Origin of the sequence: Sphingosinicella rhizophila, assembly GCF_032378825.1 — a bacterium.
GTDB lineage: Bacteria > Pseudomonadota > Alphaproteobacteria > Sphingomonadales > Sphingomonadaceae > Allosphingosinicella > Allosphingosinicella rhizophila.
On record NZ_JAVUPU010000008.1, the window covers coordinates 115344 to 173014 of the forward strand.

Sequence of the window (57671 nt, forward strand, 5' to 3'; positions counted from 1 at the left end):
GCGGATGGGGGATGTCGTCCTCTGGAGCGCCGATCCGTTCAGCGTCTATGCGCTTGCAGAAAAAGTTTGGATAGACGGCGCCCTCGTCTGGGACCGCGCCGACCCGCGCTATCAGCAACCCTCCGATTTTCTGCTCGGTCAGCCGGGACAGGATTTCACGCGATGATCGGCCGGCTATCCATCTTGCTCGGCGCCCTGTCGCTTCTGCTCCCCGCCCTGCCGGCGAACGCCCGGACGATAGCGATCACCAATGGCCGCATCGTCACCATGGTCGGGGCGGGGGAGGTCGATAACGGCACGATCCTGGTCCGCGACGGGCGGATCGTCGCGGTTGGCGCAGATGTTTCGATTCCAGCTGGCGCTGAAATCCTCGATGCAGGCGGCCGGATCGTCACGCCGGGCCTCATCGCCAGCGGCACCGCGCTCGGCCTTATCGAAGTCCGCAACGTCGAGGCGGCCGACGACCGCGCCACCGATCGGAGCGACGTAAGCGCCGCTTTCGACGCTGGCTATGGTCTTAACCCGGATTCGCTGCTCATCCCGGTCGCTCGCCTTGGTGGCATCACGCGCGCCATCGCTACTCCCTCCTACGGCAATGACGGCAATCGCGAGCTGCTGTTCGCGGGGCAGGCTGCTGCCATCGCGCTCGGCGGCGGACCGATCCTGGTGAAGCGCGGCGTCGCCATGGTGCTCGACATGGGCGATGCCGGCGCCGAACGGGCCGGCGGCGCACGCGGCGGAGAGATCGTCGCTTTGCGGGCAGTGCTGGCGGAAGTGCGGGACTATGTGCGTCGCCGTGCCGCTTATGATCGAGGCGAGACTCGGGACTATAGTTTATCCAGAGCGGATCTCGAAGCCTTGATCCCCTTGGTCGAAGGCCGAATGCCCCTCCTCGTAAGCGTCAATCGCGCCTCCGACATAAGGGACGCCTTGGCGCTCGCTCGCGACGAGCGGCTCAAACTGATCGTCGAAGGCGGTGCCGAAGCGTGGCGGGTCGCTGCCGAACTCGCGCGGGCCCGCATCCCCGTTCTGGTGACTCCGGTCGACAATAAGCCCGCTTCGTTCGAAACGCTCGGCGCGACCCTCACCAATGCGCGGCGCCTGGCCGAGGCGGGGGTGCTGATCGCTATCCAGGGCAATGGCAATAACCGCGAGCGCGAGCTGCGCTATAATGCAGGCAATGCCGTTGCCGCCGGGCTTCCCTGGCAGCAAGGCCTTGCCGCCATCACCGTCAATCCGGCCCGCATATTCGGTCTGGCCGAGCAGATCGGATCGCTGGAGGCGGGCAAGGACGCCGACATCGTCATCTGGGACGGCGATCCCCTCGATACCCTGGCGCGGCCGGTGGCGATTTTCATCCGGGGGGAGCGTCAGCCGATGACCTCTCGCCAGACGGAGCTTCGCGACCGCTATCGCAGCGACGGCAGATAGAAAGACGAGGGGCCGCCATGAACAGACACAATTTGTTGGTCCTCCACTTCCTCGACGAAGAGCGCGACGCCGCCCGGCCGCTGACGCCTGTGGCCTGACGATGCGCCCGTTCATCCTCATCCTGCTCGCCGGTCTTGCCGCCTGCGCCTCCAACCAGGCTTCGGTGCCGCCGGCGGTCACCGCTGTACAAACCCGGCCCGGCATCGACCCCTTTGCAGATTCCGATCCCTTTCCCAGTAGCTATCGTCCCGGGCCGAGCATGAAATTCGCGATCGTCGGCGCCACGATCCTGACCGGCACCGGGTCCCGGATCGATGACGGGACGCTGCTGGTCTCGGACGGTAAGATCGAGGCCCTGGGTACGGATCTGGCGGTGCCGGCGGGCTACAGCCGGATCGATGGGCGCGACAGGTGGGTCAGCCCGGGCGTGATCGATGCGCATTCCCATCTCGGCGTCTGGTCGCAGCCCGAAACGGTCGAGGCGCAGAGCGACGTCAATGAGCTCACCGACCCCAATACGGCGCAGGTGTGGGCGGAACACAGCCTGTGGCCCCAGGATCCGGGTTTCGACGCTGCGCGCGAGGCCGGCGTCACCACGCTTTTGATCCTGCCCGGGTCGGGCAATTTGTTCGGGGGACGTACCGTCACGGTCAAGAACGTGCCGGTGACGGCGGTTCGGGACATGAAGTTCCCGGGCGCGCCTTACGGCCTCAAGATCGCCTGCGGGGAGAATCCCAAGCGCACATATGGCGGCCGCGGCCGATCCCCGGCCACCCGGATGGGCAATGTGGCAGGCTATCGCCGGGCCTGGATCGACGCCGCCGATTATGCGCGGCGCTGGGAAGCCTGGCGCAAGGCCGGCGGTGCCGGCGATCCGCCCCGCCGCGACCTCCAGATGGATACGCTGGCGGGCGTCCTCAGGGGCGAGATCCTGGTTCAGAACCATTGCTACCGTGCCGACGAGATGGCCAACATGATCGACATCGCCCGCGAATTCGGCTTCAGGATCCGTGCCTTCCACCATTCGAACGAGGCCTACAAGGTCGCCCCGCTGCTGGTGCGTGAGGATATCTGTGCGGCCACCTGGACCAGCTGGTGGGGCTACAAGATGGAAGTGTTCGACGCGATCGAGGAAAATGCCGCCATCGTCCACGCGGCGGGCGGCTGCGCGATCATCCATTCCGACGACAATCTCGTCGGCCAGCGGCTCAATCAGGAGGCCGCGGCGGCGCTCTCGGCCGGCCGGCGCGCCGGCCTCGACATCGGCGAGGCGGAAGCCATCAAATGGTTCACCGCCAATTCCGCCAAGGCGCTCGGTATCGCCGATCGTACCGGCAGCCTGGAGCCGGGCAAGAATGCGGACGTGGTCCTGTGGAGCGCGAACCCCTTCAGTATCTACGCCCGCGCCGACCGCGTCTGGATCGACGGCGCCGCCGTCTTCGACCGCGGCGATCCCGGCTATCGTCGCCATTCCGATTTCCTGGTCGGACAACCCGGACAGGGGAGGCGGCCATGATCCGCTTGCTCACGGCCTTTCTGCTTGGGCTCGCCGCCCCGGCGGCGGCCGCCGATATCGCCATCACCGGAGCCCGGATCCTGACCATGGGACCGGGCGGCGCGATCGAGGAGGGCACATTGGTAATACGTGCCGATCGGATCGTCGCGGTAGGCGCGAACGTGCCGGTTCCGGCGAATGCGCGCGTCATCGACGGCCGGGGCGCTGTGCTCGCGCCGGGCTTCATCCAGGCGGACAGCACATTGGGCGCGGTCGAGGTCAGCCAGGTTCCGACCAGCGCCGATCGGGCGACCCATAGCAGGAGGATCAGCGCCGGCTTCGATATCTCCCTTGGCCTCAACCCGGACTCGATCCTGCTTCCGGTTTCGCGCCTTGCGGGCATCACCCATGCGGTGGTCACGCCCCTCTACGACGACAGGTCGGGACGCGAGCTGCTGTTCGCCGGCCAGGCGGCCGTGGTCGATCTGGGGCAGCGGCCGGACATGGTGACGCGACCGCGTGTGGCCATGGTGCTCGAAATGGGCGAAGGCGGCGCGGGACGGGCAGGCGGCGCGCGCGGCGCCACCATCGTCGCGTTGCGCGCGCTGCTCGACGATGTCCGCCACTTCGCCCGCAACCGCGACGCTTATGATCGCGGCGCCGGCCGGCCCCAATCCATGTCCCGGATCGATCTTGAAGCTCTGGTGCCCGTCGCCGAAGGGCGAATGCCTCTGATCGTCAAGCTCGACCGTGCATCGGACATGCTGGAGATGATCGCCTTTGCCCGCGCGGAGCGTCTGCGGATCATTTTCGACGGCGCAGCCGAAGGATGGCGAATTGCCGACGCCATCGCCCAGGCCGGCATTCCCGTCATCCTCGATCCGGTCCAGAACCTGCCCAAAAGCTTCTCGGAGCTCGGCGCGACGCTGGAAAATGCCGCACGGCTCCACGCGGCCGGCGTAGTGATCGTGTTGAGGACCGGCAGCGGCGTCGCCCATCGCGCGCGCGAGCTTCGCTACGGCGCCGGCAATGCCGTCGCCTACGGCCTCCCCTATGACGCGGCGGTGGCTGCCATCACCATCAATCCCGCCCGGATATTCGGCGTCGGTGACCGCATCGGTTCGCTGGAGGCCGGCAAGGAAGCCGATCTCATCTTGTGGAGCGGCGATCCGCTGGAGCCTTTGTCCCAGCCCAAAGCGATTTTCATCCGCGGCATCGAACAGCCGCTCACCTCGAGGCCGCTCGAACTTCGCGACCGCTATCTGCCGGCGGCGATATCCTCGACCGGGAGCCCGTCCGGCGGGGATTGACGGCGATCAGGCTCAGACGATCAGCTTCTGCCAGCCGGCATAGGTGCCGCCGATCGGCCCCCTGCGGATGCTGAGGAGGATGAGGGCCAGGCCGCATAACAGGCCGGCGCCGGTCTGCGGGACCGTCGCCCCGTACAGTAAGGCGGTGGCCATGAGCGCCCCGCCCAGCGGTATGAGCAGGAATCGCAATGCCCGCGTCACTTCGGCGGCGGCGAGGGAGATCACGGTCAGCGCCAGCGCACCGATCAGATGATCGGCATTGGCCATGTCGCCGCTGGCGTCCAGTGTGACGCGCGTGAAGAGAAGCCAAAGTGCGATCACCGCCGCCACCGACAGATTCCAGGGCAGATTGACCCCGCCGGACCAGATTTCTTGCAGAACCTCACCCGGGCGCCGGTCGAATTCATCCTGCCCGGTCCGCTTCTCGCCCTCATCCGTATCGCCGAAAAGCAGCACGCGCATCCAGTTCCGTCCCGCTTTGATGCGCCGGCGCAGGAATTGCAGCGTTGCGACCAGTTCGTCGAGCGAATAGGGAATCTGTACAAGCATCGCGGCTGCTCCGATCAGAGCCAGCGTGCTCCATGTGCCGATGACGATCGGCTGGATGATGATGAACAGGATGGATACGACGCCCAGCGGTGCGATCATCATCCCGAACAGGAGCACCAGCCAAGGCATCGTCCGCCACCGTGCCCTCGTTCCGATGATGCCGGTGAGGATTTCCAGCATATATGTATAGCCGCCGACCGCGGCATCGGACACCGGCCAGGCTTCCGAAACGCGGCTCGTGATGATTTCCTCCGTTCCGTTTCTGGGATCTGAAGCGGAGCCTTGGAAGAAAGGCTCCCACACGCCGTCGACATGGCCGAGCTGATAGGCGGCCAGATAGCGTGACACCTGCAGTCCGACGATCGCCAGCAATATGATCGGCAGACGCTGGGTCCAGGACGAAGGATTGTAACTCCAGCCGATCGGTATGTCCGGGCCGCTTTGCGCCGCCAGAGCCGACGGACCGACCTCGGGCCGCGTACATATGGCAAAGCCGATGACGAGCGCACCGACGAGGGTGTCCGACAGATAGGCTGCGGCATTGGTCGTCCAGAAGATGAAAGGCGCAGCCATGACCAGCGCGCCGATCCCGGCACAAGCCCATCGCGCCCACGCCATGCGCCAGGAAAGCGACAGCGTCGCGAAGACCATGATCAATGCACCCAGGATTGCTTCGGCGCGGGCGAGCGGGATCTCTTCCACGCCGATCATAGGTGGCTGCGTGATCAGCCAGGCTCCCAGGGCGATATTGACGAAATGGGCCCAGCGACTGGCACGATGCTCGGATCTCAACTCGGCTTCGTGCCGGGACCGCAGGTCTTCCGGATGCTTTCCGGCTGCGACGGCTTCGTCCATGATCGGCGGGGCAGTCAGGCCATTGGCCTCGTACCAGCCTTTGGGATCCTCCTTCAGGGCCGCGACCATTTTTGGAAGGGCGTCCTTCAACCGGTGCTTCGGCTCCCATCCCAGCAATCGCCGCGCCCGGTCTATGTCGAGAGCATAATGATCGTCGGCCATGGCGACCATGAAAGGCTTTATGAAGGGCCGCTCGCCCTGATCCAGCGCATCGGGGACGATCGGTTCGATCTTGTCCTGCGCCCAGGCCCCCGCGGCGGCGGCCGGCTTGGGAAGGCGAAGGGTCGGCCAGTCGGCGGCGCCATGGATGAGATAGCCGAGCTCGTCCTGCAGGGCGCCATATCCGATCGCCTCCGGCTCCCCGATCAGGATCGTCGTGTCGCCCGGCAGGTCCGTGCGCCGGTCGACGGCGCGACGAAATGCCGCGATCATGTCTTCCCGGTGCAACATGGATTGTCCCACCTGAGTAGAGCCAGAATAGAAATGGCTTTGCAGGTCCCGTTCGTAGATGCGGGCGATCTGATGCGCCAATGTCGGCACCGACGTCCGTTCGTCGTAAAGTCCGGCGAGATGGAGCAGGAGGTATGGAATCCGCCCGTGCTCGGCACGAATCACCGCCTCGGCGGCGGCTTTCGATTCGGGATAGGCCCAGCCGGGGCGGATCGGCTGGTTCTCGTCGATCGCTTCGCCGGGTCGGCCCGGCGCATGGACGAGCATCGTGCCAGAATAGACGAATTGCTCGACTTCGAACTCCTGCAGCGCGCGAAGCAGGCGGCGCGTGCCTTCGACATTCACCTCCCGGTAGAGCGGATTGTCCTCGCCGCTGAAATCGAAGAAGGCGACGAGGTGGATGACGCTGGCGATGCGCGAGCCATGATCCTGCCGAAACCGGGCCAGCGCCGCCGCGACCGATTCATCCTTGGTGAAATCGACCTCGATCAGGGGAAAGTCGGCTTTCGCGCCGGACCTGTCGAGACCGACGATCCGGTAATCGGCGGCCAGCGCCGTCGCCAGGGATCCGCCGATATTGCCGGCGGCCCCGGTGATGAGGATGATGGGCTTGTCGTCAGGGTTCAATATTTGCCCTCACTCGCCCCAGAGCGGGCATGTCATGTGGAGAGAGGTAGCATCCTGAAGAATGGCCGGGACGGGCGCCCAGTTCCGATAAAGTTTTCTGGCGCGAGGCCCCAGCCTGCCCTTATCGTGCGTCTGGATGGCGCCGAAGATCGTTGATGCGGAGGAGAAGAGCGAAATGACGGCCGGCTCGACCTTGATCATCATCTGCCCGTCCTGCGCCGGCGCAAACCGGGTGCCGCAGGAGAAGCTGGCGGCCGGCGGCAAATGCGGCCGCTGTCACCGCCCTTTGTTCGAAGGCAAGCCGGTCACGCTGTCCACGGCCAATTTCGACGCGCATGCGGCACGGAGCGACGTTCCGCTGCTGGTGGATTTCTGGGCGTCATGGTGCGGGCCATGCCGCCAGATGGCGCCGGCCTTCGAAGCGGCTGCGGCGCAGCTTGAGCCCCGCGTCCGGCTCGGCAAGGTCGACACGGAGGCGGAGCAGGCGCTTGGCGCCCGCTTCGCCATCCGGTCGATCCCAAGCCTGATCCTGCTCCGCAAGGGACGGGAAGTCGCCCGCACCGCCGGCGCCATGCCTTTGCCCGCCTTGGTGCAATGGACGGAGCAGGCGCTGCGGGCCTGACGGGTCTAGTTTCTGGCCTTGTCGACCAGCCGGTTGGCGGAGATCCAGGGCATCATCGCCCGGAGATCCTCGCCCGTTTTCTCGATCGGATGCCGGGCCTGCTTCTCGCGGGCGGCCTTCATGTCGGGATTGCCTTCGCGATTGTCGCCCAGGAACCGCTGGACGAACTTGCCGCTCTGGATGTCGGTAAGGATCCGCTTCATCTCCGCCTTGGTCTCTGGCGTGATGACGCGCGGACCGGATTCATAATCGCCGAACTCGGCGGTGTTGGAGATGGAATAGCGCATGTTGGCGATGCCGCCTTCATACATGAGATCGACGATCAGCTTCATTTCGTGAAGGCATTCGAAATAGGCCATTTCCGGGGCATAGCCCGCCTCGGTCAGGGTTTCGAAGCCGGCCATGACGAGTTGGGTCAGGCCGCCGCACAGGACAGCCTGCTCGCCGAACAGGTCTGTCTCGCATTCTTCCTTGAAATTGGTCTCGATGATGCCGGATCGGCCGCCGCCGACCGCGCTGGCGTAGCTCAACGCCGTTTCCCGGGCCGTGCCGGTCGCATCCTGCGCGACTGCGATCAGGCAGGGAACGCCTCCGCCCCGCGCATATTCGGATCGGACGGTATGACCTGGTCCCTTCGGGGCGACCATGAACACATCCATATCCTTGCGTGGTTCGATCAGGCCGAAATGGATGTTCAGGCCATGGGCGAAGGCGAGCGCGGAGCCTTCGCGCATATTCTGGCGAAGGTCGGCCTCCCAGATGCTCGCCTGCTTTTCGTCGGGAGCCAGGACCATGACGATATCCGCCCACTTGGCGGCCTCTGCATTGGTCATCACGGTGAAACCGGCGTTGCGGGCCTTCTCGACGCTCGGCGAATCCTCGCGGAGGGCGATGACGACCTCGGCGACACCGCTATCCTTCAGGTTCTGGGCATGGGCGTGGCCCTGGCTGCCATAGCCGATAATGGCAACCTTCTTGCCCTTGATAATCGAGAGATCGGCGTCTGAATCGTAATAAACCTTCATTTGTCAGTTCCTTGCAAGTGTTCATTGAGATTGATTGAAAAATCAGGCGGCCTCTTTGCCGCGGGAAATGGCCACCACGCCGGTACGGGCGACCTCGACCAGCCCGACCTCCTGGAGCATGGCGATGAAGCTGTTCACCTTCTCGGAGCTCCCGGTCAGCTCGAACACGAAGCTCGCCGTCGTCGCGTCGACCACGCGGGCGCGATAGACGTCGGCCAGGCGAAGGGCCTCGATCCTGTTCTCGCCGACGCCGGCCACCTTGATCAGCGCAAGCTCGCGCTCGACATGCGGCCCTTGCGCGGTGAGATCGACCACCCTGTGCACGGGAACCAGCCGATCGACCTGGGCGATGATCTGCTCCATCATCGCCGCCGAGCCCGACGTCACGATCGTGATCCGGCTGATCGATAGATCCTCGGTGGCATGGGCGACGGTGAGGCTATCGATATTGTAGCCGCGGGCGGTGAACATGCCGGCGACGCGGGCAAGGATGCCCGCTTCGTCGTCGACCAGGATCGACAGAGTGTGCCGCTCGGCGGCTTCGGCATGGATGTGCATCAGACCAGGGCCTTCGCCGCGTCGGAGATCTCGGATGCGGCTTCGCTGGTTTCCAGGATCATCTCGGTATGGGCAGCGCCAGACGGGATCATCGGGAAGCAATTTGCGAGCTTGGCCACGCGGCAATCGACCATCACCGGTCCGTCATGGTCCAGCATCGCCGTGATGCCGGCGTCCAATTCCTCCTGTTCGCTGATCCTGATGCCCTTCCAGCCATAGGCTTCGGCCAGCCGGACGAAATCGGGGAGGGCGTCGCTATAGCTTTCCGAATAGCGGCCGGCATAATTGAGCTGCTGCCATTGCCGGACCATCCCCATATATTCGTTGTTGAGGATGAAGACCTTGATCGGCAGCCGATATTGGAAGGCCGTCGACATTTCCTGGATATTCATCAGGATCGAAGCCTCGCCGGCAATGTCGATGACGAGCGCGTCCGGATGGCCGAGCTGCGCGCCGATCGCTGCCGGCATGCCGTAGCCCATCGTGCCGAGCCCGCCCGACGTCAGCCAGCGGTTCGGCGCTTCGAAGCCGAAATGCTGGGCCGCCCACATCTGGTGCTGCCCGACCTCGGTCGAGATGATCGGATCCTTGTCCTTGGTCGCTTCGTAGAGCCGCCGGATCGCGTGCTGCGGCATGATCTCGGTCGCCGAATGGGGGAAGGAAAGGCATTGGCGCGCCCGCCAACCGTCTATCCGCCGATACCATTCACCCAGATCCGCCTTGCTGCGGCCCTGCTTTTCCCATGCCTCGAGCATCCGGGCGAGGGTGCGGCCGACATCGCCGACGATCGGCAGGTCGACCCGCACGATCTTGTTGATCGAAGACGGATCGATATCCGCGTGGATCTTCTTCGAATGCGGTGAGAAGGCGTCCAGGCGCCCGGTCACGCGATCGTCGAAGCGGGCACCCAAAGCGATCACCAGGTCGGCCTTGTTCATCGCCATATTGGCTTCATAGGTGCCGTGCATGCCGAGCATGCCCAGCCACTGGCCGGACGAAGCGGGGAAGGCGCCCAGCCCCATCAGGGTCGACGTTACCGGCGCACCGGTCGCCTCGGCCAGCGCGCGCAGGGCGCGGCTCGCCTCGACACCGGCATTGATGATGCCGCCGCCCGTATAGAAGATCGGCCGTTCCGCGGCGGCGATCATCTCGACCGCCTGCTCGATCGCTCGCATGTCCGGATCGACACGGGGTCGATAGGTCTTGTGGGAGACGCTTTCGGGTTTCTCATAGAGGGCCGTCGCTACCTGGACGTCCTTGGGCAGGTCGATCACGACCGGTCCCGGCCGCCCCGAGGTCGCCAGATAGAAAGCCTCATGGACGATCTGCCCGACCTTGGCCGGGTCCTTGACGAGATAATTGTGCTTCGAACAATGTCGGGTAAGACCCACCGTGTCGCATTCCTGGAAGGCGTCCGATCCGATCAGGCTGGTCGGCACCTGGCCGGTGATGACGACGATCGGGATCGAATCCAGCATGGCGTCGGCGATCCCGGTGACGGCGTTGGTCGCGCCCGGTCCGGACGTGACCAGCACCACGCCCGGCTTGCCGGTCGAGCGGGCATAGCCTTCGGCGGCATGGACGGCGCCGCCTTCCTGGCGGGCGAGGATGTGGCGGATCTTGTTCTGCCTGAACAAGGCGTCGTAGATCGGGAGGACGGCGCCGCCCGGATAGCCGAACACATAGTCCACACCGAGATCGATCAGCGCCTGGACGACGATCTCTGCGCCGCTGCGTTCGGCCGCGTCCTGCTCTTCGTCATAAAGCGGCCGGGCCGCCATTGCTGTCCTGCTCATCGCCATTCCCCATGTTTGGTTGCTGCTTGCGTCGGATTGCTTGCGTCGGCGTCGCGCCGTGGCTCGATCGTGACCGCGCCCTCGCTCGCGCACGACACCAGGCGCGCATATTTCTCGAGCGCGCCGGACGGCGGCCTCGGCCGCTTCGGCGCCCGGAACGATTGCGCCCGCGACGCCAGGTCGGCCGAAGTATCGATACGCTGCGCCGCGACGTCGATCAGGATGCGGTCACCGTCGCGGAGCAGGGCGATCGGCCCGCCCGACGCGGCTTCCGGAGCGACATGGCCCACGACGAAGCCGTAGCTCGCGCCCGAAAAGCGGCCGTCGGTGATCAGCGCGACCTTCTGCATGCCGCGTCCCTTCAGCGCCGCCGTGACCTGCAGCATCTCGCGCATGCCGGGCCCGCCCTTCGGGCCTTCGTAGCGGATGACGATGACGTCGCCTTCGTGGATCTGGCCGTGCTGGACGGCGTGGAAGGCGGCTTCCTCACTGTCGAAGATCACGGCCGGCCCTTCGTAGGAGCCGATATCGTGGCCGGTCAGCTTCAGCACCGATCCGGCCGGGGCGATATTGCCTTTGAGCAGGGTGAAACTGCCGCGCGGCGACACTGGCGCGTCGAAGTCCAGCACCACGTCCTGGCCGTCCGTCTCGCGCGCTTCCGCCAATTCCTCGAACAGACTGCGGCCGGAGACGGTGGGCGCATCGCTCAGGCGGCCGCTCGCCATCAGCCTCTGGCCGACCAGCCGGGTGCCGCCGGCTTTGTACAGGTCGAAGGCAAGATAGCGGCCGCCGGGTTTCAGATCGGTGATGACCGGGGTCGACCGGCAGGCATCGTCACAATCCTCCTGGTCGAAATCGACCCCTGCCTCCACTGCGATCGCGACGAGGTGAAGGGCCGCATTGGTCGAACCGCCGCTGGCCGAGACCGCGCATGCGGCATTGCGCAAGGTCTCACGCGTGATGAACTCGCTGGGGCGCCGGCCGGCCTTGGCCAAGGCGACGGCGGCGCGGCCGCATCTATCGCCTTCTTTGGCCTTGTCCGGGTGAACGGCCGGGACATCGTTCGCGCCCATCGGCGACAGGCCCATCATCGACAATGCCATCGCCATCGTATTGGCGGTGAACTGGCCACCGCAGGCGCCGGCGCCGGGGCAGGCGGCTGCCTCCACCTTCTCAAGCCCCGCTTCGTCCATCGTCCCCGCGCCGACCGCGCCGACCGCCTCGAACACGTCCTGGATCGACACGTCCCGACCGGCGAGGCGGCCGGGCATGATGGTGCCGCCATAATAAACCAGGCCGGGAACGTTTATCCGCGCCAGCGCCATGGCGGCTGCGGGAATGGTCTTGTCGCAGCCGACGATGCAGACGACGCCATCCAGGCTATGGCCCTGGACGGCAAGCTCGATCGAATCCGCGATCACCTCGCGCGACACTAGCGAAGCGCGCATCCCCGGGGTACCCATGGCGATGCCGTCGGTGACGACGATCGTGTTGAAATCGATCGGGACGCCGCCGGCCGCTCTTATGCCGTCGCGAACGGCCTCGGCGAGCGTCGCGAGATGCATGTTGCAGGGCGTGACCGTCGACCAGCTGTTCACCACCGCGATCAGCGGCTTGGCGAAATCATCCTTGCCGAGTCCGGTGGCACGCAAATAGCTGCGTGCCGGGGCACGCTCGGGTCCGCCGACCAGCCGGTCGCTGCGCTTGTTCGAGATTTTGTCTTCGTCGTCCACTTGGATCTCCAAGCGGATCGTCCGAGCATAAAAAAACCCCGCTCCTGGTTGGGAGCGGGGCCATCTGGCCTCTCGTACGATCCGCGCTGTTGCTAGGCCGCGCCGGCTCGTACCGCTCCCCGTGGGGCGGTAATAAGTACGAGTACGCTAATGAGGATGGCCTGGACGATGGCGGCAAGACGCGCGGTGGCGGCCCGCAAGATGCGGCCCTCAACCTTGTTCCTGTTTCCGTCGATCGACATTGACCCACCCATGCTTGACGGCGCGCCATTGGCACACCGAAGGCCCGGCTAATGCAGCGGCCATTGGCCCAGCGCAAGAGAAAAATCCGTCTGGTACGACACGGGTTGGCGCTCAAGGTCAGCAAAGTACAACGATAATAATGTCTTAGCTATGCGATTCTCGTGCCGAGCGATCCAGCCACGCCTTGGCTGCCAAGGCCATTCTCTCGCCTTTGCTGTCGTCAAATTCCGGAAAGAGATAGGGCTCGATCAGTTCGCACTCCATCAGCGCAAGCTGTCCGTCGTCCCGTCTGACCATGTCGATCCGCGCATAGAGGGGACGATGGGGGAGGGCCTTCATGATTGCCTGGCTCGCCGTCTGATCCGCGGCGGACGGCGTCAGGCCGTGCATTTTCCCGTCATAGACCGACTGGACGCGATACTCGCTGGGTGCAGGGGTCTTGCGGAGCGCGTGCGAGAAGATGCGGTCGAAATAGATGAAACTATACTCGCCCTCGCTCCTGATGGCTTCCAGCAAGGGCTGGATCATGACCTTCTGCCTCCACAAGGGATGATCGTCCGGTGGCCTCTTGCCATCCTCGGAGACGAACTGGTCGCAGCCCCCGGCGCCGATGACGGGCTTTATGACCAGCTTGGCCGCCCCGAGCCCGCGAAGCACGTCGTCCAGGTCAGCCTGACGGAGATCGTCGTACCAGAAGGTCGGGATAGAGGGCGCCCCGCGTCGTTCCAGGTCGCGCAAATAGCTCTTGTCGACATTCCATCGCACCGCGTCCAGATCGTTGGAAAGTGGCACCTGCGACGAAATCAGTTCCAATTTCGCGAGGAATGCATCCGGGGATCGCGCATAATCCCAGGCGGTGCCGATCAGGGCGCCGTCAAATCTGCGCCAGTCCGTGCCGGGGGCATCCCAGACGACTTCCTCCAGGACAATTCCGCGCGCCCGGAAGGCCGGCGCGAATATCTCGAGGCTCTCATCGTGCTCGAAGGCATCATGGCGTCGGTCCGTCGACCAGGAGGCCGTGCCCTCGCAGCATAGATAAGCGATCTTCCTCGACGCAGGCGATGCTGCACCTTCATTTTCGGCCACGATCATGAGCGCGCACCCCCCGGCGCCCGAAATCACAGCTTGGACGTTGCCGCAACCCTTTTCCCGGAGGCGTGGAGGCAACGGCTTGATCCGGCCGGCCTCCGACCGCGGTTGTGCAGCTTTGGCATCTATATGATGCCGCTTATTCGCTCCGGCCGTTGTCGCGCCCCGGCAACCTCATCTCTCGCCGCCATTGGACGTAGGAATAGACGGTCGGCACCAAGGCGATGAGGATGATGACGGTGATGACCAGCACCGCCAAGGCCGGCTTGGATGCGCTGGCGATCGCGGCTCCGATCATGGCGAAGCCGCCCCCGACCATCAGCTTGCCGCCCAGGCGATGGGTCTTGATCCAGACTTCCTCATTGGCAAGCGTCCACGGCGTGCGGAAACCGAGCATGTACATGCTGCGTGATTTTGCCATCTGATTGCCCATCAGGATGAACATGAGGCCGATCGCCCCGATCAGAATGTTCACCACGGGCGGCTCATAACCAAGGGCTGTCAGGACGTTGATCGTCATCAGCGAGACGCTGAGCATCAGCACGGCCGCCCATCCCCAGGCATAGAGCCTGACGCTTCGTTCCAGTCCTTTCTGGCGCGGTTCCAGCCGCGGCAGATAATAGAAGAAGAGCGAGAGCAGGGCCGTGACCACGGGGCCCACCAGCAGGACCTCCCATTTGCCGCCCATGCGGTCGACCTCGCCCTGCACATTCCAGTGGACGGGCAATTCCGCTCCGGCCGGAAGCTGGGATCCGACGATCACCGCAACGACCAGCATGACAGCCACCAACACGAATGAGACCAAGGCCAATGTCTTACGCGTCACTCTTCTCTTCCTTTCTCTTGTCCGGGCCCATCCCGATTGCGTCGGCAAAGCCGAGCAGGACCTCTTCCAGCGTCGACAGGTTGATCGAATAGAAGATGGTCGTTCCCTTCTGGTCGGCTTGGATCAGCCCGGCCTCCTTCAATTTGGCGAAGTGACGCGACATTGTCGGTTTCGCCACGTCGAACTTGTCCGCAATGTCGCCGGCGCTCTTGGATCCGCTCTTCAGCAGTTCCAGGATTTTGCGCCGCGTCGGATGGGCCAATGCTTCGAAAACGTTGTTCATCCCTGCTCCGGTGGTTTCATATTTAGCTAAATAGCAAATAAGACCGTCGCGTCAAGCCCGTGATCGCATTCTTCGTTCCGAATCACGCGCAAGGGCACTTGACGCAAGGCTCCGGTGACGCGTACCCAACAGATGCGAATGATTCGCAATATCATTAAGGGGCAGCTTATGAAGTTTTGGCTTTTGCTGGGCGCATGCCAGTGCGCATTCGCGACCGCGCCGGTATGGGCAGCCGACGCACGCAACGATGAAGATGGGGCCCATGGCGACATCGTCGTCACCGCGACCCGGGCGCCGTTGGAGGCCGATGAGGCGCCGGTTACCGTGTCCGTGAAGGATGCCGGGGAAATCGCCGATGAGCTCGTCACCGATATCAAGGACCTGGTTCGCTTCGAGCCGGGGGTCAGCGTGCCGCGCCAGCCGGCCAGGTTCGGAGCAGCGCTCGGCACAACCGGCCGGGCCGGCAATGAAGGCTTCATCATCCGGGGCATTGGCGGCAATCGCGTGCTCATCCAGGTCGATGGCGTGCGGGTGCCGGACGGGTTCGCCTTCGGCGCGCAGAGCGTCGGGCGCGGCGACTATGTCGATGTCGGCCTCGTCAAATCGGTCGAGATACTGCGCGGACCGGCTTCGGCGCTTTATGGGAGCGATGGGTTGTCCGGCGCGGTCAGCTTCGTCACGAGCGACCCTGCCGATTTCCTCGATGCAGGGGATGGCATAGGCGGTCTGGTCCGCGCCGCGTACAGCTCGGCCGACGGGGAATTTGCCGAAACCGGCATCCTCGCCGGCCGCTCCGGGAAAGTCTCGGCGATGCTGGCCTACACCCGCCGCGATTTCGAGGAGCTCGACAATCAGGGCGGGGCAGGCGGCGTCGGATCCTTGCGGACCCGCCCCAATCCCCAGGACGGACGTTCCGACGCCTTGCTCGGTCGTCTGCTGTTCCATCCCGGTGGCGGCCATAAATTGCGTCTGACGGGCGAATATCTCGACACGCGGCTCGCGGCAGACGTTCTCACCGGCCGCAGCGCGACCGTCCTCGATCTGAAGGCGCGCGACACCGGCAAGCGTGCGCGGATCGCCGCCGACTGGACCTGGGAAGGGGAGGGCGCGTTCGATTTCGCGCGTATAGGCCTCTACTGGCAGGATGCCGACGACATTCAGTTCACTTTCGAGGACAGGGCACCCGCAGCCGACCGCGAGCGGCTCAACACGTTTGAAAATCGCGTCATCGGCGCGGCCGCTGAGGCGCGGAGCGAGTTCGCGACCGGCGCCTTGACGCACCGGCTGGTTTTCGGCGCGGATATCAGCAGGACCGTCCAGTCCGGACTGCGCGACGGCATCGTGCCTCCTGCCGGCGAAACCTTCCCCACGCGCGCCTTTCCGAAGACCGATTATGTGCTGGCCGGCGCTTTCATCGGCGACGAGATCGCGTTGGCGGGCGGCAGACTGACGCTCTTCCCGGCGATCCGCTTCGATCATTACGATCTTTCTCCGGACGACGATCCCTTGCTTCCCCAATTCGATGCCACCGGGCAGAGCGGCTCGCGGCTTTCCCCCAAACTGGGTGCGGTACTGAAACTGGGCGGACGCTTCCGCCTGTTCGCCAATGTCGCGACTGGCTTCAAGGCGCCCGAGCCGAGCCAGGTGAACCAATATTTCGAAAACCTGGCCTTCGGCTACACCTCCCGGCCCAATCCGGATCTCGGGCCCGAGCGCAGCACCAGCTATGAAGGCGGCATAAGATTCACAGGCGATGCGATCAGTGCGGGAGTGACCGGCTTCCATGCCGACTATGACGATTTCATCAGTCAGGAGGTGGTGAGCGGCAGCTTCACGCCGGCCGATCCCGCAGTCTATCAGTTCGTCAATCTCGACCGGGTCAGGGTCGAGGGTGTGGAGGCGAAATTCGAAGGACGGACGGCCGGAGGCGTTCATGGCTCCGTCGCAATTTCCTACGCCAAGGGTGACGTGATCGACCCCACAGGCGTGCGAACCCCCTTGTCGTCCATCGATCCGGTCAAATTGGTTGCTGGGGTCGGCTATCGTGATCCTGGGGGCCGGTTCGGCGCGCAATTGTTCGTCACTCACAGCGCGCGAAAGTCGCTGGAACGGACGGAGGGTGTTTGCAGCGGACCCTGCTTCCGGCCCGGATCCTTCACTATCCTCGATGCTACCGCCTTCTTCCGCGTCACCGAAGGGCTGACGCTGCGCGCCGGCATCTTCAACATCGCCGACGAAAAATATGCCTGGTGGAACGACGTTCGCGGCCTCGCCGCAAGTTCTGCCGTCGCCGATGCCTTCACCCAACCCGGGCGCAATGCCAGCGCCGCGATCAGCTACCGATTCTGATGATAGACGGGAGACACGATATGCGCTTCACCCTTAGCAGCCTTGGCGCGAGCCTGTTCCTCCTTGCGCTCTCTTTATCGCCGGCGCTTGCCCATCCGCCGATCGCGGAGCGTCCGGCGACCGAGGAGAAGGCCGCCTTCGAAGCCGACCGTGCCGACATCCTCGCCATGGCCGGCAATTTCAAGGTCCGCTTCGACATGCAGGAATCGACATCCTGGCGAAAGGGCTACACTCCGCTCGACCGCAAGATCTCGGGGGGTCACGAAGTGGTGAGGGTGGTGGAGGATAGTGGTCGGAAGATCATGCTCCAGCACCTGCTGGTCGTCGAGCATGAGGGCAAGAGCCATGTCGTCAAGCACTGGCGCCAGGATTGGGAATATGAGCCCGCCCGAATTCTTGTTTATTCGGACCGGAACTTGTGGACCTGGGAGGATGTGCCCGCGCGCATGCGCAACGGCCGATGGTCGCAGACCGTCTGGCAGGTCGACGACAGCCCGCGCTATGCCGGCTGGGGCCAATTCGAGGAGCAAGGCGGAATCCGCCGCTGGCGCTCCAACTGGACCTGGCGTCCGCTTGCCCGGCGCGACGCGATCCGCAACCCGGTCTACGACCGCTATTATGCGATCAACCGCCATCAGATCAGCCCGGACGGCTGGATCCACTGGCAGGACAATATCAAGATGAGCCTCGAGGGTGGCAAGCTCCTGCCCATCGTCCAGGAATATGTGCTGAACAGCTATACCCGTTTCGACAGCTATGACGTCGCGGCGGCCGACGATTATTGGGCGAAGACCAAGACATATTGGGCTGCCGTTCGCGGCGCATGGGCCGAGGTCGCTGACGCCAGGGGCGGGATCGCCGTCCAGGAAGAAGCGCAGACCGGAACCGTGATCAGCGGACGCCTGCTGGAGATTGCCGAAGGAATCGCTGCCGGCGAGACCAGGAGTGCGGACGCGATCGACGAGGCCCGGAAACTGATCGTCGCGAGAACGCAGCTCCTGGCGCGGTCGGCAGAAAGTCCCGCAGCCCAGTGAAATGAGAACGTAGGGGCGTGTGCGATCGCGCCCCTTTTCCCGTGCCCGCACAGACCGGCCGCCGATCGCGGTCATTTGATCCCAAGACTTGACACATTCCTATTCTGCATCAAGGAGAGCTTGAACACCTGAGCAATTGAAGCACCATTCATGCTATTTCATCATTTAAACATGAGCATGAGGAATGAATAAGAGGCGCTTCCTGCCGCCCATGTCGGCGCTCAATAGCTTTGCCGCCGCCGCGCGGCACCAAAGCTTCTCGCTCGCCGGAGAGGAGGTCGGGTTGACCCAGAGCGCGGTCAGCCGGCAGGTGGCCGTCCTGGAAGATTGGCTTCAGCTACGCCTGTTCGAACGGACCGGGCGCAGGGTCACGCTCAATGCCGACGGCGCCGCTTATGCCGAGGCGATCGTTCCGGCCCTGGATCGGGTCCGCGCTGCGACGGCCCGTATGGTGAACCGCATGCCGCAGACCGAACTCAACATCGCAACCTTGCCCAGCTTCGGCATGCGCTGGCTCGCGCCAAGGCTGCCGGCACTTAGCGCGACCCATCCCCAACTCGTCGTCAATTTCGCCGCCCGCACTTTCCCGTTCGATTTCGCAGACGAGAATTTCGATGCCGCCATTCATTTCGGTCGGCCGGACTGGCCTGGTGCCAGCCACGTCTTCCTGTTTCGCGAAGAAGCGGTGCCGGTCTGTTCGCCGGCCTGGCTTGCCGCCAATCCGGTCGGACAGCCGTCCGACCTTGCCGACAAGATTCTCCTTCATGTCGCAAGCAGGCGCGACGGGTGGGAGAAATGGTTCGATGCGGCCGGCGTAGCGCCGGGGCATCGACATGGTCCCGGCTTCGACCAGTTCCTGATGGCCGCGCGGGCCGCCGCCGCCGGCACGGGTGTCGCCTTGATACCGGCCTTCCTGATCGAGCCGGAACTCGGGGCAGGCGAGCTGGTGATACCGCTCGAACTTCGTCTTCGGACGGAAGACGCTTATTATCTCGTGCATCCGGACTCTGCGGCCCATCCGATGCTGGAACCCTTTGCGGACTGGCTTGTCGGACAGGCGGGCTCGTTGCGCGACGGGGCGGATGGAGGGAGAGCCTAGGCATGGACGCAGCCGAAGCCGTTCACGAGAAATTCCTTGCCAAGCTGCGGGCTAACCGTCTGCCGCGCCGGATGGCGGAGGTCGAGCCGGACGCGGTCGGCCTTGGCCGCGAAGCCATTGCCGACCTCTTCTACAGCCAGTGCGTGAGCCGCCAGATGGACCGCCTGTCGCGGCGGCTGCAGGCGCGCGGGGAAGGCTTCTACACGATCGGCAGTTCGGGCCATGAGAATAATGCCGTGATTGCGGAGGCCTCGCGCGTCGACGACATGGCCTTTCTCCATTATCGCTCGCAGGCCTTCCAGATCCATCGATCGAAGAAATTGCCGGGCCAGACGGCTGCCTGGGACATGATGTTGAGCTTCGCCGCTGCCGCGGAGGATCCGATCTCGGGCGGGCGCCACAAGGTGATCGGGTCCCGGCCCCTGTTCATTCCGCCGCAGACCAGCACCATCGCTTCGCATTTGCCCAAGGCCGTCGGGGCGGCGTTCAGCATCGGCATCGGCAAGCGGCTGAAGCTGGACACGATGCTGCCAATGGATGCGGTGGTGCTGTGCAGTTTCGGCGATGCTTCAGCCAATCATTCGACTGCCCAGGGCGCCTTCAATTGCGCCGCCTGGGCGGCCCACCAGGGCAGCGCGATGCCGATCGTCTTCGTCTGCGAGGACAATGGCATAGGCATTTCCACCAAGACGCCGCGCGGCTGGATCGAGGCCAGTTTCCGTAACCGCTGGGGATTGGACTATGTCCGCTGCAGCGGCCTCGACATGGTCGATGCCTATCGCGGCGCCGCGGACGCCATCCGCATCGCCCGCACCAGCCGGCGTCCGGTCTTCCTCCATCTGGATTGCATCCGTCTGTACGGCCATGCCGGATCGGACGTGCAGACCGCCTATCGCCCCAAGGCCGAAATCGAGGATGAGGAAGAGCGGGATCCGCTCGTTTTTTCGGCGGCATTGCTGGTCGAGCAGGACATCATGAAGCCGCACGACATCCTCGAAATCTACGAGGGCACGGAGGCGACCCTGACGCGGGTCGCGGAACAGGCGATCCAGCGGCCGAAGCTGACGACCGCGAAACAGGTTATGGCCAGCATCGTCCCGCCCAAGCGCAGCAAGATCCTGGCGAACACGCCCCCGCCGGAACAGCGCGAGGCCCTGTTCGCCCGCGACCGGCCAATGATGGAAAAGCCGCAGCATATGGCGCGGCTGCTCGGCTGGGCGCTTGCCGATCTGATGCTTGCTCATGACAATATCATCATCGCGGGCGAGGATGTCGGGCCCAAGGGCGGCGTCTACAATGTTACCGCCAAGCTGCACGAACGGTTCGGCAGCTGCCGGGTGATCAACACCCTGCTCGACGAACAGAGCATATTGGGTTTGGCGATCGGCGCCGCCCATAACGAGTTCCTGCCGATCCCGGAGATTCAATTCCTGGCTTATGTCCACAATGCCGAGGACCAGATCAGGGGCGAGGCGGCGACGCTGAGCTTCTTCTCCAGCGGTCAATATACCAATCCGATGGTGATCCGCATCGCCGGGCTCGGCTATCAGAAGGGCTTTGGCGGCCATTTCCACAACGACAACAGCCTTGCCGTCTTCCGGGACATACCGGGCCTGATTCTGGCCTGCCCGAGCAATGGCGCCGATGCGGTGGACATGCTGCGCGAATGCGTCCGGCTCGCACTGGAGGAACAGCGCGTGGTGGTGTTCGTCGAACCGATCGCACTCTACATGACGCGCGACCTGCACGAGGAAGGCGACGGCCTCTGGACCTCACTTTACCCAGCACCGGGCCAGGCCAAACCCCTTCCGCTCGGCGCCGTCGCCGTCCATGGCGAGGGCAGGGACCTTGCCATCGTCACCTACGGCAATGGCTATTATCTCTCCCGCCAGGCCGAGAAGATATTGAGCGAGCGCCACGGCTTGAAGCTGCGAGTGATCGACATGAGATGGCTGGCGCCGCTGAACGCCGACGGCATTCTGGAAGCGGTGGAGGGATGCGAGCGGGTCCTGATCGTCGACGAGTGCCGCACCACCGGTTCGCAGAGCGAGGCATTGATGGCGATGTTCGCGGAGCGCGCGCCCGACAGGCAAGTCCGTCGCATCGCCGCCGAAGACAGCTTCATTCCGCTCGGCCGCGCGGCAACCATCACCATGCCCAGTCGGGACTCGATCGTCGAGGCCGCTCTCCGCCTGGCCGGGAAGGGGCCAAACCGTGGCTGAGGGCAAATTGTCCGCTCTGGTCGTCTGTCCCGGCCGCGGCACCTACAACAAGGCCGAACTGGGCTATCTGAGGCGCCATCACGCGGACAAGAGGGAGCTGCTCCGGACGGCCGACCGGATCCGTGCGGAGAGGGGCGAGCCGACGGTGTCGGACCTGGACGGCGCCGACCGCTACAGTGTCGGGACCTATTCGCGCGGCGACGTCGCCTCGCCTTTGATCTTCACCGCCGCTTATGCCGATTTCCTCGACATCGACCGATCGCGTTTCGACATTGCGGCGGTGACGGGCAATTCGATGGGCTGGTATATCGCTTTGGCCTGCGCAGGGGCCGTTGATATGGAACGCGGCTTCGCCATCGTCGATGCGATGGGCGACAACAGCCAGGCCGGCGCGCCGGGAGGCCAGGTCCTGGTCTCGCTCGTCGATGAGGATTGGCGCGAGGTGCCCGGCCTGCGCGCTTCCCTGGGGGCGCTGGCCGAGGAGATTGGCGGCCGGCCGGATCATGCGCTTTTCCTGTCGATCGACCTTGCCGGCATGCTCGTCTTCGCCGGCAATGAGGCCGGACTGGCCGCCTTGCTTGCCGAACGTCCCGACATGCCCGGGCGGGAGCCTCTCCGGCTCGCAAATCACGGCCCGTTCCATAGCCGGTTGATGCAGGAATCGTCCAATCGCGCGCTGGCCCGTTTCACGCCCGAATGGTTCGACACGCCCGAGATCCCGATGGTCGACGGCAGGGGCCATATCTGGCGGCCCTTCGCCAGCAAGGCCGAGGATCTGGCGGCCTACACCTTCGCCACACAGATCCTGGAAACCTATGATTTCGCCCGCGCCATCCAGGTGGCCGTGCGCGAACATGCACCCGACAGGATCATCCTGCTCGGGCCCGGCGACACGCTGGGCGGCGCCATCGCGCAGGCATTGATCGGCATCCAATGGCTCGGCCTGCGTTCCAAGAGCGACTTCCAGGACCTACAGGTGTCACGGCCATTCCTGCTGTCGATGGGCCGTGAAGAACAACGCGCATCGGTCGTCCTTTGAACTGCCGCCGGCGGATCGCGTCCACCTCCGCCGAACGGTTTGGAGGAAGCCCATCGGCGGGAATAAGCGAGGAACTGGCTGATATTCCGCCGCCGTGCGTCTTATGATTGAAAAGCGACCCGCCCAACCGTGGATGCCACCCATGCGAAACGCCTTCTTGACACTGTCTGCCTGCTGCCTTTTCGCCGTCACGGCGCCTGCATGGGCGCAGGGCACGGATTATCCGGAGACGGCGAAGGTGGAACAGGTTGACGAAACATTCGGCATCAAGGTCGCCGATCCGTTCCGCTGGCTGGAAAACGATGTCCGCCAGGATCCGAAAGTGAAGGCCTGGGTCGATGCACAGAACCGGGTCACGAGCGCCTATCTCAGCCAATTACCCAAGCGCGACGCGATCGAGAAGAGGTTGACCGAGCTCTGGAATTTCGAGCGCTACGGTATGCCGGAACGGAAGGGCGGCCGCTATTTCTTCACCCGCAATTCGGGCCTGCAGAACCAGTCGCCGCTCTTTGTCCAGGACGGGCTGGATGGCACGCCGCGCTTGCTCATCGATCCCAACCCCTGGGCGCAGGACGGTGCCACCGCGCTCGCCGGCTGGCTGCCGAGCGAGGATGGCAAGCGGCTGCTTTATGCGGTCCAGGACGGCGGCACCGACTGGCGGACGGTGCGTGTGATGGATGTCGACAGTGGCAAGCTTCTGGACGACCAGCTCAAATGGGTTAAATTCTCCGACTTCACTTGGGCCAAGGACGGCTCCGGCTTCTATTATTCCCGCTTTCCGGAGCCCGAGACGGGCGCGGAATTTCAATCGCTCAACATCCATCACAAAGTCTATTTCCACCGCGTCGGCACCCCTCAATCCGCCGATCGGCTCGTCCACGCCACGCCCGCGCATCCGAAATGGAACCACAATGTCCGACTGACCGACGACGGCCGCTGGCTGGTGGTCTTCAGCAGCGAAGGCACGGAGGACCGCTACGAGGTCAACATTGCGGACCTTTCCAGGCCCGACGCCAGGTTGCGTACCCTGTTCGCCGGCCCGCAGCATAGCTGGAGCCTGGTGGGCTCAAGGGGAAGCCGTCTCGTCTTCGTCACCAACAAGGATGCGCCCCGTTACCGTGTCGTAAGCGTCGACGCTGCGCTGCCCGGCACGCCGTCACTCGAAGAATTGGTGGCCGAGGCGAAGGGGACCCTGGACCAAGCCTCGATCGTCGGCGACGCGATGATCATCTCCTATGTCGAGGATGCCAAGAGCGTCGTCCGCCGGTTTGGCCTGGATGGTCGTCCCAAGGGCGACATCCCCCTGCCGGGGATTGGCAGTGTATCCGGCTTCGCCGGCGATCCCGGCAATCCCGAGACCTTTTATTCCTATACGTCCTTCAACGCCCCTCCGACCATTTATCGCTACGATGCGGCGACCGGTGACTCGACTGTCTTCAGGGCGCCCGATCTGCCGTTCGATCCTGCGCTCTATACGGTCGAGCAGCGTTTCTTCGCATCCAAGGATGGCACGAAGGTGCCGATGTTCGTCGCCTACAAGAAGGGCCTCGATCTTAGCCGCGGCGCGCCGACCTTGATGCACGGATATGGCGGGTTCAATGTCTCGGTGACGCCGAGCTTCTCGGTTCCCCGGCTGGCCTGGATGGAAATGGGCGGCATATTCGTCGTGGCCAATGTTCGCGGCGGTGGCGAATATGGCAAGGATTGGCACAATGCGGGGCGGCTGCTCAACAAGCAGAACGGCTTCGACGATTTCATCGCCGCCGGCGAGGCTTTGGTGCAAAGCGGCATCACCACGCCGCGCCAGCTCGCCATCATGGGCGGGTCGAATGGCGGCCTGCTGGTCGGCGCCGTCGTCAATCAGCGCCCGGACCTTTTTGCCGCTGCGCTGCCCCAGGTCGGCGTCATGGACATGCTCCGCTACAACCGCTTCACGGCTGGCCGATACTGGGTCGACGATTATGGCGATCCGGCCGACGAGGCCCAGTTCCGCAACCTCTTCGCTTATTCACCCTATCATAATGTGAAGGGAGGCCGGCCCTATCCGGCGATCCTCGTCACCACTGCCGACACCGACGACCGGGTCGTGCCCGGCCACAGTTTCAAATATGCGGCGGCGCTTCAGGCGATGGAAATCGGCGACAAGCCGCACCTGATCCGTATAGAGACCCGTGCCGGCCACGGCTCCGGCAAGCCGACCGCGAAGCAGATTGAGGAAAATGCGGACATGTGGGCCTTTGCCGGTTTCCACACCGGGCTGACTGCCGATCGCTGACGCCGCCGCCGCGCCGCCTTATTCGAGACCTGTCTGGGCGATGCCCTGCTCGACGTGGCCGCAAAAGCGATCGAGCGCGATATTGGCGCCGCAGATGATGATGCCGACACGCTTACCGGCAAGCTCGTCGCGCAACGGCCCGATCAAGGCGGCTGTCGCGACCGCCGCGGCGGGTTCGAGCGCCAGCTTCAGCTCCCGGAACAGCACCGCCATGGCGCGCCTGATCGCATCGTCATCGACCAGCACCAGCTTGTCGACATTGTCCCGGCACAAAGCGAAGCTGTAGGGGAGGGCATAAGGCGGTGCGAGGCTGTCGGCGATGGTCGCGACCTTCTCCAAGGATTGCGGCGATCCGGCCTCTAAGCTGCGCCGCATCGTGTCCGCACCTTCGGGTTCCACGCCATAGACGCGGCAAGCGGGGTTGATGAGCTTGGTCGCGAGCGAAACGCCGCTGCACAGGCCGCCCCCCCCGATCGGTACGATGATCGCATCAAGCGGCCCTGCCTGCTGGTTGAACTCCAGGCCGAGCGTGCCGGTGCCGAGCGTGACGTTCGGCCCTTCGAAAGGGTGTATGAAAGTTCTTCCCTCCGTGGCTGCAATCTTCTCGGCCAGTGCGAAAGCCTCGGGGCCGGTCGGGGCCATCAGTACCTCCGCGCCATAGGCCTCCGCTCGCTGGACCCGGGCGGGATCGGCCGACGCCAGCATCACGACCTTGGCCGGGCTACCCAAGCGGCTTGCCGCATAGGATGTGGCGATGGCGTGGTTGCCCGCACTCACCGCCGTCACGCCGCGCTTCAACGCCTCGCTGTCCAGCGCCATCATGTTGGTGATCGCCCCGCGCGCCTTGAATGTTCCCGAATGCTGGAACAGCTCCAGCTTCACGACCACCTTCGTCGCGGGACCGGTGAGGCCATCGATTTCACGGCCGCGCCATTCGTGGATCGGCGTCTCGATTATGAACGGCCGGTTCCGGTCGCTGGTCAGCCGGATATCTTCGAGGGTCGGGACTTCCATCTGCTCCACTTTCATATGCTCATTTTCCCCTTAGCGAAATCAGCGCTTGTAACAATCACGGCGTCACTTTATGATAATTTATAAAGTTTGAGCAACCAGGCTTGGTGCCAGGAGAGGATCCAGGAACTTATGCGTATTAATCGGGCCGCCATCATTGGTTCAGGGACTATCGGACGTGGCTGGATTCCACTTTTCGCGCGGGCGGGGATCGAGGTTCGGGTTCATGACATCGATCCTGCCTCGGTCGAAACCGCCATCGCTGCCGCTGCGGCGACCCTGCGCGATCTCCAGGCCTTCGGTCTGGTCGAGGACGCCGATCGCGCGATCGAACTGATCCGGCCCGCCGCCAGCCTGGCAGGCGCATTGGAGGGCGCGGAGTTCATCCAGGAAAGCGTCCCCGAAAAGGTCGCGACCAAACGCGCCGTTCTGGCCCAACTGGACGGCGCAGCCGAGGCCGAGGCGATCGTGTCGAGCTCATGCTCCAGCCTCGATCCGGCCGAGATTTTCGAAGGTGTCGCCAATCCCCGTCGCTGCATCGTCACCCATCCGTTCAACCCACCTCATCTGATGCCCCTCGTGGAGGTGCTGCCTGGACCGGGCACCGACGAAGAGGTTGTTACCCGGACCTCCGCGCTGATGAAGGAATTGGGGCAGGTTCCCGTGGTTATTCGTAAATTCGTTTTCGGTTATGTCGCAAACCGTCTGCAAGCGGCAGTGCTCGATGAGGCGATGAGCCTAGTGGGGGACGGAGTGATAAGCCCGGCCGATCTCGATCTCTGCATCACTCAGGCGCTCGGGCGGAGATGGGCCTTCATGGGGCCTTTCGAGACGGCCGATCTCAATGCCGATGAAGGCGTTGCCGGCTACTCGGCACGCTATCGGGAAAGTTACGAGGCGATCGGTGCGGACCTTGGTGTGGCGCGGCCCTGGGGGGAAGATGCTCTTCGCCAGGTGATCGCAGCGCGTCGCAGGATCGTTCCCCTCGAGGGTCTTCAGGAGAAGCGCGAATGGCGCGACCTTCTGCTGATGGAGATGATCGCCAATCCGATAGGGGATCGTGGCATCCGCCCGCTGACGCAGAAGGAGAAGCGGTCATGAGCGCCGGACTTTTTCCAACGAACATAGCCCGTGCCGCGAAGGCCTCGATCTTTGGCCTGATCGCGTTGGCGCTGCCGGGAAGCGCAGGGGCCCAGATGGTCGAGCCTCCGGTCATGGCGGCCGGTAAGGCGACTATCTATCGCGATCATTACGGCATGCCGCATATCTACGCCGCCCGTGAGGAAGATGGATTCTTCGGCCTGGGTTATGCCATCGCCGAAGACCGCCTCGAACAGATTCTCCTCTTCTATCTTGCCACCCGCGGTGAACTCGCGGCAAATTTCGGCGCCGGTCCGCTCGACGCCAAGCGGGTCGCGCCGGGGGTCGGTGGCGGCTTTCCGGATACGGTCGAATCCGATACGAATGCACGCCGCTTCCGCTATCTGGAAACTGCGCGCGCGAACCTGGTCAAGCTACCTCCGCAATTCAGGCGCGATCTCGAATCCTATATTCAAGGCATCGAGAAATATCTCGCCGACCATCCGGAACGGCGGCCCGCTTGGACGCCCAAGCTGGAGCCCGCCATGCCGCTCGCGGTCTTCGCATTGCTCGTGAGCGAAGGTCCGCAGATATGCAGCACGAAACTCCCCCGCGACAAGGAACCGGAATCGGCAGCGCCGGTGGAGCCGCGAGGGTCCGACGCCTGGGTGATCGGGCGCAGCCGGACCGCGAACGGAGGCATCATCATGTCCTCCGATTCGCACGGTCCCTGGTCCGCGATTGGTACCTTATTCTATGCCTGGCGCATGAAGGCCGGTGATTTCGACGTCCAGGCGTTCGAACCCACCGGCAGCGCCTCGCCCTTCTTCGGCCATACCAATCACTATGCCTGGGGCTGGACCGAGGGGCCACGTTTCCCGGGCGATTGCTATGCGATCACCACGGAGGGTCCAGATTCGCGCAGCTTCAAGTTCGACGGCCGATTGCGGCGCATCGAGTCCGTGCCGCAGCGCGTCGAAGTGAAAGATGGCGCGGCGGTTGCCTTCGACCTCGAATATACAGCGCATAATAACGTCTTTTCGCCGATCGTCGCGCGACGCGGGGCCATCGCCTATGCGGCAAGCTATGCGGCCATCGATGATACCGGCCGCGACCTCGGCTCGATTTACGCGCTGGCCAAGGCCGAAGGCCGGCCCGCTCTGGAAGAGGCTCTCGGCAACATGAACCTCTATCCCGCCAACCTGATCATCGGCGGAGGCGATGGAACCTTGTTCTACATCCGTCCGGGCCGCATTCCGAAGCGTCGGCCTGGCCTCGATTTGAACAAACCGCTGGATGGCAACAGTTCGGCAACGGCCTGGACCGGGTTCATCTCCTATCCAGAGGCGCTCAAAATCGTGAACCCGGCTCAGGACTATATCGTCAACAACAATGTCAGTCCTGACATGATGTATCCCACCGGCGCGCCGCGTTCGGAGGATTATCCCGCTTATTACGCCTTCAAGAAAGGCCAGACCACTTCGCGGCAGCGCCGTTCGATCGAGATATTGGAGGCGGCAAGGCAGGTGACCGATCAGGATGCGATCGACATCACCATGGATGAGAAGGTCATCGATTTCGACAAATGGGCGAAGGTCTTTGCCGCACTTCGGCCCCGCATGGTCGGACCCGATCCTGCCCCTGGGCTGGTCAAGTTCGTGGACGGTCTGATCGCCTTCGACGGGATTCTTTCGCGCGAGTCCCGGCCAGCCCTCTATTTCTCGGCCTTCTGGGATGCACTGCAGGGCAAGGATGCTGACGCCAGAGGGGAGATTGCGAGGCGGGTTATCGGAGAAGTCCCTTTGGACGAAGGTCATGAGACCATGATCGCCTCTGCCGCTGGCGCCGCTTATGCGGCGCTGATCCAGGATTTTGGTTCGATCGATCTTGTCTATGGCGACGTCCATCGCGTCGGGCGAGGTCAGGAACATTATCCCGTCGGTGGTGGCGGCTTTGTCGTTGGCCCGGGCGAGATCGCGGCAGCGATGCGGGCCATGTCGTTTCAGCGCGACGACAAGGACAGGAGGATGAAATTCGCATATTGCTGCCAGCGCGTGCCGTTTGTCGTCTCTTTCGATCCGGAGGGCATGGTGCGTTCCTATTCCCAGCTGCTGCCCGGCATCAGCGACGACCCGCAATCGCGCCATTTCGACGATCAGGCACGTCTCGCCAGTGAGAGGTCGCTGCGGCCGAACCTCTTCTATCTCGACGACCTGCTGGATTCGAGGCCGCGCCGCTCCGAGCTGTCGCGTTAGGATGAAGCCGCCAGAAACAGGCGCATACAGAGCAAATCTGCGTCCGGTCCAGCTCTTCAATCTTGCCTTCGGCGTTGCCATTGGCGTCGGATGGATCATGGTGATGGGTATCTGGCTGAGCGCCGCCGGACCTCTCGGCGCAGCGCTCGCCTTCGCCGTGGCCGCTATGGCCATGCTGACCATCGGCTCGGCCTATGCATCGGTCGCGATCGAACATCCGCTGCCGGGGGGTGAATTCGCTTATGCGCGGCGCAGCTTCGGCATGGGCGCCGCCTTCTGGGTCGGTTGGTTTCTTGCTTTCGCTTATGTCGTCGTGATCGCTTTTGAAATCGTGTCCGTTGCATGGCTCGCGCGCGAGCTTGTTCCGGCTCTGCCGGCGGCACCGGAGCGCGGCTTCGATCTTCCCGGACTCGCCATCGGAGGATCGATCCTGCTTGCCGTCATCGCCTTCAACCTGCGCGGCGCCAGGGCGGCGGCCCGTCTTCAGGACGTGCTCGTCTTGTTGAAGATCCTGCTGTCGACCGGACTGATCGTCGCCGGCTTCGCCCTCGGCGACTTCGCCAATCTCCAGCCCTTGTGGGGATCGCACGAAAGCGGTTCGCCGCTGCGGGGCATGTTGGTCGTACTCGCCATGGCGCCATTCTTCTATGCGGGATTCGGCGTGGTGGCGCAGGCACTTGGCGACGTTCAGACACCTGCAACGATCAGGGCGCTGCCTCGGGTCATGGTTTTCGCCATCCTTGGAACGATGCTTTTCTACGGTCTCATCATCCTTGCGTCCGCGGCGGCAGCGCCGCGCCAGATCATATTGGATGCCAGTCTGCCCGCTGCGGCCGCGTTCGGATTCGCCTTCGGCACCGGCGGGTCTGCCGAGGCCGTGCTCATCCTCGGCCTGCTCGGCCTGCTCACGATATTGAACGGCCTTTACTTCGCGGCCGTTCGCCTGATTCAGGCGCTGGCGCAGAACGGCCTCGTCCCGGGCGCCATGGGACGAATCCATGCTTCGGCCGGCATCTCGGTCTCGACAGGTATCTTCGTCGCTTTGTCGTCGATGATGCTGGCTGCGCTGGGCAAGACCATGCTGGCGCCCCTGGTCAACATTACCTCGATGGCGTTCGCAGGGGTGATGGGAGTCGTCTGCGCTGTTCTTATCCACCAGCGCCGCGCTGCCGGTTGTGCTCCCGTCCGGCTGATTTCGCCGGCGATCGGTGGCTTGCTCGCACTGCTGATGGTCGCAGTCACCGCGTCGGAGACCTTTGCCGCCACCGAAGCGCCTGTCCCGCCGGAATGGATAGTGATCGCCTGCGCGGTCCTGGTCGGACTGCTCTTGAGGTCGATGACGGCCAAACGCTGGCGAGGGCATCGTCCGAACGATTTCAGGTCAGGCGAAAACCGGTCGGGCGAGAATTGAATAGAGTTATTTCAAGGTGGATGGAATCACCTGACAAGTCGGAAATAACAGGTGAATCAGGCTCTATTCAAATGTTTAGATCATGATTCACGCTTCAGATCGATTCAGTCGGAAACGATCATGGTCTAGGCGGAGAATTGGTAGTGGCGATGATACCAAGCGGCGGAAGCCAGCAATATCTCGCGGATCGCAGCCTCGGCCGCTCGTCCGTCCCCATCCTTGACCGAGGTCATGAGGTCGCTGTGTCGGCCGAGATTCGCGACATAGGCGGCGCGGGCCTCCATCGGCACCTTGAACGGAAAGGCGAGTAGGGGACCAACCCGAAGCCAGAGGCTGTCGATCAAGGAAAGAAGGTGGTGGGCACCCGACGCCTGATAGATCGAGAAATGGAAGGCGCGATTGGCTTCGGTTATCTTCGACCATTCGCCTTGACCGGTCAGCAGGCCCATCAGCTTGTCGTGGTTCAAGGAGATGAGCTCGAGATCCTTATCGGTCCGCCGCACGGCCGCGCGCGCCGAGGCAAAACCCTCCAGCCTCAGGCGGATTTCCTTGATCTCGTCAAACTCATCGGCGGTCAGCCGCGGCACCTGCACCCGTCCATTGGGCAGGTTCATCAATGCCCCTTCGGCCACCAGCCGCTGCAACGATTCCCGGATCGGCATCGCGCCGGCCCCCAGTTCCTCCGCCAGCCTGCGCACGGTGATGGCCTCGCCCGGATCGAAATGTCCCCCCAGCAAGGCATTGCGGACCTCGCGGTAGATGCGCGTCTTGAGCGTGTCGCGCTGGACCAGATTCAGCATGCGCGCAGGGCGCTCCTCAGGGGTTTGGTCGGCTTTCGACTCGGCACTCTTGCTCATTCACTTCCTTCGACACTGATGGGCCAGCCTGCATTTTCTAGCCGATTGCATGGACCGGACCAACGCCATTTGCCGGACCGTTCCGGGGTTGCCCCCTACGCCACCGAGGGCCTCATGTGAATGCTTCCAAGAAATTATAATTGATCAAACTATTGATCATTGCTATTCCAGCTCTATCGGCCGGGTCAAGTCTGGCCTGGCACGATTTCACGAAGGAGACGATATGCGCCGAGCGGACAAGGTGATCGTAACATGCGCAGTGACCGGATCGATACACACGCCGTCAATGTCGCCGTATCTCCCCATCACCGCCAACCAGATTGCTGAACAGGCGATCGAAGCAGCAGAGGCCGGCGCATCCATTCTGCACCTGCATGCCCGCGACCCCGAAGATGGCCGGCCTACCCAGGATCCAGCCCGCTTCATGGCGTTCTTGCCTCGCATAAAGCAGGCCACCAACGCGGTGGTCAACATCACCACCGGGGGCGGCATGGGCATGACCCTTGACGAACGCCTGGCGCCGGCGCTCGCCGCCAAGGCGGAACTGGCCAGTCTCAACATGGGATCGATGAATTTCGGCGTGTGGGAGCTCGCGACGCGGCGCAAAGAGTGGAAGCATGAGTGGGAGGCGCCTTATCTCGCCCGAAGCTACGACGCTATCTATCCTAACACATTTGCCATGATCGATCGTTTGATCACGACGCTCGGCGACGGTTGCGGGACGCGCTTCGAATTCGAATGCTATGATGTCGGCCACCTCTACAATCTCGCTTATTTCGTCGAGAAGGGCCGGCTGAAGCCGCCTTACCTGATCCAGTGCATATTGGGCGTGCGCGGTGGGATCGGGGCCGATCCCGAAAATCTGCAGCACATGAAAAGGATCGCCGATCGCCTGTTCGGGGACGATTATCTTCTCTCCTGCCTCGCCATCGGGAAGGCACAGATGGGTTTCCTCACGCAATGCGCCTTGCTGGGCGGATCGGTGCGGGTCGGGCTCGAGGACAGCCTCTATCTGGCCAAGGGGCAGCTCGCCGAAACCAATGCGCAGCAGGTGCGCAAGATCCGGCATATATTGGAGGAATTGGGACTGGACATCGCCTCGCCCGACGAGGCGCGTCAGATGCTGCAGTTGAAGGGCGGGGACCAGGTTGCCTTCTGATCTCGAGCGTGGCGACGGAAAGAGCTGCCTGTTCGAGACCCATCGCGGCATCGTCTATCCTGGTGATGGCGATGTCATGGGGCATCTTCCGACCTTCCGTTACCTTCAGATGTTCGAAGCGGCGAGTTATCATCTGTTGGCGCAGCTGGGCTTTGATTTCGCTGCCGCGGGCAAGGTCGGCTTTGCCGACAGGCGTCATGAAATCGATTATCTGGTCGAAGTCCGGGCGGGTTCGCTGCTGCTGATCCGCAGTGGAGTCCTGGCGGTCGGGCGAAGCTCGCTGCGCACGGTGCACGTAATGACCGACGTCGCCCGGACGAAAGAACATGCCCGTCTCGAAATGCTCAGCATCTGCTTCGATCTTCAGATCCGGAAATCGATGCCGCTGCCGCAGGACCTCAGGCACCGCGCGGAGCTTCTTCAATCTGAGGCGCAGGCCTGAGTCGGCAAAAGCCAAGCTCGTCTAAGCTTTGATCAAAAACAGCCGACTCATGGCACTGGATCGGTGCGCTTCGCGCCCCTCTATCCCATCCCGCCTACGGAGAGGAAAATTGGCGCGTCGGGGCGACAGATTCCCGATTGACAAGTTCTGATAATTGATAAAAACATTGCAGAAGTTGAGGGGAGATTGAGATGAAACGTGCCAAGCTCAAAGCCGAATCTAGCCTGAAGATCCTGACGCTGTTGGCCGTGCTGGGTGCGGCCGGGCCCGCTTTCGCCCAAGATGCAGCTCTACCTGCAGACTCGGTAGTCGGGACCGACCCGGCGACGGAATTGGCAGGGAATGAAGGAGATTCCGGCGATATCATCGTCACAGCGCGCCGGCGCGAGGAATCGCTCATGGACGTGCCCGTATCGATCAGCGCCGTGACAGCCGAAGAGATCGAACTTCGAGGGGCGAAGACCCTGGAAGATCTGGCGCGGTCGGTGCCCGGGTTGGTCGTGGCGCGCGGATCCGAACAGGGGGACAAGAATTTCGCGATCCGCGGGATCAGTTCCGCCTCCACCGTCGCTGTCTATCTGGACGACACGCCGATTACCTTCGGGGAAAACAGCCCGGACCTGAAACTGTTCGACATCGCCCAGGTCGAGGTGCTGCGCGGTCCCCAAGGGACCCTGTTCGGCGCGAGCTCGATGGGGGGAGCCATACGTTATGCATCGCCCCGCGCTCATTTCACAGCATTCGAAGGCATGGGCCGGGTGGAAGGGAGCCTGCTTCGATATGGCGGCACCAGTTATGAAGGGCAGGGGGTCGTCACCGGGCCGCTCGTTCACGACCGTCTCGCGCTCCGCCTGTCCGGCTTCTACCGGCACGATGCTGGATATAACGATCTTCGCGATGAAACCAACGGAGAGATCGTGCGGCGCAATATCGACACGGTGGACTCATTCGGTGGCCGGGCGGCGTTGAGCGCAAGAATCGGCGAGCGCGTCGAAGGCACCTTGTCGGTCATCTATCAGGATGAAGATCATGATGGACTGCCGACATTCTTCAGCGGCCGCGGCGTCACGGACACGATAGCGCTGCCGCCGCGGTCCCGGGTCGGCCGGGCGGACAATTTCCGCAAGGACCGCACGGTCCTGCCCAATCTCACCTTAAGCGCCGATCTTGGCTTTGCCAGATTGACCTCGTCGAGTTCCTACGTGAACCGCAAGCTCGCTGTCGGCGCGGATTTCAGCTATTTTGTCCAGGCTGCTCTCGGTATTCCCGATCCTTTCCCGCTCTCCGTCCAAAGCCGCGAATTCCGGGAGTTCAGCGGATATGTGCAGGAACTCCGCCTGGCATCGAGCTCAACCGGCCCGCTTCAATGGCTTCTCGGCGGCTTCTATCGCAAGACTTCTGAGCATCGCCCGCAAAGCGTTCCGTCGAACCTCGGCGTGCTGATCCCGGCCCTGGAGCCGGCATTGCTCCCGGGCGGCTCGCTGTTCGAGCGGGAGGTCGACACAAGGCGGCGTCAGCTCGCAGGTTTCGGCGAGCTTTCCTATACGATAGCCGATGTTCTGACGATCACGGCGGGGGTCCGCTTCACCGAGTTGAAGCAGCGCATCGACCGGGAGGCGGACGGACTGTTCAACGGCGGCTTCTCCGAAGTGCATCTGGCCAGCAAGGAATCGCCGATCACGCCCAAATTCTCGGTCCAATATTCGCCGTCGGACCAGGTCATGGTCTATGCCACCGCTGCCAAGGGCTTTCGCGAGGGCGGGCCGAACGCCCCGGTGCCATTGTCCCTGCCGGCCTGCGTCTCCGCCCTGGCGGCATTGGGCCTGACTGACGCTCCAGCCACCTACGGTACCGATTCCCTGTGGAGTTACGAGCTTGGGACCAAGCTTCAGACTTCCGACCGCAAGTTCCGCGTGGTCGGTGCGGTCTACCATATCGACTGGAGCAAGATTCAGGAGTCTATCAACCTGTCCGGTGGTTGCGGTTTCGGCTTCACCGACAATATCGGCAGCGCGCGCAGCCGCGGCTTCGAGCTGGAAGCGACCTGGAGGCCGGTCAATGGGCTCAGTATCGACGTCGCGCTCGGTCATAACAATGCCAAGCTGACCCAGGACCTGATTACCGGGGCCAATGCCTCGGGGCCGATCATCGCCGCGCCCAAGGGGACGCGGTTGTCGGACACGCCGGATTGGACGGCTTTCGTCGCAGGCCACTACACCTTCCCGCTGTCGGGATCCTGGAAGGGTTTCGCGCGAGCCGAGCTCCAATATGTCGGCGACGCCAGGCGGCATCTCAACACGCCCAGCGACGACCCCCGCAACCTGTTTCAGCAAAGTTATGAGCTGGTGAACCTGCGTTTCGGCGTCACCTCCGGGGAGACCGAGATCCAGTTCTTCGTCAACAATTTGTTCAACGACGATACGCTCCTCTATCAATCCTATCAGAATTTCGCACCGGGCACCGCCTACGAAGGGATCCAGGTCCGTCCGCGGGTGATCGGTATCAGTGCCAAGCGATTGTTCTGAGGTATTTGCAGCTGTTCGGATCAGGATGCACCTCCCCATTCCTGAAGCGACGACCGAGGCAATCCGGCTTGACCGCGGGCACAACGGTGGAAGATCAGATACATGAACAGGTTATTCGGCATATTCGCTTTTCTCATTCCCCTGCTCGCCATGGTCGGCCTTGCGGGCGTCCAGGCGGCGGACCGCGTCGACTCGGGATGGGACACGACCGTTCCGCGCGGGAAGACAAAGACGATCGACTTCACCACCCAGGAAGGCACCTGGATGTCGGTGGATCTGTCACCCGACGGCCGCTGGATCGTCTTCGATCTTCTGGGGCATATCTATCGGATGCCGGCCTCGGGAGGGGAGGCCGTCAGCCTGACCCAGGACAGCGGCATCGCGCTCAATCTCCATCCGGCGATCTCGCCGAAGGGCGATAGGATCGCGTTCGTTTCGGACCGCAACGGCCAGAATGGATTGTGGGTGATGGATGCGGACGGAGGCCGGCCGCGCCAGATCTTCATGGAGCCGGCCAATCGCATTTCGGAACCGGCCTGGTTGCCGGACGGGTCCGCCATCGTCGCGGTACGGGCCTTCCCGACTCCAGGGCGCGGCTGGCACCGCCAGAATACGAGGCTCTGGCTGTTTCCGCTCGACGGGAGCGCCCCGCGCGAATTGGTGGGTGATAATCTCCTTCAATATAACGCCCCCGTCCCCGCGGTGGACGGCAGTCTTTATTTCCATGTCTCCGCCTTCAGCGGCAATCGCTATGGTTCGCAGATCGGCCATCGGGTTCAGAGACTCGCACCGGGCAAGAAGGTGCCGGAGGACGTGGTCGCCTTCGAACGCCCCGGCGCAGCCACGCCCACCATGGAGGCGGACGATACCGGCTTCATTCCGGAGGATCCGCCCGCGGCGATCCAGCCGAGGCCATCTCCGGACGGTCGCTGGCTCGCTTATGCGAGGGAACAGGAGGAGCCGACTGTCATCGAAGGGCACAGCATTTCTCCGGGCACCTATCTGTTCGTCCGCGATCTCAAGACCGGCGTCGACCGGCGGATTGCGCCCATGACGAAGGATTTGTCCGCGCCGCACGCGCTTTATTCCTATCGCGTGCTGCCAAGCTATGCCTGGAGCTCCGACGGGCGGTTCATACTTTATACCGAAGGCGGCAAGATCCGGCGGGTGGATGTCGCGACCGGCTTCGTTTCGACCATCCCGTTCATCGCCAAGGTGCACCGAACCATTTCGGAGCAGGTTCGCGGGCAACAACGCCTTAACGACGAGAGCTTTGCGCCGGCCTTGCTGCAATGGCCGGCTTCGTCACCGGATGGGCGCTCCGTCGCTTTCGTGACGGCCGGTCGGCTCTGGACAGCCAGCCTGCCCGATGGCGAGGCCAAGGAAATTCCAACAGCCTCACCAGGCGCCAAGATGACGCCGGCCTGGTCGCCCTCGGGCCGCGAAATCGCTTATACAAGCTGGGACGATAGCAATCGCGGCCATGTCTGGATTCAGCCTCTCGGCCAAGGCGGAAGACCGCGCAAGGTTTCGGCCCTTGCCGGCGAATATATCTTCCCGTCCTTCTCGCCGGATGGCCGGTCCTTGCTCGTCACGCGCGGCGCCCTCGAAAATCCGGCCTGGGACAAATGGTCGGATGCGCCCAGTTGGGATGTCGTTCTTATACCCTTGGATGGCCGTCCAGAGCGTGTCGTCGCTGCGACGTCCGGCCCCAGGGCGGCATATTTCGGTGCCGACGGACGTATCTATTTCGAACATCAGAATGACAGGAAGGCGGCGCAAGGCCTCTATTCCCCATTTCCGGACGACAAGGCGCGGGCCGCCACCGTTTCCGTCCGTTCGGTCGACCTCACTGGAAGCGGGGAGCGAATTCACGCGAATTTTCCGGCGCGAGGCATTGCCTTCTCGGCTGCCAACCTTCCGCTGCTGTCCGCCGACGGCAAATGGATCGCTTTCCAGGCTGCGCGGGACATCTATGTCGCGCCGGCGTCCGGCGCCGCCGGACGGCCGGCCGAGGTCGAGCCCGATCCGAATATCGCAATGCCGGGCAAGCGCCGACTTTCTCCCATGGGCGGTATCTTCCATCGCTGGCGTAACGCGGAGGAGGTCGAGTTTATCGACGGGCGGGACCATGTTGCAGTCGATGCACGGACGGGCCGGGAAACCCGGACACCGATCCGGATCAGGCTGAAGGGTAACGCGCCGGACGGGCGTCTGGCCCTCGTCAATGCCCGCATCATCCCGATCCATAATGACGAGGTTATCGAGCGAGGCTCGATCATCGTCGATCGCGGGCGGATAAGCTGCGTCGGCAAGTGTGATGCAAAGGGCGCCGACAAATTGGTGGACCTACGCGGCAAGACGGTCATACCCGGTCTCGTCGACGTCCATGCTCATGCGACCCACCTGCCGGTCGGCATTGTCCCTACCCATCTTCCCCAGCTCGGCGTCCAGCTCGCTTATGGCGTGACATCGACGGTCGATCCCGCCACCGATTCCTCCGCTGCATTTCCGCTCCAAGACATGGTCGCGGCCGGCGTGGTGCGCGGTCCAAGGATCTTCAGCGTCGCCGAGATCGTCAATTCGGGCCCCGCGACCGGCTTCGGCGATCAGCTGGAGATCCAGTCACTCGCGGATGCGCAGCGGCAGGCTCAAAGACGCAGCAATTGGGGGGCGGTCGCGCTCAAGAATTTCCGGATTGCGCGGCGCGATCAGGTTCAAAAGCTGATCGAGGCGGCCAGGCACGCCAACCTGACCGTAACCGGCGAAGGCGGTCCGGTCGAATATGTGATCGGGCTGGCCATGGACGGCCAGACCGGATGGGAGCATTATATCGCCAACCTGCCCATCTATAGCGACGTCGCGCGCTTCCTGGGGATGGCCGGCATGACCTATTCGCCGACGGTCGGCGTGACCGGTCACGGCCGTGGCTCGATCGACTTCTGGCGTCCGAGGCACAATATCGGCACCGATCGCAAATATACCGCCCTCGTTCCCGAGGAGATGATCCCGAACTCCGAGGAAGTGACGGCAATCCGGCCGATCACGGAATTCACCTTTCCGGTCGTCGCGTCCGGCCTCGCCGCCATGCGTCGTGCCGGCGGATATGGGGCGATTGGCGACCATGCCGAACAAAGCGGCATCGGATCGCATTGGGAAGTCTGGTCCTATGCCGCCGCCATGTCGCCGATGGACGCCCTGCGCCTGGGCACCCTGGAAGGAGCGCGGTTCCATGGGCTCGATCTGGATGTCGGTTCGATTGAAGTCGGCAAGCTCGCGGATCTCATCATCCTGGACAGCAATCCCTTGGACGATATCCGCAACACGCTGGACATCGACATGGTGGTCCTGGGCGGCCGTCTCTACGATCCGGAGACCGTGGACGAGATCTGGCCGACGCGGCGCTCTTATGGGCCGCTGCCATGGAAGAAGCTGGTGCCGGGCCAGGTCATCCGCACCGGAAGCAAACCTCATCTGGACGATTAGGGTCCGGACCCATTAACGGGATTCCCAAAGGATCGAGAGACTGATTCAACGTTTCCTGTGAGGAGGCGTTGGAGATGGCTGATTTCTTCTGCTTTTCGGATGCGCAGTGGGGACGGATCGCGCCGCTGCTTCCGACGGGTATGCGTGGGATGAAGCCTGTCGATGATCGCCGCGTGTCGAGCGGGATTGTGCATGCGTTGCAGGGCGGCGGGCGTTGGGGCGATTGCCCGGGGCAGATCTACGGACCGAAGAAGACGCTTTACAACCGCTTCGTGCGCTGGGCGGAGCGCGGAATATGGGAGCGTATCTTCGCGGCGCTCGCAGGTGCCGAAGAGACGCCTGACCCATTATTCATCGGCACCGCAAGACCAAGCTCAACTTCGATGCGATCACCTACAAGCAGCGCAACATCATCGCGCGCATGTTCTTCCGCTTCAAGGACTGGCGCCGCGTCGCCATGCGCTTCGACCGCAAATCAAAACCTTCATGGCGACAATCGCCAGCGCAGCGACCCTCATATGGTGGCTCTAATGAGTCCCGACCCGAGTTGGACCATGATCGTTCCACATCGAATCGATCTGAAACGTGAATCAGGCTTGATGCGGGTCCTGGCCGGTGCTGCGGGAATCGCTTTCTGACCCGTCCGAGCCAGATCGCTCTTCACTTTTGCTCCCGCGGATGCGACCTGTCGCGGCAAGGCTGGACCGGCAATCGGCAGATCCGGCCATTTGAAGCGGTAGTCGAGGGGTGAATAAGTGAAGGGAGTTCCTGCATTCTTCGTTGGTGTCGCCGCATTGGCGATGGCGGCTGCGCCGGCCATTGCCCAGGAACAGGTCGGGCTCAAATACGCCAACGTCGTCGCCGATTATTCCGTCGAAATCCCGATGAAGGACGGCGTGGCGATAGCCGCCAAGATTTTCCGCCCCGCCGCCGAGGGACGCTATCCCGCCATTCTGCTGCAAACGCCTTACGGCAAGGATTCGAACGGCGCCCAGGCGGCCTCGAACGTCGCGCGCGGCTATGTTTCGGTGGCGGTGGACGTCCGCGGCCGCTATGATTCCGAAGGCAAGTTCCAGCCGTTCCGGGATGCCGAGGATGGCGCGGCCATTCTCGACTGGATCGCCGCGCAGCCCTGGTCGAACGGCAAGGTGGTTACGACCGGCGCTTCCTATAGTGGCCATTCGCAATGGGCGCTGTGGCGGCAGCGCAATCCGCATCACAAGGCGATCGTTTCCTATGTCGCCCCGGCCGACGGCTTTGGCGACTTATCCCGCCACAATGGCGTTCCCAAGCTCGACCTCATGTTCACGTGGATGATGACCACCTACGACCGGGTGAACCACCCCAGGGAGATGGAGGATTTCGACTGGAAGAAGGTGATGAGCCAGCTTCCGCTCGATACGCTTGGCGACGAGGCCGGGCGGCCGGTCGAGGCCTGGCGACAGCATATGCGCCATGACCGGCTGGACGATTATTGGACGCCGCTCCAGGCCACCGGTGCGCGGCCGGGTCTCGCCATTCCGACGTTCAGCGTGACCGGCTGGTATGAAGGGCAATTGCTCGGTTCGGTCCGCAATCACCTGAATGCCGTCGCCCAGGCGTCCGGCGCCAATCATGTGCTGGTCATCGGTCCGTGGCTGCACAGTGCCAACAGCAATCGCAAGGTCGGCGAATTGGATGGCGGGCCCGAGGCGATCATCGACCTCGACAAGGTTCGCGACCAATGGATGGACCATGTCATGCTCGGCGGGGCAAAGCCGGTCTATCAGAATTTCCTCTATTTCCTGCCGATCCGGAACGAATGGCGACAGGCCCCGGCCTTTCCAATCCCCGGCACCGAATTCACCTCCTATCGCCTGTCGAGCGGTGGCAAGGCCAATGGCGGCAACGGCGACGGCAGCCTGGCCACCGGCACCGGCAAAGGGCCGGCGGATAGCTACACTTACGATCCCGCCAACCCGATCCCGTCGCTCAGCAGCCGCACCGCCGGCGCGCGCGGCGGCCTGCCGCAAGGATCGGTCGACCATCGCGAGATCGAAAAGCGCGACGACATACTCGTCTATACCAGCGCGCCGCTTTCTGAAGACACCGAGGTTACCGGCCCGGTCCGCGCCAACATTTATATCTCCACCAATGTCGTCGATACCGACGTGCTGGTGCGGCTGATGGACGTCTATCCTGACGGCCGCTCGCTCAACATCGCCGAAGGCATTGCTCGCGCCAAGTATCGCGATTCCTATGCGGATCCCAAGCTGATGACGCCCGGCACCGTCTACAAGATTCCGGTCGAACTCTTCCCGACCAGCAACCTGTTCCTCAAGGGGCATCGCCTGCGGGTGGAGGTGACGAGCAGCGATTTCCCGGTCTTCGCCAGAAACCTCAACACCGCCAATTCCGATAGTGGAACGGAGATGAAGGTAGCGCGGACCAGGATCCACCACTCGGCCAGATATCCGTCCGAAATCATCCTGCCGATCGTGCCGCCCGGCAGCTCGACCCGTTTTCAGCCGCCGCTCAAGCCAGCCGCTCCTTAGGGCTTGTGATCGCGAACGGATTGAAGGCAGGATGGGGCGCCATCCACGAAAAGGTATGACAAGACGAATGACGATCATTGCCAGGAATATTGTGTCATCGGCCGCCTTGTCGGCCTTGCTTCTGCTGGCCGGCACGGGCGTTGCCGCAGCGGCCGATTACGACATCGTCATCTCGGGCGGTCGGGTCATGGATCCCGAATCCGGCTTCGACAAGGTCGCCAATGTGGGCGTGAAAGACGGCAGGGTCGTCACCATCTCCGATACGAAATTGTCGGGCAAGGTCGAGCTCGATGCTGCCGGCAAGGTAGTCGCGCCAGGTTTCATCGATCTCCATGCGCATGGCCAGCACGATGTCGGCCAGCAATATCAGGTGCGCGACGGTGTCACGACGGCGATCGACGCCGAAGGCGGCGCGATGCCTATGGCGCCTTATTTCAAGGCGCTGGAAGGCAAGTCTCTGATCAATTTCGGGGCCAGCGCTTCCCAGCGCTGCGCCCGCGTGCAGGTTTTTACCGGGCGCCCCTGCGGCGGCAATCCCGCCTCCAACCCGGAAGCGTCGGCGACCTGGAAATTCGTGCTCTCGGAGCGACGCGATGCGATGACCTCGCCGGCGACGGAGGCGCAGACGCAGGCGGAGATTGGATTGATGCGCCAGGCGGTGCGGGACGGCGCGGTCGGCTTCGCACTCGGCATCGAATATACGCCGGGTGCCGGGCGCGCCGAAATCTACGACATGTTCAAGGCGGCGGCGGCAATAAAGGCGCCGGTCTTTGTCCATGTCCGCCAGCGTCAGCCGGACGCCGCGCCCGGCGTTCCGATTGCGGTGGCCCAGGAAGTGATCGCCGACGCCGCCGTGACCGGTGCCAGGCTGCATATCGCCCATATTCACAGCACCGGGCTCGGCGACACGCCCACCCTGATCGACATGGTGACGAAGGCCCAGGCCAGGGGGCTCGACATCGATACGGAGGCCTATCCCTATACAGCCGGAAGCACGATGCTCGGTTCCGAATTTTTCGGCGAAGGTTGGCAGAAACGGTCCAACATCAGCTACAAGGACGTGCAGTGGCCGGAAACGGGCGAGCGTCTGACCGAGGAAAGTTTCAACGCCTATCGTAAGCAATATCCCAATCGAACGGTGATCGTTCATATGATCCCGGAAGCATCGGTGGATGCCGCGATCGCCAACCCGAATGTGCTGATCGCCTCGGATGGGCAGGCTTGGGTAACCTCGGGCGAGCATCCGCGCGGGGCAGGCACTTTCTCGCGCGTGCTCGGTCACTATGTCCGGGAACGCAAGGCGCTGGATCTGATGGCGGCGCTTCGTAAGATGACCATCCTTCCCGCCAGGAGGCTGGAGGAGATCGCGCCGGTCATGAAGAATAAGGGAAGGCTCCGCGAAGGGTCGGATGCCGACATCACCATCTTCGATCCGGCCAGGATCATCGATCGCGCTACCTACGAAAAACCGATGCAGCCTTCGGACGGCATTTCCTACGTGCTGGTGGGTGGACAGCTGGTCGTGCGCGACGGCAAGATCGTCCAGGGACTTTTCCCGGGCAAGCCCATCCGGTCCCAGACTCTTCCGGATTAGGAACGGGTGCTCCCTGCGCATGCGTTTCGGGCCCGGGGCCGCTATTCCGACGCGGTCCATTTCTAAAAATGACAAGGAGGATGATCAGATGAGCGCAGGCCTCGAATTTGAAAGACATGCCGCTCGACCGGCGTTCCTGAAGGTTCTGCTCCTTTCCCTCGGCCTTGCCGCCTCGACGCTGGCGCTCGGAGCTTGCAAGGCGCCGGAGCGGGAGGCCTCCTCCTCCGAGGCGCCCGCAGCCGCGCTCGGACTTGTCGGCATGTATGGGGAAGGCGATTCCCTGATCGACATCAGCGAGCGCGACGGTCGGCTTTATGCCGACGGGCGCGGCTTCAAGGACAGCGCGCTTGCGCCGAAGGGCAATGCTTATGAGCTTGCCGACCCGGAAGGCGGTGCGTCGGTGACGGTGACGGTGGAGGGCGATGCTGGTGCGCCATCGGCGATCGTGCTGGCCGGTCAACGTCTCCCGCGACGCGACCCGGGCAAGAAGGTCGAGGACCGAATTCGCGTCGGCATCAACGGCGACGTAAGCGCCTTGCGCGCGGCGGCGTTGAAGGCAAGCCCGCCCGCCGAGCCGCGGCCGGAGCGAGATGAGGAACTGGTTGATCTCAGCACGCTGGTGCCGAACATCAAGGTCGAGACCCGCTATGCGAGCACCAATAATTTCCTGGGTCTTCCCGTCTATGAAGTTCCGGGCGCCTTTCTGCAAAAGCCCGCGGCGGAAGCTCTGGTTGAGGTGGCCAGGGCGCTCGAGCCCCTTGGTTACGGCATCAAGGTGCTAGATGGTTACCGGCCATGGCACGTCACCAAGATGTTCTGGGACGCGACGCCGGAGACGAGTCACATGTTCGTCGCCGATCCGTCGCAGGGCTCTCGCCACAATCGCGGCAGCGCGATCGATATGACCATGTATCGGCTGGATACGGGCGAAGAGGTCGAGATGCCTGGGCGTTATGACGAAATGAGCCTGCGTTCCTATGCAGATTACAAGGGTGGCACGACCCGTCAGCGCAAGGAACGCGACATATTGCGGCGGGAGATGGAGAAGCAGGGTTTCAAGGTCTATCCCGAGGAATGGTGGCATTTCGACCATCAGGATTGGCAGAAATACGGGATCCTCAACCTGACGCTGACGGAGTTGAAGGCGCGCAATCGCTAACCATGATTGCTTCAGATCGAATCGATCTGAAGCGGGAATCCCGGGCCCAGCATTTGAATGGAGCCTTTCATCCTGAACCATGGAACGTTGCGCTGAACTTGTTTCAGGGTTCAGGTGGGAGACCGGCCCCACCTTGGCCGACCAGACTCGGCACCCGCCACTCCCTGGATGCTGAACCAGGTCAGCATGACGAAGGGAGGGTTATCGCGCCGGTGCTGGCGCCGCGGCCGGCTGCGCCTTCGCGCTCACCCGCCAGATCGTGTTGCCGACATCGTCCGCGACCAGCAGCGCGCCGTTGCGGTCGGTGATGACGCCGACCGGGCGGCCTTGCGCCTTTTCCTCGTCTGAAAGGAAACCCGTCAGCACGTCGACCATCTTCGCGCCCGCCGCCGGCCGGCCGTCGGCGCCGAACGGGACGTAGACGACCTTGTAGCCGGACAAGGGTTTGCGGTTCCAGGAACCGTGGAGGCCGATGAAGGCGCCATTGGCAAAAGCGGGCCCGAGCTTGGTATCGGCGGCGAAGCTGAGGCCGAGCGGGGCGGTGTGCGGCCCAAGCGAATAATCGGGCGTGCGGACCCGGCTCTTCAGGGCTGGGTTGGCGGGCTTGACGCGGGTGTCTTCATGCTGCCCCCAATAATACCAGGGCCAGCCGAAATGGTCGCCCGCGGAGACGGAGGTGAGGTAATCGAAGCTGAGGTCCGATCCGAGCTGATCGCGCTCGTTGACGACGGTCCAGAGCTTGCCGGACCGTGGCTCGAACGCCATGCCGTTGGGATTGCGCAGGCCCGCGCCGAAGACACGCGACGTCTTGGTCGCAGGATCGACTTCCAGGATCAGGGCGCGGCCCTTTTCGCTTTCGATCCCGCCTTCGGCGATGTTGGAGGCTGAGCCGACCGACACGTAAAGTTTCTTGCCGTCGGGCGAGGCGATGACGTTGCGCGCCCAATGGCCCGGGCTCGGATAGGTGATGATCGTCTCTGGCTTGGCATCGATCCTGGTCTGTCCGTGCTCATAGGGGTAGCGGACAAGGGCATCGCTGTTCGCGATATAAAGATCCTTGCCGACCAAGGTCATGCCGAACGGCGAATTGATGCCGCTGAGGAAGGTCGAACGCGATTCCGCTTTGCCGTCGCCATCCGCATCGCGGAGCAGAGTGATCCGGTTGGGGGAGGGGACCAGGGCGCCCGCCTTGCCGAGCACCTTTTGCGCCACCCATTCGCCGAAGCCGCCGCCGCCCCGTGCGGGAGAATTCGACTCCGCCACCAATATGTCCCCGTTGGGAAGCCGGTAGAGCCAGCGCGGATGTTCCAGCCCTGCGGCGAAGGTCATGACCTGCAGCCCGTCGGCCGGCTGCGGCATCGCGCCATCTTGCCAGCCGATCGCCTCAGCCACGTTGATCGTCGGAATCGCCTGTTCGCGCGGGGCCGTGATACGCGGGTTTTGCCCGGTCGCATCATTGAAGGCGATCTGCGCTTTGTCGGGCCAGCCCAGGTAGAGGAGGGCGGCGATGATAAAAGCGATGAGCGCGGCGAGAATGATGAGGATGCCGATGAGGATGCGTTTGATCATGATCGATGAATAGCCACAGCCGGTCCATTGAGGAAGCCTGCCATTCGCCTCCGATCCCGGGCTTGCGCTTTTGTGCGAAAGCGGCAGTGAGGAAGCGATGCGGATGGGGAGCTTCATGAGGATTCCAGGCCTTGAGGATGTGATCGCGGCGCGGGGCCATCTCGCGGATTTGGCGGTGCGGACACCGCTCCTGCCCTTCGCTCTGGATGATGGGCGCGAAGTCGTTCTGAAGCCCGAAATTCTCCAGCCGGTCGGTTCTTTCAAAATCCGCTGTGCGGGCAGCGCGGTGATGAGCCGGATCGCACGCGGCAATTGTTCGGCCACTTTCAGCACGGCGAGCGCGGGCAATTTCGCGCAGGGCCTCGCCTGGGCATGTCGGCAGAGCGGCCGCGGCGTCACAGCCTACGTCCCGGACACGGCGGCGACGAGCAAGCGCGAAGCCTTGATCCGCTTCGGCGCGACCCTCGTCGATCTTCCGTTTGCGGATTGGTGGAAGATGCTGGTCGAGGATAATGACGATCCCGCCTTCATCCATCCTGTCTCGGATCCCGACGGCCTTGCCGGCAATGCGACGATCGGACTGGAGATTGCCGAAGACCTTCCCGATGCCGGGACCGTTCTGGTGCCGCTGGGCGGCGGCGGCTTGGCCGTCGGCGTCGCCGCAGGCCTCCGCGCGGCCGGCAGCAAGGCGCGCGTCATCATCTGCGAGACGGGGGCGGGCGCTCCGCTCACCGCCTCGCTCCAGGCCGGGCACCCGGTCGACGTTCCCTTCGATTCCGGTACCTTCATCACCGGCATGGGTGGTCCGTCGCTGCTGCCGTCGATGTGGCCGGCTTTGAAGGAGATGATCTCCGGCACCGAGGTCGTGCCGGTAGCCAAGGTCGCGGAGGCCGTTCGCCTGCTCGCCGAGCGCGGCCATATGATCGCTGAAGGCGCAGGGGCAGCCTCGCTCGCCGCGGCGATCCAGGGCAGTTTCGACGGTCCGGTCGTGTGCGTCCTGTCAGGCGGTCACCTCGATACGAACCATCTGATCGAAATTCTGCAAGGTGGTGTGCCGCGGACCAAGCCGCCCGTTTGAGGGGCGAAGCGAAGGAGAAAGCGATGGACCAGGACAAGCCGGCCATGTTCGCCGAGGATGAACAGGCTGCGATGCGCCGGGTCGAGGAGCGGCTCGAAGATCTGAGCGGCTCCTCCGGTCTCGGTCTTGTCCAGCGTATCGCCCTCGGCTGCCGTTTTCTCGCCAGGCAGGGTCATGGTGGCAACCTAGCCGGGCAGATTACGGCCCGCGCGGAGGAGGCCGGAACCTATTGGACGACCGATTGGGGCAGGGGCTTCGCCGATGCTTGCGTTTCCGGCGTCGTCCGGATCGACCGGGAGATGAATGTTGTCGAAGGGGAAGGCAAGCCAAACCCGGCGATCCGCTTCCATCTGTGGATCTATGAGACGCGGCCGCAGACGGCGGCGATCGTCCACACCCATCCGCCCTTTGCCTCCGCGCTCGGCATGACGAGCGAGCCTTTCGTCGTCGCCCACATGGACAGCGCGATGTTCTGGGACGATTGCGCAAGGCTCGATCATTGGCCGGGTCTTCCGCTCGCCAATGAGGAGGGCAGGATCATCTCGGAGGCGCTTGGCGACAAACGCTCCATCCTGCTCGCGCATCATGGCCTCCTAACCGCGGGATCGACCTTCGACGAAGCCCTCTATCTCGCTTGCCTGCTGGAGCGCGCCTGCCAGATGCAGATACGAGCCCGGACGCTGGGTGCGATCCGCCCGATCGACCCAGCTCTGGCCGCTGAAGCCCGGGACTTCCTGCTTAAGCCGAAGCTCGTGTCCGGGACGGTCGATTATTGGTTGCGGCAGATCGTGCGGACGGACGGGGACGCGCTGCAATGAACAGGCGGACCGCCTTTCCCGTACAAGTGATCGCCCGGCCTGGCCCCAACAGCGGCCGGGCTTGGCCTATTTCATGCTCGCGACCTGATAGAGGAAGTCGGCGAAAAACACGCTGGCCTCGTCGATTCCGGCGACCTTGGGATTGCTGCTCTCGATGACGAAGAATTCGTTGGGGGCGTGGGCGCCTTCGCCGCGGCCGATGCCGAACTGGGCGGCAGGTAGCTTCAGCGGCGGGCCGGTGAATACCACGCCCGGCCAGGAACCGGCCATGCGCGGCACCATCGAATAGGTGATACCGGCGCGGGTCAACACCGCCTGCTCGGCGCGGACGAGGGCGCTGTCCTCCGGCGTCTCGGTCGGGCCATAGCCGCCGGAGACATTCACCTCGATATCGCCGAAGCCATGTTTCTCGAGATGCGTCTTCAGCTTGGCGACGGCTTCTTCCTTCGTCATGTCGGGGACCAGGCGGAGGTCGATCTTCGCTTCCGCGCGGCCTGGAAGCACGGTCTTGCCGCCGGGGCCGGTATAGCCGCTCACCAGGCCCTGGATGTTGATGGTCGGCTGCGAGGCCAGCCGTTCCAGGCTTGTCTGGTAATCCTCGTCCTCGATCCAGCGCTGGACCCCCATCGTCTTCTTGACAGCCTCTTCGCTCGACTGGCGCGCGCCTTCGGCGATAAGTGCCTTCTGGCGTGCCGTCAGCGGCTTCACATTTTCGAACCAGCCTTCGACCGCCGGCGTATGGCCATCTTCCTTGACCAAGGTCGACAGCGCCTGGACCAGATGCCAGGCAGGACTGTCGACCCGCGCCATGTTGCTGGAGTGGATGTCCAGCTTCGGCCCGCGGCCCCAGCGCTCTCCGCTCGCGATCAGCTGCAGCTCGACCGCGCCCTTGGCGCCGAGCGCCAGCGACACCGCGCCGTTCGAACCCTGGCTTGCACTCGGGATCAGCACGCCGACACATTTGCTCATCGCCGCCTGCACTTCGGGGTCGGCAATGACCTGGTGGAAATGGGGCGATGCGATTTCCTCTTCGCCCTCCGCCACCAACGCGATGTTGACCGGCAGCTTCCGCCCCGAAGCGCGGAATGCGTGCAGGGCCGCAAGGAAAGCCGTCTCCGGACCCTTCTGGTTGACCGCGCCGCGGCCCATAATGACTTTGCCTACCCCCGGCTTATCGATCAGCCTGCCTTCCAGCGGCGGCGATTCCCACTCCGCGGGATCGAACTGCTTCACGTCGTACATGAAATAGATGCCCATCCAGCTTTTCGCGCCGGCGTCGAGCGTGCCGAACACGCCGGGAATGCCGTCGGTGGGGACCTTGCGCACCTTCTGAAAGCCGGCCTCCTTGAGCAGCATCGCCATATGTTCGGCACCGCCCTCGACATTGCGCTTCTCGGCAGCAATGGTTGGGTTGGCGATCCAATCCTGCAGGCGCTTTACCGTCGCATCGTGGCCGGCCACGACCGCTTTGCGGATCGCTGCCAGATCGCTTGATTCGGCGAAAGCCGCGGCCGGCATTGCCATCATCGCGCCGGCCGCCGCGCCCTTCATCAAGCTGCGCCGGTTGGTTTCGAAACTCTTTTTGTCGTTCACGTGACTCTCCTTGTGCGGGAAAGCTATCGGACCCGCGCCGCCGAGAGAAGCGGGAAAATTGAGAAACGCTATCGACGAGTTTCGATATTGGAAACTATTTCTGAATTGCGAATTCGATTGGAGGGTGGCAAGGAACAGGCCTGTCGAATGTCCAACCCGCGACAGTCTTCCGATTTGCCCGGTGGCAAGTCGCGCACCGGAGCAAGGAAACATGGCCGTCTGGGGATCACGAGAATTCGACAATCACGAGCAGGTTTGCTTCTTCTCGGATGAAGCGACGGGGCTCCGTGCCATCGTCGCCATCCATTCCACCGCATTGGGCCCGGCCGCCGGCGGCACGCGCTTCAAGCTTTATGCGAACGATTCGGAGGCTGTGGACGACGCCCTCCGATTGTCCCGGGCCATGTCCTACAAATCGGCTTTGGCCGGTTTGCCCGTGGGTGGCGGTAAGGCGGTCATCATCGGTGATCCGGCCCGGCTCAAGACCAGGGCGCTCCTTCACGCATTCGGCCGTTATGTCGATCGCATCGGCCGACATTTCGCCACTGGCGAGGATGTCGGCATCTCCGTCGCCGATATCGAGACAATGAACGAAGTGACGCCTTTCGTCGCCGGCACCTCGGCCGGGGCGGGCGATCCGTCGGTCCATACCGCCACTGGCGTGATGCATGGCCTGCGTGCCGTTCTCGAGCGTCGGTTCGGGAAGTCGGATTTTACGGGGATGAAAATCGCCGTCCAGGGCCTGGGCGCAGTGGGCTGGGGCGTCGCCCAGCGAGTGCACGATGCGGGCGCCCAGCTAGTGGTCGCCGATGTCCGCGAGGAAGTGGTTGCCCGCGCCGTCGATCGCCTTGGCGCCATTTCGGTTCCGACAGCACGCATCCATGCATCCGATGTCGACATCTATGTGCCCTGCGCTCTGGGCGGCGTGGTGACCGAGCGAACCGCCGGTGAGATACGGGCAGGTGCGGTGGCCGGCGCCGCCAACAACCAGCTTGCGACCGCCGCTGCGGGCTTGGCTCTGGCCGAGCGCGGAATCCTGTTCGCACCCGATTATGTGATCAACGCCGGCGGCGTGATCAGCGGCCTGGAAGCGTGCAGCGCGATGCCTGGCCGGTCTCTGGCGCAGTTCGCGCCGCTGGACGAAAGCCTCGCGGCGATCCATGATCGGCTGATAGAGATTTTCGATCGCGCGGATCGTGAGAAAAGGACGCCCGAAGCCACAGCCGAGCAAATGGCTCGCGAACTGATCGGCCGATAGCGGGAAGCTGTATGTCGGATACGAAGACGATCTCGCTGGACGATAAATATCGGCTGCAGGCCGGCACCGCCCTCGTGGCCGGGCGGCAGGCGCTGGTGCGCATCCCGCTTGCCCAGCGCGCGCTGGATCGGCGTGCCGGCCTCGACACGGCCGGCTATATCAGCGGCTATCGCGGCTCGCCCTTGGGCGGGTTCGACGCCGAATTGTGGAAGGTCAAGGATCTCCTCGAAGCGAATGATATCCTCTTTCAGCCGGGGCTGAACGAGGATCTTGCATTGACGGCGGTCGCCGGCACCCAGCAGGTGGGGCTCATTCCCGGCGGCAAGGTCGATGGCGTGTTCGGCATCTGGTACGCCAAGGGCCCCGGTGTCGATCGCTCCGGCGACAGCATCAAACATGCCAACCTCACAGGCACCTCGTCGACGGGTGGAGTCCTGCTCGCCTTCGGAGACGATCAGGCCGGCAAATCGTCGACCACCGCGCATCAGAGCGACCTGACGCTGGCGAGCTGGGAAGTGCCGATCCTCTATCCCAGCAACGTGGCCGAGATTTTCGAATATGGCTTGGCAGGCATTGCAATGTCGCGCTTTTCGGGGGCGCTCGTCGGCTTGAAGCTCGTGAACGAAACGGCCGAGGGAACAGGCATTCTTCATTTCGAGGATCTGCCGTCCTTCGTCTTGCCTTCGCTTCCCGATCTGGCCGGTGACGTCCATATCCGTTCGGAACGGCTGTCGATGCTGGCGCAGGATGCGCGTGTGCTTCGCAAGCTTCCCAGGGCTCAGGCCTTTGCACGCGCCAACCGGATCGATCGAATCGCTTACGGGTCGGACAGGCCGCGCTTCGTGGTGGCCGCCGCCGGCAAGACCTATCCCGATAGTGTCGCCGCGCTCGCCATGCTCGGTCTCGGCGAAGAGGCTGCCCGCCGGGTCGGGATCGGCATCTACAAGATAGGCTTGCTGTTCCCGCTGGATCCGGTCGCATTGTCGGACGCGGTCGCCGCCGCCGAGGAGGTGTTCTTCGTCGAGGAGAAGCGCGCCCATGCGGAAACGCAGGCCAAGGCGTTGCTCTATCATCATCCGGGCAGGCCGCGCGTGACAGGCAAGGCCGACATGGACGGGGTTCCCCTGTTGCCGAGCGATATCCCGTTCGACGTCACCCTCGTCGCCGCGCATCTGGCCGCCCGCCTCGAAGCGATCATACCCGATATTGCGGCGCGCGTGCCGGGTTTCGGCGAGGCGGCGTCGCGTCTTCGCGCCGCGCTCGCGGGCCGGATGCCGCAGGCGCCGATTGCCGCGCGCCGCCCCGCATTCTGCCCCGGTTGTCCGCACAACAGCTCGACCAGGCTTCCCGATGGCGCGCTCGGCGGGTCCGGCATTGGCTGCCATTCCATGGTGGTCCTGCAATCGGATCACTATCCGCTGCCGATGAGCCATATGGGCGGGGAAGGGGCCAGTTGGATCGGCCTGTCCAATTTCACCGAGCGGCCGCATATCTTCCAGAATCTGGGGGATGGGACCTACAGTCACTCCGGCTCGCTCGCGATTCGGGCCGCCGTCGCTGCCGGCACCAAGATCACCTACAAGATCCTCTACAATGATGCCGTAGCCATGACCGGCGGCCAGCCTGTCGAAGGGTCGCTGACCGTCGGCCGCATCGTGCGGCAGATGCAGGCGGAGGGCGTGTCGCGGCTGGTGGTCCTGTCGGACGATCCTGGCCGTTTCGCCGAAGGCGATCCGCTGCCGCCCGGAACCGAATTACGCAGCCGCGACGACCTCGCCCAGGTCCAGGAAGAATTGAGCCGCCAGCCGGGAGTCAGCATCCTGCTTTTCGACCAGGTCTGCGCAGCGGAGAAACGCCGCCGCCGCAAGGTCGGCGCCTTTCCGGATCCCGACCGGCGCATCTTCATAAACGCGGCCGTCTGCGAGGGATGCGGAGATTGTTCGGTCCAGTCCAACTGCCTCGCCATCCAGCCGCTGGAGACCGAACTCGGCCGCAAGCGCCGGATCGACCAATCGGCCTGCAACAAGGATTTTTCCTGCCTGAAGGGCTTTTGCCCATCGTTCACGATCGTCGAGGGCGCGCAGCCGCGCCGGAGCCGCGGTATCGCCGATATCGGCGCGGCGCTGCCCGAGCCCGATCTTCCCACCATCGGCGACGGCTTCGACATGATCGTCACCGGCGTCGGCGGCACGGGCATCATCACTGTCAGCGCGATCCTGGGCATGGCCGCCAGGATCGAGAATCTCGGTGCCAGCCTCTATGACATGACCGGCCTCAGCCAGAAGGGCGGGGCGGTGTTCAGCCATGTCCGCCTGCGTCCCGATCGCAATGCCGTCGTGCCGCCGCGGATCGGCCCCGCCGAGGCCGACCTGATCCTTGCGTGCGATCTCATCGCGGCGGTCCATCCGGAAATTGCGGAGACCGCCGCCGCTGGAAAGACCTTGGTCGTCGGCAATAGCGACACGATGGCAACCGCTGATTTCCAGTTTCAACGCGATCTGCAGGTGCCGCAAGCGGACCTGATCGCAAAGCTGGCGACGATGGCCGGGCGCCCGCCCGCCTTGCTGCCTGCCGCGAGCCTTTCCCAGGAATTGCTCGGGGACTCGATCGCCGCCAATGTGCTGATGCTCGGCTTCGCCTGGCAGCGGGGCGCCGTTCCTCTGACGCGGGCATCGATCGAGCGGGCGATCGAACTCAACGGCCGCAACGCCAAGGCCAACCTTCGGGCATTTGCAGCCGGACGGCAGGCCGCGATCGAAGACCGGGAGGTGGTCCCCAAGGCGGATACGCTGGACGCATTCATCGCGCGCAGGACTGCCGACCTCGCAGCCTATTGGAACCGGGCTTATGCGGATCGATACGTGCGGCTGATGGCGGACATCCGCGCGGCCGCGGCCAGGGTAGAGGGTGGCGATGCCTTTGCCGAGGCGGTCGCGCGATCGGCCTACAAGCTGATGGCCTATAAGGACGAATATGAGGTGGCCCGCCTTTATTCCGACGGGCGCTTCCGCGCCGCGCTGGACGCTCAGTTCGAGAATACGGGCAAGCTGAAGGTGCAGCTTTCGCCACCTATTTTCGCGAAGGTCGATCCGGTCACCGGCCGGCCGCGCAAGATGAGCTTCGGCGGCTGGATCTTCCTGGCCTTTCGCGTTCTTGCCGCCGCTAGGGCCCTCCGCGAAGGACCGTTCGATCTGTTCGGGCGCGCCGAGGAACGCCGCCTGGAACGCAGGCTCCGCGATCTCTTTCTGGAACGGATAGCGGATGCAGCGTCCCGCCTCGACGCGGAAACGCTGCCGCAGGCTATCGCGCTTGCGCAGGAGCCGCTTCAGGTGCGGGGCTTCGGCTTCGTAAAGCGGCCGTCCATGGAAGCATTGATCGCCAAGCTCGAAGCGCTGGACGCGCCCGCGTGAGAATTAGGAAAGGCTCGAAGGACGTCGCTGCCTATCTTCCACACAGGGCGCTGTTTGCGACCTTCGCCGCTTTGTACCTCGCTCCGCTGCCCGGTTGCGTGGCGCATTTTCCCGCGTCCAACGAAGCCGAGGATGCGACAGCACCGCTGGTCGATCACCATGTCCATATCGGCAGCGTGCTGATCCAGGACCATATCGAGCGTGTCCGGGAGAAGGCGCCGAACGCGTTCGAACATTTGTCCGAAGATATTTTCAGTCGCCCGAGCGTCGCCGATGCGCTTCGGCTTCTCGACGAGGCAGGGGTCGAGCAGATCGTCTTGCTGTCGACCGCCTATATGTTCGTGCAATCGGGATCCGAGCACGATCCCGAAGCCGAGAAACTGATGCGGGCGGAAAACAAATTTTCGGTCGATACCGCCTTGGCATCGAACGGCCGCATCAAGACGTTCGTCGGCATCAATCCGCTGGCCGCGAACGCGGATGACGAATTCGCCTACTGGCAAGGAAGGCCGGGCGTTTCCGGTATCAAGCTGCATTTGGGCGGCGCAGGCTTTGAGGCCAACCAACCCGAGCAGGTCGGAACCCTCGCTGTCTTCTTCGCCAGGGCGAGAAAGGCGAACATGCCGTTGATCGTACATCTGCGTGGCGGTGGGGAATATGGCGGGGCAGAAGCGAAGATCTTCATCGACCAGGTGCTGTCGCAGGTGGGCGATCTGCCGGTGCAGATCGCCCACGGTGCGGGCTATGCCGGCGCCGATCCCGGTACGATCGCCGCGCTGACCGCCTTCGGCGACGCCATTGCGCGCCGGGCGCCCGGCACGAAGAACCTGGTGGTCGACATTTCGGGGGTCGTCCTGCCGGACGCGACGGCTGCCGCGCTCGGCTCCAATGATGCCCAACTCGCGGAGTTCGTCGCGCTGATGCGCAGGATCGGCCTCGATCGTTTCGTCATCGGCAGCGATTGGCCGGCGATCGGCAATCCTTCGGCATATTTCACGCTGATGCGCGCGAAGCTTCCGGTGACCGACGCCGAATGGGCGCAGCTTTGCCGGAATCGCGCGCCCTATCTGCGCTGACGGAGCAGGCGGCTCACGGCTGATTTTCCTTCAGGCAGGAGCCCGGCCCGCGGGCTTGTCAGCCCTTTGCCAAACTGCCCTCGGCGGACTGTCTCTTCGTCAGTAATTCGTGCCGAAGCTGATGAGGTGGAATGCCAGTGCCACCCACAATATCAGGATGGAAGCCAGCGCCAGCAGGACGCTCCAAAGCTTGGCTGGCCGGCCGCGATTCCCCGTCCAGACCAGTTGGAGATTCCACAAGGCGAACCCGAACAGGCCGAAAAAGGCGACCGTCCCTCCGATCTGCAGCAGCCAGATCAGCGCGTCCGGCATTGCATTGGGTCCGCCCAGGGCCCCCAGCAACAGCATCCAGCCGCCAAGGACGGCAATCGCGAGCCAAGAAAAAGCGCGGACCAGCCGATAGGCTTTGAGTTCGCGTCCGGCCAAGGACAGCGACGCTCCATAACGGCGGCGATTGATTGCAGCGATCGGCCAGGACAAGGCAGTGATGGCGGCAATGCCCAAAGCAACCCAGAACAAGGGCATCATCCAGGCGGCATCGCGATACCAGGGTACTCGATTCCAGACCATGAACGGCGACACGGCATCGATGCTCCATCGCGTGACTTTGCCATTCTCGACCTGGGCTGCCAGCCGTTGGTGTCCGAAAGCATCCCGCCATACGAAAGGCGCAACCTCGATCCATTTTCGCGGCTCGCGCCGCAGCAGGTCCGGCACGAGCGGGCGGCCATCCTTGTCGAGGCCGATGCGGGTCTGGCCGAGGAAGTTGGAGATATCGAGGAAATTGGTGAAGAAGCCGCGGCTGGAGACATAGGAGCCGGCCAGCATCTTCGCATGCGCCTTCGCGGTCGGCAGCTCCGCCGGGAGCTTGCCGTTGGCCGACGGAAAATAGCGGTCTGCGAATTGCTCGAGCAAAGCCATGCGAATGGTGAAGTTGGCGCTGCCGGAGCCGCCGCTGTTCACGGACATGTACAGGCCGACATTCTCGCTGGGTATGATCCACATATAGGAGTGGAACAGACGCAGGTCGCCGCCATGAGCGATTGCGGTCAGGCCGTTGACCTGCTGTTCATAGAAGCCCAGCCCCATCCGGTTGAGGGCAGGTATCAAGTCGTTGGCGGGCGCATGCATCGATCGCACCGTTTCCGGTTTCAACAGCGGGCCACCCTCGTTCAGAAACGCGATCATGAACTTGGCCATGTCCCCCGCAGAAATCGAGATCGAACCCGCCGGCGGAATCGAGACGACCTCGAACGGCTTTGGATCGCCCGATGCGCGCGGATATCCGGTGGCCATATACGGTGCCAGTTTGGCGGGCAGTGGCTGCCGGAATGTTGAATGGGCCATGCCGAGACGCTCAAAGATATTGCGCTCGATATAGTCGTCATATGAGAGGCCGGAGACGCGCTCGATGATGTAGCCGGCAAGGCCCGTCGCATAATTGGAATAAGCGGGCGTGCTGCCGGGTGCGTAAAGGCGTTCGGGCAACATGCGCTTTAAGACGTCGCCCAGCGGGGGAACCTTGGTGCCATAGGTTATCCCGCCCTTCATCGCCTCTTCGAAGCCGGCCGTGTGCGTCATGATATGGCGCATCGTGATCGGCTTGCCGTCGCGCGGCGGGATCTTGAAATCGAGGTAACGGTTCACGTCCGCATCCAGGTCGATCTTGCCCTGCTCGACCAGCTGCATGACCGCGGTCCAGGTGAAGAGCTTGGAAATCGATCNGTAACGGTTCACGTCCGCATCCAGGTCGATCTTGCCCTGCTCGACCAGCTGCATGACCGCGGTCCAGGTGAAGAGCTTGGAAATCGATCCGGCCCGAAACAGGGTGGTGGCGGGATCGACGGGCTTACGCTTCGCCATGTCGGCATAGCCGTAGCCGCGCTGGGTAAGTATCTGGCCGTCCTTGACGATCACGACTGTGGCCCCGGCCAGATCGCCTTGCGCCAGAGCATAAGGGAAATAGCCGTCCAGCCAGGCGTCGGCATCCGCCTTGGTCAAGGCGCGACCGGAGCCAGGCTGTGATAGAGGAAGGTCCTGGTCCGCCGCCTCCATTGCCGGTGCCGGAGCTTTTGGCGGCGGGGCCTGGGATTGGGTCGGCGCGGGGGCAAAGGCGATTCCCATTGCCGTCAAAAATCCGATCATGGCCACCGACATCGATCGTCGCATATTCGCCCGCATAGCAACTCCCCCCAAGGCGTGGGCGGAACAGGAGTTGGAAACCTTCCCGTTCCTGCCTGTTTCAGCGCAACATCAGCAATCTCTGGCCTGACAAACCGGACAGGTGGCAGGCACGCTGGATCTTATGGGGGTCCTTGTCCGATGGGGCAACAAAAATTCAAATGAAGAAAAACTTGTCTCCTTGGAACTGTGTGTTGAAGCGGGGGCGATTGCCGTTCGCTCTATAAGGTGAAGGAGTGAGGCCATTTGTCGCTGCTGCATCGCC

General features: G+C 63.5%; 40 protein-coding genes and 1 pseudogene (1 of these 41 only partly in view). 28 read left to right on the forward strand and 13 right to left on the reverse strand.

Going from position 1 to position 57671, the window contains the following annotated elements; all coding sequences use genetic code 11:
- The 4 genes from RQX22_RS15310 to RQX22_RS15325 all read left to right on the forward strand — a co-directional run.
- Nucleotides 1-166, forward strand: the end of a protein-coding gene (locus RQX22_RS15310) for an amidohydrolase (protein ID WP_315727426.1). Its footprint begins 1190 nt before the window's first position; 166 of the gene's 1356 nt are visible here — the last part of the coding sequence; its start codon lies off the left edge, out of view; it ends in the stop codon at nt 164-166.
- A complete protein-coding gene (locus RQX22_RS15315; RefSeq protein ID WP_315727427.1) occupies nt 163-1431 on the forward strand; it encodes an amidohydrolase family protein in 1269 nt (422 codons plus the stop codon). Before RQX22_RS15310 ends, RQX22_RS15315 begins: the two co-directional genes overlap by 4 nt.
- Nucleotides 1432-1531: 100 nt before the next feature.
- Nucleotides 1532-2947 carry an amidohydrolase gene (locus tag RQX22_RS15320; RefSeq protein WP_315727428.1) on the forward strand — a complete coding sequence of 472 codons (1416 nt, stop codon included), beginning with the start codon at nt 1532-1534 and terminating at the stop codon, nt 2945-2947.
- On the forward strand, nt 2944-4236 hold the full coding sequence (locus RQX22_RS15325) for an amidohydrolase family protein (RefSeq protein WP_315727429.1): 1293 nt from the start codon (nt 2944-2946) through the stop codon (nt 4234-4236). Before RQX22_RS15320 ends, RQX22_RS15325 begins: the two co-directional genes overlap by 4 nt.
- 12 nt (nt 4237-4248) lie before the next feature.
- Here the strand turns inward: RQX22_RS15325 and RQX22_RS15330 are convergent, their stop codons facing one another.
- On the reverse strand, nt 4249-6717 hold the full coding sequence (locus RQX22_RS15330) for an NAD-dependent epimerase/dehydratase family protein (protein WP_315727430.1): 2469 nt from the start codon (nt 6715-6717) through the stop codon (nt 4249-4251).
- Nucleotides 6718-6853: 136 nt separating this feature from the next.
- Between RQX22_RS15330 and trxC the strand changes: the two genes are divergently transcribed.
- Nucleotides 6854-7339 carry a thioredoxin TrxC gene (gene trxC / locus RQX22_RS15335; RefSeq protein WP_410001648.1) on the forward strand — a complete coding sequence of 162 codons (486 nt, stop codon included), beginning with the start codon at nt 6854-6856 and terminating at the stop codon, nt 7337-7339.
- A 5-nt stretch (nt 7340-7344) separates the two neighbouring features.
- Here trxC and ilvC read toward each other — a convergent pair whose 3' ends face one another.
- The 7 genes from ilvC to RQX22_RS15370 form a co-directional block, all read right to left on the reverse strand.
- The gene (ilvC, locus tag RQX22_RS15340) at nt 7345-8364 is read right to left on the reverse strand and encodes a ketol-acid reductoisomerase (protein WP_315727431.1); all 1020 of its coding nucleotides are present in this window, start codon (nt 8362-8364) and stop codon (nt 7345-7347) included.
- A gap of 42 nt (nt 8365-8406) precedes the next feature.
- Complete coding sequence (gene ilvN / locus RQX22_RS15345) at nt 8407-8922, reverse strand: acetolactate synthase small subunit (RefSeq protein WP_315727432.1); 516 nt, start codon at nt 8920-8922, stop codon at nt 8407-8409.
- Nucleotides 8922-10718 (reverse strand): acetolactate synthase 3 large subunit, encoded by a 1797-nt coding sequence (locus RQX22_RS15350; protein ID WP_410001649.1) that lies wholly within the window; start codon nt 10716-10718, stop codon nt 8922-8924. Before RQX22_RS15350 ends, ilvN begins: the two co-directional genes overlap by 1 nt.
- Complete coding sequence (gene ilvD / locus RQX22_RS15355; protein ID WP_315727433.1) at nt 10715-12451, reverse strand: dihydroxy-acid dehydratase; 1737 nt, start codon at nt 12449-12451, stop codon at nt 10715-10717. Before ilvD ends, RQX22_RS15350 begins: the two co-directional genes overlap by 4 nt.
- A 387-nt stretch (nt 12452-12838) precedes the next feature.
- Entirely contained in the window at nt 12839-13786 is a 948-nt protein-coding gene (locus RQX22_RS15360) for an ATP-grasp domain-containing protein (protein ID WP_315727434.1), read from the reverse strand.
- 136 nt (nt 13787-13922) lie between these two features.
- The gene (locus tag RQX22_RS15365; RefSeq protein WP_315727435.1) at nt 13923-14609 is read right to left on the reverse strand and encodes an SdpI family protein; all 687 of its coding nucleotides are present in this window, start codon (nt 14607-14609) and stop codon (nt 13923-13925) included.
- The gene (locus tag RQX22_RS15370; protein WP_315727436.1) at nt 14599-14892 is read right to left on the reverse strand and encodes an autorepressor SdpR family transcription factor; all 294 of its coding nucleotides are present in this window, start codon (nt 14890-14892) and stop codon (nt 14599-14601) included. Before RQX22_RS15370 ends, RQX22_RS15365 begins: the two co-directional genes overlap by 11 nt.
- A gap of 168 nt (nt 14893-15060) precedes the next feature.
- Here RQX22_RS15370 and RQX22_RS15375 point away from each other — a divergent pair, with 168 nt between their 5' ends.
- The 6 genes from RQX22_RS15375 (at nt 15061) to RQX22_RS15400 (ending at nt 24910) form a co-directional block, all read left to right on the forward strand.
- On the forward strand, nt 15061-17241 hold the full coding sequence (locus RQX22_RS15375) for a TonB-dependent hemoglobin/transferrin/lactoferrin family receptor (protein WP_315727437.1): 2181 nt from the start codon (nt 15061-15063) through the stop codon (nt 17239-17241).
- Nucleotides 17242-17261: 20 nt separating this feature from the next.
- The gene (locus RQX22_RS15380; RefSeq protein ID WP_315727438.1) at nt 17262-18275 is read left to right on the forward strand and encodes a DUF6607 family protein; all 1014 of its coding nucleotides are present in this window, start codon (nt 17262-17264) and stop codon (nt 18273-18275) included.
- A 184-nt stretch (nt 18276-18459) separates the two neighbouring features.
- Entirely contained in the window at nt 18460-19374 is a 915-nt protein-coding gene (locus tag RQX22_RS15385; RefSeq protein ID WP_315727439.1) for a LysR substrate-binding domain-containing protein, read from the forward strand.
- 2 nt (nt 19375-19376) lie between these two features.
- Complete coding sequence (locus RQX22_RS15390) at nt 19377-21596, forward strand: thiamine pyrophosphate-dependent enzyme (protein ID WP_315727440.1); 2220 nt, start codon at nt 19377-19379, stop codon at nt 21594-21596.
- A complete protein-coding gene (locus RQX22_RS15395) occupies nt 21589-22635 on the forward strand; it encodes an ACP S-malonyltransferase (protein WP_315727441.1) in 1047 nt (348 codons plus the stop codon). The genes RQX22_RS15390 and RQX22_RS15395 overlap by 8 nt, the downstream gene beginning before the upstream one ends.
- A gap of 142 nt (nt 22636-22777) precedes the next feature.
- The gene (locus RQX22_RS15400) at nt 22778-24910 is read left to right on the forward strand and encodes a prolyl oligopeptidase family serine peptidase (protein ID WP_315727442.1); all 2133 of its coding nucleotides are present in this window, start codon (nt 22778-22780) and stop codon (nt 24908-24910) included.
- A gap of 18 nt (nt 24911-24928) precedes the next feature.
- On the opposite strand, the gene RQX22_RS15405 is transcribed toward RQX22_RS15400, so the two are convergent.
- Nucleotides 24929-25939 carry a threonine ammonia-lyase gene (locus RQX22_RS15405; protein ID WP_315727443.1) on the reverse strand — a complete coding sequence of 337 codons (1011 nt, stop codon included), beginning with the start codon at nt 25937-25939 and terminating at the stop codon, nt 24929-24931.
- 114 nt (nt 25940-26053) lie between these two features.
- Here RQX22_RS15405 and RQX22_RS15410 point away from each other — a divergent pair, with 114 nt between their 5' ends.
- From RQX22_RS15410 to RQX22_RS15420, 3 genes are read left to right on the forward strand one after another with little or no spacing between them, the layout of a single operon-like run.
- A complete protein-coding gene (locus RQX22_RS15410; protein ID WP_315727444.1) occupies nt 26054-27022 on the forward strand; it encodes a 3-hydroxyacyl-CoA dehydrogenase in 969 nt (322 codons plus the stop codon).
- Nucleotides 27019-29256, forward strand: coding sequence for a penicillin acylase family protein (locus RQX22_RS15415; RefSeq protein WP_315727445.1), 2238 nt, complete (start codon nt 27019-27021; stop codon nt 29254-29256). Before RQX22_RS15410 ends, RQX22_RS15415 begins: the two co-directional genes overlap by 4 nt.
- Nucleotide 29257: 1 nt before the next feature.
- On the forward strand, nt 29258-30667 hold the full coding sequence (locus RQX22_RS15420) for an APC family permease (RefSeq protein ID WP_315727446.1): 1410 nt from the start codon (nt 29258-29260) through the stop codon (nt 30665-30667).
- Nucleotides 30668-30792: 125 nt separating this feature from the next.
- Here the strand turns inward: RQX22_RS15420 and RQX22_RS15425 are convergent, their stop codons facing one another.
- A complete protein-coding gene (locus RQX22_RS15425; RefSeq protein ID WP_315727447.1) occupies nt 30793-31524 on the reverse strand; it encodes a GntR family transcriptional regulator in 732 nt (243 codons plus the stop codon).
- 223 nt (nt 31525-31747) lie between these two features.
- Between RQX22_RS15425 and RQX22_RS15430 the strand changes: the two genes are divergently transcribed.
- From RQX22_RS15430 to RQX22_RS15465, 8 genes and pseudogenes are all read left to right on the forward strand, one after another.
- Nucleotides 31748-32683, forward strand: coding sequence for a beta-keto acid cleavage family enzyme (locus RQX22_RS15430; RefSeq protein WP_315727448.1), 936 nt, complete (start codon nt 31748-31750; stop codon nt 32681-32683).
- Entirely contained in the window at nt 32673-33125 is a 453-nt protein-coding gene (locus RQX22_RS15435) for an acyl-CoA thioesterase (RefSeq protein ID WP_315727449.1), read from the forward strand. Before RQX22_RS15430 ends, RQX22_RS15435 begins: the two co-directional genes overlap by 11 nt.
- A gap of 191 nt (nt 33126-33316) precedes the next feature.
- Nucleotides 33317-35650, forward strand: coding sequence for a TonB-dependent receptor (locus RQX22_RS15440; protein ID WP_315727450.1), 2334 nt, complete (start codon nt 33317-33319; stop codon nt 35648-35650).
- Nucleotides 35651-35752: 102 nt separating this feature from the next.
- Complete coding sequence (locus RQX22_RS15445) at nt 35753-39136, forward strand: amidohydrolase family protein (RefSeq protein WP_315727452.1); 3384 nt, start codon at nt 35753-35755, stop codon at nt 39134-39136.
- Nucleotides 39137-39210: 74 nt separating this feature from the next.
- Nucleotides 39211-39667, forward strand: a pseudogene (locus RQX22_RS19360) (transposase).
- Between the two features lie 224 nt (nt 39668-39891).
- Nucleotides 39892-41670 carry a CocE/NonD family hydrolase gene (locus RQX22_RS15455; protein ID WP_315727454.1) on the forward strand — a complete coding sequence of 593 codons (1779 nt, stop codon included), beginning with the start codon at nt 39892-39894 and terminating at the stop codon, nt 41668-41670.
- A gap of 67 nt (nt 41671-41737) precedes the next feature.
- Nucleotides 41738-43264, forward strand: a complete 1527-nt coding sequence (locus RQX22_RS15460) for an amidohydrolase family protein (RefSeq protein WP_315727456.1) — start codon at nt 41738-41740, stop codon at nt 43262-43264.
- Nucleotides 43265-43352: 88 nt separating this feature from the next.
- Nucleotides 43353-44423 (forward strand): M15 family metallopeptidase, encoded by a 1071-nt coding sequence (locus RQX22_RS15465; RefSeq protein ID WP_315727458.1) that lies wholly within the window; start codon nt 43353-43355, stop codon nt 44421-44423.
- A 201-nt stretch (nt 44424-44624) separates the two neighbouring features.
- Here the strand turns inward: RQX22_RS15465 and RQX22_RS15470 are convergent, their stop codons facing one another.
- On the reverse strand, nt 44625-45992 hold the full coding sequence (locus RQX22_RS15470) for a PQQ-dependent sugar dehydrogenase (protein WP_315727460.1): 1368 nt from the start codon (nt 45990-45992) through the stop codon (nt 44625-44627).
- A gap of 115 nt (nt 45993-46107) precedes the next feature.
- On the opposite strand from RQX22_RS15470, the gene RQX22_RS15475 reads away from it, so the two are divergent.
- Nucleotides 46108-47070, forward strand: a complete 963-nt coding sequence (locus tag RQX22_RS15475) for a threonine ammonia-lyase (RefSeq protein WP_315727463.1) — start codon at nt 46108-46110, stop codon at nt 47068-47070.
- A gap of 23 nt (nt 47071-47093) precedes the next feature.
- Nucleotides 47094-47888, forward strand: a complete 795-nt coding sequence (locus tag RQX22_RS15480) for an aldolase (protein WP_315727465.1) — start codon at nt 47094-47096, stop codon at nt 47886-47888.
- Nucleotides 47889-47954: 66 nt separating this feature from the next.
- Here RQX22_RS15480 and RQX22_RS15485 read toward each other — a convergent pair whose 3' ends face one another.
- Nucleotides 47955-49481: a M20/M25/M40 family metallo-hydrolase gene (locus RQX22_RS15485; protein WP_315727467.1), complete on the reverse strand. Its 1527-nt coding sequence runs from the start codon at nt 49479-49481 to the stop codon at nt 47955-47957.
- Nucleotides 49482-49662: 181 nt separating this feature from the next.
- Here RQX22_RS15485 and RQX22_RS15490 point away from each other — a divergent pair, with 181 nt between their 5' ends.
- The 3 genes from RQX22_RS15490 to RQX22_RS15500 are packed head-to-tail and all read left to right on the forward strand — an operon-like array spanning nt 49663 to nt 55225.
- Nucleotides 49663-50739 (forward strand): Glu/Leu/Phe/Val dehydrogenase dimerization domain-containing protein, encoded by a 1077-nt coding sequence (locus RQX22_RS15490; protein ID WP_315727468.1) that lies wholly within the window; start codon nt 49663-49665, stop codon nt 50737-50739.
- An 11-nt stretch (nt 50740-50750) separates the two neighbouring features.
- Complete coding sequence (locus RQX22_RS15495; RefSeq protein ID WP_315727470.1) at nt 50751-54149, forward strand: indolepyruvate ferredoxin oxidoreductase family protein; 3399 nt, start codon at nt 50751-50753, stop codon at nt 54147-54149.
- The gene (locus RQX22_RS15500; protein WP_315727472.1) at nt 54146-55225 is read left to right on the forward strand and encodes an amidohydrolase family protein; all 1080 of its coding nucleotides are present in this window, start codon (nt 54146-54148) and stop codon (nt 55223-55225) included. The genes RQX22_RS15495 and RQX22_RS15500 overlap by 4 nt, the downstream gene beginning before the upstream one ends.
- 99 nt (nt 55226-55324) lie before the next feature.
- Here RQX22_RS15500 and RQX22_RS15505 read toward each other — a convergent pair whose 3' ends face one another.
- Nucleotides 55325-57406, reverse strand: coding sequence for a serine hydrolase domain-containing protein (locus RQX22_RS15505; RefSeq protein WP_458309542.1), 2082 nt, complete (start codon nt 57404-57406; stop codon nt 55325-55327).
- Between RQX22_RS15505 and RQX22_RS15510 the strand changes: the two genes are divergently transcribed.
- Nucleotides 57369-57497, forward strand: coding sequence for a hypothetical protein (locus RQX22_RS15510; RefSeq protein ID WP_315727476.1), 129 nt, complete (start codon nt 57369-57371; stop codon nt 57495-57497). The genes RQX22_RS15505 and RQX22_RS15510 overlap by 38 nt on opposite strands.
- The last annotated feature ends 174 nt before the right edge of the window (nt 57498-57671 follow it).

Excerpts from the sequence above, each read along its gene's own strand:
- RQX22_RS15315 (WP_315727427.1), top strand. The coding sequence starts at position 163 with ATGATCGGCCGGCTATCCATCTTGCTCGGCGCCCTGTCGCTTCTGCTC.
- RQX22_RS15320 (WP_315727428.1), top strand. The coding sequence starts at position 1,532 with ATGCGCCCGTTCATCCTCATCCTGCTCGCCGGTCTTGCCGCCTGCGCC.
- RQX22_RS15325 (WP_315727429.1), top strand. The coding sequence starts at position 2,944 with ATGATCCGCTTGCTCACGGCCTTTCTGCTTGGGCTCGCCGCCCCGGCG.
- trxC (WP_410001648.1), top strand. The coding sequence starts at position 6,854 with ATGGCGCCGAAGATCGTTGATGCGGAGGAGAAGAGCGAAATGACGGCC.
- ilvC (WP_315727431.1), bottom strand. The coding sequence starts at position 8,364 with ATGAAGGTTTATTACGATTCAGACGCCGATCTCTCGATTATCAAGGGC.
- ilvN (WP_315727432.1), bottom strand. The coding sequence starts at position 8,922 with ATGCACATCCATGCCGAAGCCGCCGAGCGGCACACTCTGTCGATCCTG.
- RQX22_RS15350 (WP_410001649.1), bottom strand. The coding sequence starts at position 10,718 with ATGAGCAGGACAGCAATGGCGGCCCGGCCGCTTTATGACGAAGAGCAG.
- RQX22_RS15360 (WP_315727434.1), bottom strand. The coding sequence starts at position 13,786 with ATGATCGTGGCCGAAAATGAAGGTGCAGCATCGCCTGCGTCGAGGAAG.
- RQX22_RS15370 (WP_315727436.1), bottom strand. The coding sequence starts at position 14,892 with ATGAACAACGTTTTCGAAGCATTGGCCCATCCGACGCGGCGCAAAATC.
- RQX22_RS15375 (WP_315727437.1), top strand. The coding sequence starts at position 15,061 with ATGAAGTTTTGGCTTTTGCTGGGCGCATGCCAGTGCGCATTCGCGACC.
- RQX22_RS15380 (WP_315727438.1), top strand. The coding sequence starts at position 17,262 with ATGCGCTTCACCCTTAGCAGCCTTGGCGCGAGCCTGTTCCTCCTTGCG.
- RQX22_RS15385 (WP_315727439.1), top strand. The coding sequence starts at position 18,460 with ATGAATAAGAGGCGCTTCCTGCCGCCCATGTCGGCGCTCAATAGCTTT.
- RQX22_RS15390 (WP_315727440.1), top strand. The coding sequence starts at position 19,377 with ATGGACGCAGCCGAAGCCGTTCACGAGAAATTCCTTGCCAAGCTGCGG.
- RQX22_RS15400 (WP_315727442.1), top strand. The coding sequence starts at position 22,778 with ATGCGAAACGCCTTCTTGACACTGTCTGCCTGCTGCCTTTTCGCCGTC.
- RQX22_RS15405 (WP_315727443.1), bottom strand. The coding sequence starts at position 25,939 with ATGAAAGTGGAGCAGATGGAAGTCCCGACCCTCGAAGATATCCGGCTG.
- RQX22_RS15410 (WP_315727444.1), top strand. The coding sequence starts at position 26,054 with ATGCGTATTAATCGGGCCGCCATCATTGGTTCAGGGACTATCGGACGT.
- RQX22_RS15415 (WP_315727445.1), top strand. The coding sequence starts at position 27,019 with ATGAGCGCCGGACTTTTTCCAACGAACATAGCCCGTGCCGCGAAGGCC.
- RQX22_RS15420 (WP_315727446.1), top strand. The coding sequence starts at position 29,258 with ATGAAGCCGCCAGAAACAGGCGCATACAGAGCAAATCTGCGTCCGGTC.
- RQX22_RS15425 (WP_315727447.1), bottom strand. The coding sequence starts at position 31,524 with ATGAGCAAGAGTGCCGAGTCGAAAGCCGACCAAACCCCTGAGGAGCGC.
- RQX22_RS15430 (WP_315727448.1), top strand. The coding sequence starts at position 31,748 with ATGCGCCGAGCGGACAAGGTGATCGTAACATGCGCAGTGACCGGATCG.
- RQX22_RS15440 (WP_315727450.1), top strand. The coding sequence starts at position 33,317 with ATGAAACGTGCCAAGCTCAAAGCCGAATCTAGCCTGAAGATCCTGACG.
- RQX22_RS15445 (WP_315727452.1), top strand. The coding sequence starts at position 35,753 with ATGAACAGGTTATTCGGCATATTCGCTTTTCTCATTCCCCTGCTCGCC.
- RQX22_RS15460 (WP_315727456.1), top strand. The coding sequence starts at position 41,738 with ATGACGATCATTGCCAGGAATATTGTGTCATCGGCCGCCTTGTCGGCC.
- RQX22_RS15465 (WP_315727458.1), top strand. The coding sequence starts at position 43,353 with ATGAGCGCAGGCCTCGAATTTGAAAGACATGCCGCTCGACCGGCGTTC.
- RQX22_RS15470 (WP_315727460.1), bottom strand. The coding sequence starts at position 45,992 with ATGATCAAACGCATCCTCATCGGCATCCTCATCATTCTCGCCGCGCTC.
- RQX22_RS15475 (WP_315727463.1), top strand. The coding sequence starts at position 46,108 with ATGAGGATTCCAGGCCTTGAGGATGTGATCGCGGCGCGGGGCCATCTC.
- RQX22_RS15480 (WP_315727465.1), top strand. The coding sequence starts at position 47,094 with ATGGACCAGGACAAGCCGGCCATGTTCGCCGAGGATGAACAGGCTGCG.
- RQX22_RS15495 (WP_315727470.1), top strand. The coding sequence starts at position 50,751 with ATGTCGGATACGAAGACGATCTCGCTGGACGATAAATATCGGCTGCAG.
- RQX22_RS15510 (WP_315727476.1), top strand. The coding sequence starts at position 57,369 with ATGGCCACCGACATCGATCGTCGCATATTCGCCCGCATAGCAACTCCC.